Source organism: uncultured Sphingomonas sp. (genome assembly GCF_936927845.1).
Lineage (GTDB): Bacteria > Pseudomonadota > Alphaproteobacteria > Sphingomonadales > Sphingomonadaceae > Sphingomonas.
In genome coordinates this window covers 55134-111097 of record NZ_CAKZHV010000066.1, presented here as the reverse complement: position 1 = coordinate 111097, position 55964 = coordinate 55134, and the positions used below count along the sequence as shown (strand labels likewise).

General features: G+C 67.4%; 58 protein-coding genes, 1 tRNA gene and 1 other RNA gene (2 of these 60 cut by a window edge). 27 read left to right on the top strand and 33 right to left on the bottom strand.

Translation table 11 applies throughout. The features are described from left to right. On the top strand, window positions 1-952 hold the final stretch of the coding sequence (mfd, locus tag Q0579_RS14420) for a transcription-repair coupling factor (protein WP_298813570.1). 2501 nt of this gene lie to the left of the window's left edge; 952 of the gene's 3453 nt are visible here — the last part of the coding sequence; its start codon lies beyond the left edge, outside the window; the stop codon is at window positions 950-952. Window positions 953-1000: 48 nt separating this feature from the next. Here the strand turns inward: mfd and Q0579_RS14415 are convergent, their stop codons facing one another. Further along, the gene (locus Q0579_RS14415) at window positions 1001-2248 is read right to left on the bottom strand and encodes a GGDEF domain-containing phosphodiesterase (protein ID WP_298813568.1); all 1248 of its coding nucleotides are present in this window, start codon (window positions 2246-2248) and stop codon (window positions 1001-1003) included. Window positions 2249-2355: 107 nt separating this feature from the next. Here Q0579_RS14415 and moaA point away from each other — a divergent pair, with 107 nt between their 5' ends. The 3 genes from moaA (at window position 2356) to Q0579_RS14400 (ending at window position 4295) form a co-directional block, all read left to right on the top strand. After that, on the top strand, window positions 2356-3369 hold the full coding sequence (gene moaA / locus Q0579_RS14410) for a GTP 3',8-cyclase MoaA (protein ID WP_298813566.1): 1014 nt from the start codon (window positions 2356-2358) through the stop codon (window positions 3367-3369). Next, window positions 3366-4145 carry an NAD kinase gene (locus tag Q0579_RS14405; protein WP_298813564.1) on the top strand — a complete coding sequence of 260 codons (780 nt, stop codon included), beginning with the start codon at window positions 3366-3368 and terminating at the stop codon, window positions 4143-4145. The genes moaA and Q0579_RS14405 overlap by 4 nt, the downstream gene beginning before the upstream one ends. 75 nt (window positions 4146-4220) lie before the next feature. Next, a tRNA-Asn gene (locus Q0579_RS14400) sits at window positions 4221-4295 on the top strand. A gap of 205 nt (window positions 4296-4500) precedes the next feature. Here Q0579_RS14400 and Q0579_RS14395 read toward each other — a convergent pair. Beyond that, entirely contained in the window at window positions 4501-4743 is a 243-nt protein-coding gene (locus tag Q0579_RS14395; protein WP_298813562.1) for a hypothetical protein, read from the bottom strand. 447 nt (window positions 4744-5190) lie between these two features. Between Q0579_RS14395 and Q0579_RS14390 the strand changes: the two genes are divergently transcribed. Beyond that, on the top strand, window positions 5191-5781 hold the full coding sequence (locus Q0579_RS14390; RefSeq protein WP_298813560.1) for a hypothetical protein: 591 nt from the start codon (window positions 5191-5193) through the stop codon (window positions 5779-5781). Between the two features lie 218 nt (window positions 5782-5999). Here the strand turns inward: Q0579_RS14390 and secA are convergent, their stop codons facing one another. From secA to Q0579_RS14375, 3 genes are all read right to left on the bottom strand, one after another. Next, entirely contained in the window at window positions 6000-8735 is a 2736-nt protein-coding gene (gene secA / locus Q0579_RS14385; protein ID WP_298813558.1) for a preprotein translocase subunit SecA, read from the bottom strand. A 102-nt stretch (window positions 8736-8837) separates the two neighbouring features. Further along, window positions 8838-9092 carry a hypothetical protein gene (locus Q0579_RS14380; protein ID WP_298813556.1) on the bottom strand — a complete coding sequence of 85 codons (255 nt, stop codon included), beginning with the start codon at window positions 9090-9092 and terminating at the stop codon, window positions 8838-8840. A gap of 59 nt (window positions 9093-9151) precedes the next feature. Further along, complete coding sequence (locus tag Q0579_RS14375) at window positions 9152-9739, bottom strand: energy transducer TonB (protein WP_298813554.1); 588 nt, start codon at window positions 9737-9739, stop codon at window positions 9152-9154. 44 nt (window positions 9740-9783) lie between these two features. Between Q0579_RS14375 and argJ the strand changes: the two genes are divergently transcribed. Next, complete coding sequence (gene argJ, locus Q0579_RS14370; protein WP_298813552.1) at window positions 9784-11016, top strand: bifunctional glutamate N-acetyltransferase/amino-acid acetyltransferase ArgJ; 1233 nt, start codon at window positions 9784-9786, stop codon at window positions 11014-11016. A 7-nt stretch (window positions 11017-11023) separates the two neighbouring features. Beyond that, window positions 11024-11827, top strand: coding sequence for an inositol monophosphatase family protein (locus Q0579_RS14365; RefSeq protein WP_298813550.1), 804 nt, complete (start codon window positions 11024-11026; stop codon window positions 11825-11827). A gap of 22 nt (window positions 11828-11849) precedes the next feature. On the opposite strand, the gene Q0579_RS14360 is transcribed toward Q0579_RS14365, so the two are convergent. From Q0579_RS14360 to Q0579_RS14325, 8 genes are read right to left on the bottom strand one after another with little or no spacing between them, the layout of a single operon-like run. Further along, on the bottom strand, window positions 11850-12254 hold the full coding sequence (locus tag Q0579_RS14360) for a hypothetical protein (protein WP_298813549.1): 405 nt from the start codon (window positions 12252-12254) through the stop codon (window positions 11850-11852). Next, the gene (trxA, locus tag Q0579_RS14355) at window positions 12251-12574 is read right to left on the bottom strand and encodes a thioredoxin (protein WP_019517237.1); all 324 of its coding nucleotides are present in this window, start codon (window positions 12572-12574) and stop codon (window positions 12251-12253) included. The genes Q0579_RS14360 and trxA overlap by 4 nt, the downstream gene beginning before the upstream one ends. Before the next feature lie 48 nt (window positions 12575-12622). Continuing rightward, a complete protein-coding gene (gene addA, locus Q0579_RS14350) occupies window positions 12623-16072 on the bottom strand; it encodes a double-strand break repair helicase AddA (RefSeq protein WP_298813547.1) in 3450 nt (1149 codons plus the stop codon). Then, entirely contained in the window at window positions 16056-19034 is a 2979-nt protein-coding gene (gene addB / locus Q0579_RS14345) for a double-strand break repair protein AddB (protein ID WP_298813545.1), read from the bottom strand. The genes addA and addB overlap by 17 nt, the downstream gene beginning before the upstream one ends. A gap of 6 nt (window positions 19035-19040) precedes the next feature. After that, window positions 19041-19796, bottom strand: a complete 756-nt coding sequence (locus Q0579_RS14340) for a nucleotidyltransferase family protein (RefSeq protein ID WP_298813543.1) — start codon at window positions 19794-19796, stop codon at window positions 19041-19043. Continuing rightward, entirely contained in the window at window positions 19793-20770 is a 978-nt protein-coding gene (locus Q0579_RS14335; RefSeq protein ID WP_298813750.1) for a phosphotransferase, read from the bottom strand. The genes Q0579_RS14340 and Q0579_RS14335 overlap by 4 nt, the downstream gene beginning before the upstream one ends. Before the next feature lie 11 nt (window positions 20771-20781). Further along, a complete protein-coding gene (gene tsaE / locus Q0579_RS14330) occupies window positions 20782-21237 on the bottom strand; it encodes a tRNA (adenosine(37)-N6)-threonylcarbamoyltransferase complex ATPase subunit type 1 TsaE (protein ID WP_298813541.1) in 456 nt (151 codons plus the stop codon). Continuing rightward, window positions 21234-23564 carry a PAS domain-containing sensor histidine kinase gene (locus tag Q0579_RS14325; protein WP_298813539.1) on the bottom strand — a complete coding sequence of 777 codons (2331 nt, stop codon included), beginning with the start codon at window positions 23562-23564 and terminating at the stop codon, window positions 21234-21236. Before Q0579_RS14325 ends, tsaE begins: the two co-directional genes overlap by 4 nt. 226 nt (window positions 23565-23790) lie before the next feature. Here Q0579_RS14325 and Q0579_RS14320 point away from each other — a divergent pair, with 226 nt between their 5' ends. Continuing rightward, entirely contained in the window at window positions 23791-26850 is a 3060-nt protein-coding gene (locus Q0579_RS14320) for a TonB-dependent receptor (RefSeq protein WP_298813537.1), read from the top strand. Window positions 26851-26996: 146 nt separating this feature from the next. Here Q0579_RS14320 and ahcY read toward each other — a convergent pair whose 3' ends face one another. Next, complete coding sequence (gene ahcY, locus Q0579_RS14315; RefSeq protein ID WP_298813748.1) at window positions 26997-28397, bottom strand: adenosylhomocysteinase; 1401 nt, start codon at window positions 28395-28397, stop codon at window positions 26997-26999. 251 nt (window positions 28398-28648) lie between these two features. Continuing rightward, window positions 28649-29209, bottom strand: a complete 561-nt coding sequence (locus Q0579_RS14310; RefSeq protein ID WP_298813535.1) for a YqgE/AlgH family protein — start codon at window positions 29207-29209, stop codon at window positions 28649-28651. 100 nt (window positions 29210-29309) lie between these two features. On the opposite strand from Q0579_RS14310, the gene Q0579_RS14305 reads away from it, so the two are divergent. The 3 genes from Q0579_RS14305 to Q0579_RS14295 all read left to right on the top strand — a co-directional run bounded on the left by Q0579_RS14305 (window position 29310) and on the right by Q0579_RS14295 (window position 32061). After that, a complete protein-coding gene (locus Q0579_RS14305; RefSeq protein WP_298813533.1) occupies window positions 29310-29789 on the top strand; it encodes a peroxiredoxin in 480 nt (159 codons plus the stop codon). Window positions 29790-29885: 96 nt separating this feature from the next. Then, window positions 29886-31316: an AMP nucleosidase gene (locus Q0579_RS14300; RefSeq protein WP_298813531.1), complete on the top strand. Its 1431-nt coding sequence runs from the start codon at window positions 29886-29888 to the stop codon at window positions 31314-31316. Between the two features lie 94 nt (window positions 31317-31410). Continuing rightward, on the top strand, window positions 31411-32061 hold the full coding sequence (locus tag Q0579_RS14295) for a hypothetical protein (protein ID WP_298813529.1): 651 nt from the start codon (window positions 31411-31413) through the stop codon (window positions 32059-32061). A 93-nt stretch (window positions 32062-32154) separates the two neighbouring features. Here Q0579_RS14295 and Q0579_RS14290 read toward each other — a convergent pair whose 3' ends face one another. From Q0579_RS14290 to Q0579_RS14270, 5 genes are all read right to left on the bottom strand, one after another. After that, on the bottom strand, window positions 32155-32922 hold the full coding sequence (locus Q0579_RS14290; RefSeq protein ID WP_298813526.1) for an alpha/beta hydrolase: 768 nt from the start codon (window positions 32920-32922) through the stop codon (window positions 32155-32157). Beyond that, complete coding sequence (locus Q0579_RS14285; RefSeq protein WP_298813524.1) at window positions 32906-33358, bottom strand: GFA family protein; 453 nt, start codon at window positions 33356-33358, stop codon at window positions 32906-32908. The genes Q0579_RS14290 and Q0579_RS14285 overlap by 17 nt, the downstream gene beginning before the upstream one ends. A gap of 45 nt (window positions 33359-33403) precedes the next feature. Continuing rightward, entirely contained in the window at window positions 33404-33853 is a 450-nt protein-coding gene (locus Q0579_RS14280; protein ID WP_298813523.1) for a hypothetical protein, read from the bottom strand. Between the two features lie 5 nt (window positions 33854-33858). Beyond that, on the bottom strand, window positions 33859-34887 hold the full coding sequence (locus tag Q0579_RS14275) for an aspartate-semialdehyde dehydrogenase (RefSeq protein WP_298813521.1): 1029 nt from the start codon (window positions 34885-34887) through the stop codon (window positions 33859-33861). A gap of 64 nt (window positions 34888-34951) precedes the next feature. Continuing rightward, entirely contained in the window at window positions 34952-37237 is a 2286-nt protein-coding gene (locus Q0579_RS14270) for a DPP IV N-terminal domain-containing protein (RefSeq protein WP_298813519.1), read from the bottom strand. A 127-nt stretch (window positions 37238-37364) separates the two neighbouring features. Between Q0579_RS14270 and Q0579_RS14265 the strand changes: the two genes are divergently transcribed. Next, entirely contained in the window at window positions 37365-38279 is a 915-nt protein-coding gene (locus Q0579_RS14265; protein ID WP_298813517.1) for an NAD(P)/FAD-dependent oxidoreductase, read from the top strand. Window positions 38280-38419: 140 nt separating this feature from the next. Here Q0579_RS14265 and rimM read toward each other — a convergent pair whose 3' ends face one another. From rimM to ffh, 4 genes are all read right to left on the bottom strand, one after another. Continuing rightward, window positions 38420-38875 carry a ribosome maturation factor RimM gene (gene rimM, locus Q0579_RS14260; protein ID WP_298813515.1) on the bottom strand — a complete coding sequence of 152 codons (456 nt, stop codon included), beginning with the start codon at window positions 38873-38875 and terminating at the stop codon, window positions 38420-38422. Between the two features lie 49 nt (window positions 38876-38924). After that, complete coding sequence (locus Q0579_RS14255) at window positions 38925-39059, bottom strand: hypothetical protein (RefSeq protein WP_298813513.1); 135 nt, start codon at window positions 39057-39059, stop codon at window positions 38925-38927. A 96-nt stretch (window positions 39060-39155) separates the two neighbouring features. Then, window positions 39156-39545: a 30S ribosomal protein S16 gene (gene rpsP, locus Q0579_RS14250; RefSeq protein ID WP_298813511.1), complete on the bottom strand. Its 390-nt coding sequence runs from the start codon at window positions 39543-39545 to the stop codon at window positions 39156-39158. A gap of 55 nt (window positions 39546-39600) precedes the next feature. After that, complete coding sequence (ffh, locus tag Q0579_RS14245; RefSeq protein WP_298813509.1) at window positions 39601-41142, bottom strand: signal recognition particle protein; 1542 nt, start codon at window positions 41140-41142, stop codon at window positions 39601-39603. Window positions 41143-41441: 299 nt separating this feature from the next. On the opposite strand from ffh, the gene Q0579_RS14240 reads away from it, so the two are divergent. From Q0579_RS14240 to Q0579_RS14215, 6 genes are all read left to right on the top strand, one after another. After that, window positions 41442-41747, top strand: coding sequence for a hypothetical protein (locus tag Q0579_RS14240; RefSeq protein ID WP_298813507.1), 306 nt, complete (start codon window positions 41442-41444; stop codon window positions 41745-41747). Window positions 41748-41847: 100 nt separating this feature from the next. Continuing rightward, the gene (gene trmD, locus Q0579_RS14235; protein ID WP_298813505.1) at window positions 41848-42576 is read left to right on the top strand and encodes a tRNA (guanosine(37)-N1)-methyltransferase TrmD; all 729 of its coding nucleotides are present in this window, start codon (window positions 41848-41850) and stop codon (window positions 42574-42576) included. Window positions 42577-42582: 6 nt separating this feature from the next. Then, entirely contained in the window at window positions 42583-42969 is a 387-nt protein-coding gene (gene rplS / locus Q0579_RS14230) for a 50S ribosomal protein L19 (RefSeq protein WP_298813503.1), read from the top strand. A gap of 120 nt (window positions 42970-43089) precedes the next feature. Next, entirely contained in the window at window positions 43090-44283 is a 1194-nt protein-coding gene (locus Q0579_RS14225; RefSeq protein WP_298813501.1) for a MiaB/RimO family radical SAM methylthiotransferase, read from the top strand. Further along, window positions 44280-45212: a signal recognition particle-docking protein FtsY gene (gene ftsY / locus Q0579_RS14220; RefSeq protein ID WP_298813499.1), complete on the top strand. Its 933-nt coding sequence runs from the start codon at window positions 44280-44282 to the stop codon at window positions 45210-45212. The genes Q0579_RS14225 and ftsY overlap by 4 nt, the downstream gene beginning before the upstream one ends. Further along, entirely contained in the window at window positions 45209-45931 is a 723-nt protein-coding gene (locus Q0579_RS14215) for a septation protein IspZ (RefSeq protein WP_298813497.1), read from the top strand. The genes ftsY and Q0579_RS14215 overlap by 4 nt, the downstream gene beginning before the upstream one ends. 58 nt (window positions 45932-45989) lie before the next feature. Here the strand turns inward: Q0579_RS14215 and Q0579_RS14210 are convergent, their stop codons facing one another. Both Q0579_RS14210 and pspF read right to left on the bottom strand, forming a co-directional pair. Continuing rightward, a complete protein-coding gene (locus Q0579_RS14210) occupies window positions 45990-46601 on the bottom strand; it encodes a superoxide dismutase (RefSeq protein WP_298813495.1) in 612 nt (203 codons plus the stop codon). Between the two features lie 67 nt (window positions 46602-46668). Further along, window positions 46669-47709 (bottom strand): phage shock protein operon transcriptional activator, encoded by a 1041-nt coding sequence (gene pspF, locus Q0579_RS14205; protein WP_298813493.1) that lies wholly within the window; start codon window positions 47707-47709, stop codon window positions 46669-46671. Window positions 47710-47863: 154 nt separating this feature from the next. Here pspF and Q0579_RS14200 point away from each other — a divergent pair, with 154 nt between their 5' ends. From Q0579_RS14200 to Q0579_RS14160, 9 genes are all read left to right on the top strand, one after another. Further along, a complete protein-coding gene (locus Q0579_RS14200; protein ID WP_298813490.1) occupies window positions 47864-47992 on the top strand; it encodes a hypothetical protein in 129 nt (42 codons plus the stop codon). 80 nt (window positions 47993-48072) lie between these two features. Continuing rightward, the gene (pspA, locus tag Q0579_RS14195) at window positions 48073-48735 is read left to right on the top strand and encodes a phage shock protein PspA (protein WP_298813488.1); all 663 of its coding nucleotides are present in this window, start codon (window positions 48073-48075) and stop codon (window positions 48733-48735) included. 1 nt (window position 48736) lies between these two features. After that, complete coding sequence (gene pspB / locus Q0579_RS14190; RefSeq protein WP_298813486.1) at window positions 48737-49060, top strand: envelope stress response membrane protein PspB; 324 nt, start codon at window positions 48737-48739, stop codon at window positions 49058-49060. Further along, entirely contained in the window at window positions 49060-49440 is a 381-nt protein-coding gene (gene pspC, locus Q0579_RS14185; protein WP_298813485.1) for an envelope stress response membrane protein PspC, read from the top strand. The genes pspB and pspC overlap by 1 nt, the downstream gene beginning before the upstream one ends. Window positions 49441-49466: 26 nt before the next feature. Beyond that, on the top strand, window positions 49467-49757 hold the full coding sequence (locus Q0579_RS14180; protein ID WP_298813484.1) for a hypothetical protein: 291 nt from the start codon (window positions 49467-49469) through the stop codon (window positions 49755-49757). Window positions 49758-49850: 93 nt separating this feature from the next. Further along, on the top strand, window positions 49851-50069 hold the full coding sequence (locus Q0579_RS14175) for a hypothetical protein (protein ID WP_298813746.1): 219 nt from the start codon (window positions 49851-49853) through the stop codon (window positions 50067-50069). 28 nt (window positions 50070-50097) lie between these two features. Beyond that, the gene (locus Q0579_RS14170; protein ID WP_298813483.1) at window positions 50098-50340 is read left to right on the top strand and encodes a hypothetical protein; all 243 of its coding nucleotides are present in this window, start codon (window positions 50098-50100) and stop codon (window positions 50338-50340) included. Between the two features lie 31 nt (window positions 50341-50371). Next, on the top strand, window positions 50372-50611 hold the full coding sequence (locus Q0579_RS14165) for a hypothetical protein (protein ID WP_298813482.1): 240 nt from the start codon (window positions 50372-50374) through the stop codon (window positions 50609-50611). Window positions 50612-50693: 82 nt separating this feature from the next. Next, entirely contained in the window at window positions 50694-51113 is a 420-nt protein-coding gene (locus tag Q0579_RS14160) for a SufE family protein (protein ID WP_298813480.1), read from the top strand. Window positions 51114-51318: 205 nt separating this feature from the next. Here Q0579_RS14160 and Q0579_RS14155 read toward each other — a convergent pair whose 3' ends face one another. The 7 genes from Q0579_RS14155 to Q0579_RS14125 form a co-directional block, all read right to left on the bottom strand. After that, window positions 51319-52737: a S41 family peptidase gene (locus Q0579_RS14155; RefSeq protein WP_298813478.1), complete on the bottom strand. Its 1419-nt coding sequence runs from the start codon at window positions 52735-52737 to the stop codon at window positions 51319-51321. 107 nt (window positions 52738-52844) lie between these two features. Beyond that, window positions 52845-53150 (bottom strand): (2Fe-2S) ferredoxin domain-containing protein, encoded by a 306-nt coding sequence (locus tag Q0579_RS14150; protein WP_298813476.1) that lies wholly within the window; start codon window positions 53148-53150, stop codon window positions 52845-52847. Between the two features lie 7 nt (window positions 53151-53157). Next, entirely contained in the window at window positions 53158-53703 is a 546-nt protein-coding gene (locus tag Q0579_RS14145; protein WP_298813474.1) for a J domain-containing protein, read from the bottom strand. A gap of 48 nt (window positions 53704-53751) precedes the next feature. Next, an RNA gene (gene rnpB / locus Q0579_RS14140) (RNase P RNA component class A) lies at window positions 53752-54135 on the bottom strand. A 12-nt stretch (window positions 54136-54147) separates the two neighbouring features. After that, the gene (locus tag Q0579_RS14135) at window positions 54148-54837 is read right to left on the bottom strand and encodes an N-acetylmuramoyl-L-alanine amidase (RefSeq protein WP_298813472.1); all 690 of its coding nucleotides are present in this window, start codon (window positions 54835-54837) and stop codon (window positions 54148-54150) included. Between the two features lie 92 nt (window positions 54838-54929). Continuing rightward, the gene (locus Q0579_RS14130; RefSeq protein ID WP_298813470.1) at window positions 54930-55778 is read right to left on the bottom strand and encodes a CheR family methyltransferase; all 849 of its coding nucleotides are present in this window, start codon (window positions 55776-55778) and stop codon (window positions 54930-54932) included. Continuing rightward, a protein-coding gene (locus Q0579_RS14125) for a chemotaxis protein CheB (protein WP_298813468.1) crosses the window boundary here: on the bottom strand, window positions 55775-55964 show its end. 824 nt of this gene lie beyond the right edge of the window; 190 of the gene's 1014 nt are visible here — the last part of the coding sequence; its start codon lies off the right edge, out of view; its stop codon occupies window positions 55775-55777. Before Q0579_RS14125 ends, Q0579_RS14130 begins: the two co-directional genes overlap by 4 nt.

Genomic DNA, 55964 nt, shown 5'->3' with positions numbered 1-55964 from the left:
GCGCCGCGAGGTGCCCGAGATCCGCTACGTAGTCGCGCACGGGCAGATGAGCCCGACCGAGGTCGAGGAGCGGATGGGCGCCTTCTACGACAAGAAGTTCGAGGTGCTCGTCTCCACCACCATCATCGAGAGCGGGATCGACATCCCGTCTGCCAACACGATGATCGTCAACCGCGCCGACCGCTTCGGTCTCGCGCAGCTCTACCAGCTTCGCGGTCGCGTTGGGCGATCGAAGACGCGCGCTTACGCCTATATGGTCAGCCCGCCCGAGCGGCAGATGACCGAGGCGGCGGACAAGCGTTTGAAGGTGCTGTCCGACCTCGACACGCTCGGCGCCGGGTTCCAGCTTGCCAGCCACGACCTCGACATCCGCGGAGCGGGCAATCTGCTGGGCGACGAACAGTCGGGGCATATCAAGGAGGTCGGCTACGAACTCTACCAGTCGATGCTGGAAGAGGCGATCATGGACGCAAAGGCTGGCGGCCTGCGTGACGCGCCGCGCGACTTCTCGCCCCAGATCACCGTCGACGCGCCAATCCTGATCCCGGAGGAATATGTCCCCGACCTCGACCTGCGCATGGGCCTGTATCGCCGCTTGAACGAAGTGGACGAACGCGCCGGGCTCGACGCCTTCGCCGCCGAGATGATCGACCGCTTCGGCCCGCTGCCCGAGGCGACCGACAACCTTGTCAAGATCATGGAGATCAAGCTCAACGCGAAGAAGGCGTGTATCGCCAAGCTCGACGTGGGGCCGAAGGGCGCGCTGGTCGCGTTCCACGACGACACGCCGCCCAACGTCACCGGCCTGCTCGCCTATGTCGACAAGCTGGGGCCCATTGCCAAGCTGCGACCCGACAGCAAGCTCGCGGTCAGCCGCGCCTGGGGTGATCCGAAGGCACGATTGAACGGCGCGCTGCAATTGTCGAAGGGGCTGGCCAAAGCCGCCGGATAAACCGAACCTCGCGCTCCTCTTCCGGACCGAGAAGAGGAGCACGCCCGTTCACCGTTCGACCAACCGGACCAGTTCGGCACTTTCCACTGCGCCCGAACACAGGAACCCTTGGAAATAGGTGCAACCGCGCGCCTCCAGCAGTTCGCGCTGTTCGTCGGTTTCCACGCCCTCCGCGATCGTCTCCAAGCCCAGCGCGCGCGCGATCGCGATGACACCCTCGACGACCACGCGGTGGCGACGATCACCGACGATGCTCTGCGTGAGCCTGAGGTCGATCTTGAGGTAATCGACCGGCAGCGCGGTCAGATAGGCGAGACTCGAGTAACCGGTGCCGAAATCGTCGATCGCGACGCGGCAGCCGCCGTCGCGCAGCGCCTCCAGCAGCTCGGTCGCGCTATCCAGATCGTCGATCAACCCGCCTTCGGTGATCTCAGCGGTGACGCGCGCGCGCGCCACCCCGCTCGCATCCACGCGCGCCAGGAACCGCGCCGCGAAATCGGGCCGCGCGAGGTCGGCCGCGGTGACGTTGACCGCGACGCGCAGCCGCGCCAGCGCCTCGGGCCAGCCGGCGACGCTTGCCAGCGCGCGCGAGAGAATGTGGTCGGACAAGGCGATGCCCAGATCGGCGCGATCCGATGCCGCCAGCAGCGTCTCCGCGCCGAGCACGCCCAGCTCGGGATGGTTCCAGCGCGCAAGCGCCTCCACCCCCACGATCGCGCCGCCGGCGAACGCCACCTGCGGCTGGAACAGGACCGCGATCTCACCGCGTTCGATCGCGCGGTGGAGGTCGGCGGCAAGCTGCGCAATCGGGCGATGCGGCGCGGGCGGCGCGATCCGCGTGGTCGCGCCTTCGGCCACGCGTGCGTCGGCGAGCGCGGCGCGCGCGCGCGACACCAGCGCCTCCGCCTCCTCGCCCTGCCCGCTCGCCACCCCGATCCGCGTGCCGACGTGCACCGTCGTCGCGCCGACCGCGAACGGCTGCGCGAGCGCGAACTCGATCGCGGTGATCAGGGGATATGCAGCGTCGAGCCCGGCCGGCAGCGCCAGCGTGAACACCGCCCCTTCGCGTACGAGGTCCGCGTCGTCATCACAACCGAGCGCGTGCGCCATGCGCTCGCTCGCGGCGCTGACCAGCGCGTCCCCCGTGTCGCGACCGTAAGCGGCGTTGATGATCTCGAAACTGGCGAGTGCGACGATCGCGACCGTTACCGCACGGCCTTGCGCCAGCCATGCAGCGACGACCGGGTTGGCGCCGTCGCCCCCGACGCCGCGTCGCTCTCGACTTCCATCCCCCAACAACATGTTCCTCAACCGCCCAAACCGTATGTAGCGCGACGCAACCAAGCCGCCAATCGTTCGTCATGCTCTTGTGACACGCCGTGACCCCGCTTAGCTCTTCGTCCATGACCACGACATCGAACAGGACGGAGTCGTCGCTGGTCGACGGCTTCGGCCGCACGATCCGGTATCTGCGCGTGTCGGTGACCGACCGCTGCGACCTGCGCTGCCGCTATTGCATGGCGGAGCACATGACCTTTTTGCCGCGCGCCAAGATCGCGACGCTCGACGAGCTGGCGATCATCACCGAACGGTTCATCGCGCGCGGTGTCAACAAGGTACGCCTGTCGGGCGGCGAGCCGCTGGTGCGGCGCGACGTGATCGATCTCGTGCAGCGGCTGGGCCGGCACGTCGGCCAAGGCCTCGACGAGCTGACGATGACGACCAACGGCACGCGGCTGGCGCAATATGCTGACCTGTTGGCGGGTGCGGGCATGCGGCGGATCAACGTCAGCATGGACACGCGCGACCCGGACAAGTTCCGTTTTATCACCCGGCACGGCGATGTCGCCGAAGTGCTGGGCGGCATCGCCGCCGCCAAGGCCGCGGGTCTGCGCGTCAAGATCAACATGGTGGCGCTCAAGGATTTCAACGAGCATGAGATCGGCGACATGCTCGCCTGGTGTATCGACCAAGGTCATGATCTGACGCTGATCGAGACGATGCCGCTCGGCGAGGTCGAGGAGGATCGCACCGATCGCTTCATGCCGCTGACCGCGGTCAAGGAGATGATCGAGGCGCGCTTCACGCTCGAACGCGATCTGAACGGCACCGGCGGCCCGGCGCGTTACTGGCGCGTCGACGGATCGGCGACGCGGCTGGGGCTGATCTCCCCGCTGACCGCCAATTTCTGCGACGGCTGCAACCGCGTGCGGCTGACAACCGAGGGCAAGCTTTACACCTGTCTGGGCCACGACGATCAGCGCGACCTGCGCCAGGCACTTCGCCAGGGTGGCACGCCTGCGCTCGACGCCGCGATCGAAAGCGCGCTGATGACCAAGCCGCGCCGCCACGATTTCCGTATCGAGCGCGACCGCGCGCCCGCGGTCGCGCGCCACATGAGCGTCACCGGCGGATGAACGATTATCCGCGGCGGGCGCTGGTCGCCTCGCCGACGCCGCCGGCGCAGGCGGCGCGGGCCGAACTCGCCGACGCGTGGGATTGGGTGCCGCTCGAGGAAGCCGATCTGGTCGTCGCGCTCGGCGGCGACGGCTTCATGCTCCAGACGCTCCACACGCTGCTGGAACGCCGCAAGCCGATTGTGCCGGTCTTCGGGATGAATCTCGGCACCGTCGGGTTCCTGATGAACGAATGGCGCCATCATGGGCTCGAGGAGCGTATCCGCCGCGCCAAGGCGTTCAAGGTCACGCCGCTCGCGATGACCGCGACCGGCATCGACGGCCGCGTCCACTCGCTTCCTGCGATCAACGAAGTGTCGCTGCTGCGCGAAACGCGACAGACCGCTAAGCTGGAGGTCACCGTCAACGACCGTGTCGTGCTGGAGGAATTATCATGCGACGGCATCCTGGTCGCCACACCGGCAGGATCGACCGCGTACAATCTTTCGGCGCATGGTCCGATCCTGCCGCTCGGTTCGGCGATGATCGCCCTCACCCCCATCAGCGCCTTTCGGCCGAGGCGCTGGCGCGGCGCGATCCTGCCCGATCGGGCGCGGGTGACGCTGCGCATCCTCGATGCCGCCAAGCGTCCGGTGTCCGCGGTCGCCGATCAGCGCGAGATACGGGATGTCGCCTGTGTCGAAGTGTGCATGGACCGTGCGCGTGAACTGACCCTGCTGTTCGATCCCGAGCACGCGCTCGACGACCGCATCTCGATGGAGCAATTTGTCGTCTGACGCTCATGCTGCAGAACGGCAAAAAGAGGTTGCGCGTCGAAAATCAGCGTTTATAGACGCGGCTCCGCGCAGCGTTCCCTGATAGCTCAGCGGTAGAGCTCTCGACTGTTAATCGAGCGGCCGTAGGTTCGAATCCTACTCAGGGAGCCATTTTCCGCTGCTTAGAAGCGACGGTGCTGCTGCAAATCCGATATTCCTGGAAAACCGTCGCGCCGGCGCCAGTTCGCTGATCATCCGAGCACGTAGGCGGACGCAATGACGCGTTCCGCTCGCGTCGTCGCGACGGTATTCCATGACAGATGGCGCGTTTCCGCGCCCGAAGACGCCCGGTGCACGAGGCACCGGGCGCAACAGCTCAGTTGCTGTCCGAGTTGTCGTCGTTCACGATCGCGATAACGCCGATCGCGACGATGCCTGCGAGGATCGCGAGGCCGACGAAGCCGAAACCACCGCCCAGCTCGTTCTGCTTCGCCGACGGCGTGCTCGCACGGACGTTCTTGGCGACCGACAGGCTGGCGGCGGGGTTCGCCGTCGCGGCCAGCGCCGGCGAGACGGACAGCGATGCCACGGCGGCGGCGGCAAGGAACTTCTTCAGCATGGTCAATTCTCCTTCGATGATCGGCCCGGCTGCGTGGTTACACTACTGACGGTCCCGACGACACGTACGTGTCGCCCAGTCGATAACCGCGCAAGTCGCAATCAGTGCCCGAGAAGCGGGTTGATTTGTCGCTATGCAGCTTTTTCTTGCCAGCTTGTTGTGTTCGCGCCACACTCACGTCCGACACATAAAAATACAATTTGGGTGAGGATGACGGATGCTGATGATCGAAGTCGCGATGGGCCTGGTTGCCGCATCCTTCATTGCGGTGCCGGTTGCACTGGCCATGTTCGCCAAACCGGCGGCGAACACGAAAGTTGAGCAAAATCAAGTCTGATAGCTGCTCCGCGTCGCGCGGAGCCAATCCGTTCATCGCACGTTCCACTCGGGTCGGCTAAACGGCGCTTATCGCGCCCTGGCCGGGCGTGAGCGGAGATGTGTGAGATGATGAGGAGATTGAGCCGCACGGCGCTGGTGGTTGCGCTGGCTGCGAGCACGACCGTTGTCGCGGGTTGCGCGACCGAAACCGCCTATCGTCCCGCGACCGGATCGGGCTTCTATCGCACCGGATATAGCGACACGCGGATCACCCCGAACCGTTACCGGGTGACGTTTGCCGGCAATTCGATCACCGACCGCGACGTGGTCGAGCGATACCTGCTGTTCCGTGCCGCCGAGCTGACGACGCAGAATGGTTATGATTATTTCGTGATGGCGGACCGGGACACCGATCGCCAGGGACGTACCTATTCGACGCCGGGGGCCTGGGGTCCGGGCTTTGGCCCGTACAGCGGGCTTTGGGGTCCGCGCTGGGGCTTCTACGGCAGCTTCGGCTATCGCTCTTGGGATCCGTTCTGGGGCAATGGCTGGGGCGGCTGGGGCGGCGGCGCGGATATCCGCACCGTCGACCGCTACGAGGCGAGTGCCGAAATCGTGATGTTCCGCGGCCGGCCGGAGCCCGGCAACGTCCGCGCGTTTGATGCGCGCCAGGTCATCCAGACGCTTGGGCCCACGATCAAGCTGCCCGAGGCGCGCTGATCGCACGCCACCCGAATGAACAAAGGCTCCCTGCCACGCGGCAGGGAGCCTTTTTCTTTGATCGCTCGCGGGATTTCACCAGCAATCCCGACAGCCGCTAAGCGTCAGCGTAGCGCAGCTCTGAGCGGCAGCGCGGCGCTGACCGCCGGGTGAACCTCCACTCAGCGAAACGACCCGCGGAATAACTCCACGGGCAGCCCGCACCTACGAACGACGCGTCATACCGCGCCGTGGCAATGCTTGTACTTGCGGCCTGACCCGCACGGGCACGGCGCGTTGCGGCTGACCTGCCCTTCCCATTGCGCGGGATCGTCGCCGACATCGATCGGACCCGGTTGCACCATCTGCATCGGCGGCAACTGCGTCTGGATCAGCCCCAGCGTGCCCGCATCCACGTCGGCCGAGTTATCCTCGCCGGTGAACGGGTCGAAGTGCGTGGTGATGAAGTCGGGCAGTTCGGGCAATTCGGGCAGCGGTTCCATGCGGAACTGCGCCTGCGCGATCGTCTTTGTCACGTCGACGCGAATGCTGTCGAGCATGCGCTGGAACAGCGAAAAGGCTTCCTGCTTATACTCGTTGATCGGCGTCTTCTGCGCATAGGCGCGCAGGTGAACGACCTGACGCAGCGCGTCGAGCGTCGCCAGATGCTCCTTCCAGTGATGGTCGAGGTTCTGGAGCAGGATCGACTTCTCGACCTGCGTCCACGTTTCGGGCTCCAGATCAGCCGCCTTCGCCGCGACCATTGCATCGGCTTCGGCCTGGACGCGCTCGGTGACGATCTCGGGATCGATCGCCTCCTCCTTCAGCCACTCGTCGACCGGCGGCTGAATGTTCAGCACCTCGGCGAGCTGCGTCTTCATCCCCTCGATATCCCATTGCTCGGGATAGGAGTTGGGCGGGCACGCATCGCCGACGATCGCGTTGACCGTTTCCGCGCGCATGTCCTCGACCACGTCGCCGACCGTGTCGGCGTCCATGATGTCGGCGCGCTGCTCGTAGATGACCTTGCGCTGGTCGTTCATGACGTCGTCATACTCGACGACCTGCTTGCGCACGTCGTAGTTGCGCGCCTCGACCTTCTTTTGCGCGGTCTCGATCGCCTTGGTCAGCCACTTCGACCCAATCGCCTCGCCGTCCTCCAGGTTCGAGCGCATCATGCGCGCGAAGAGCGTGTCCGGCCCGAAGATGCGCAGCAGATCGTCCTCAAGGCTCAAGTAGAAACGGCTGAGCCCAGGGTCACCCTGACGCCCCGAACGGCCGCGCAGCTGATTGTCGATCCGCCGGCTCTCGTGCCGCTCGGTGCCGAGCACGAACAATCCGCCCGCCTCCAGCACCCGTGCCTTCTCCGCCGCGATCTCCTGCCGGATCTGCTCGATCGCCGCCTCGCGCTCGGGCCCTTCGGCCATGCCGGCGAGCTCGTCCTCGACGCGAAACTCCAGGTTACCGCCCAACTGAATGTCGGTACCGCGGCCCGCCATGTTGGTCGCGATCGTCACCGCACTCAGGCGGCCCGCCTGCGCGACGATGTGCGCTTCGGATTCGTGATAGCGCGCGTTCAGGACCGAGTGATCGACGCCTTCCTGCGTCAGGAATTCGCTGAGCAACTCCGACTTCTCGATCGACACGGTGCCGACCAGCACCGGCTGGCCCTTGCTGGCATGCTCGCGGATCTTCTTCGCGATCGCGCGGAATTTGTCGTGCGTGTCCTTGTAGAACTCGTCCTCCTCGTCGACGCGGTTGATCGGCCGGTTGGTCGGGATGGTGACGACGTTCATCTTGTAGATGTCGAAGAACTCGGCCGCCTCGGTCGAGGCGGTGCCGGTCATGCCCGACAGCTTGGGATACATGCGGAAGTAATTCTGGAAGGTGATCGAGGCCATGGTCTGGTTCTCGGGCTCGATCTGCACGCCCTCCTTCGCCTCGACCGCCTGGTGCAAACCGTCCGACCAGCGGCGACCGTCCATCATGCGCCCGGTGAACTCGTCGATGATGATGACCTTGCCGTCCTTGACGAGGTAATCGACGTCACGTTTGAACATGACGTTCGCACGCAGCGCCTGGTTCAGGTGGTGGACAACCTGCGTGTTCTCGAAATCGTAGAGGTTGGCGCCTTCCAGCAGCCCGGCGCTCTCCAGGATGCGCTCGACCTTCTCGGTGCCGTCCTCGGTCAGGACGATGGTCTTCTGCTTCTCGTCCTTCTCATAATCGCCCTCGTCGAGCTGCTTCACCACCGCGTCGACGCTGATGTAGAGCTCGCTCTTGTCGTCGGTCGGGCCGGAGATGATCAGCGGGGTGCGCGCCTCGTCGATCAGGACCGAATCGACCTCGTCGACGATCGCCATCGCGAACGGGCGCTGCACCATGCTGCTGCGCTCATATTTCATGTTGTCGCGCAGATAGTCGAAGCCGAACTCGTTGTTGGTGCCGTAGGTGATGTCGGCGGCATAGGCCTGCCGCCGCTCCTCGTCTGACAGGTTCGGCACGATCACGCCGGTGGTTAGCCCCAGGAAGCCGTACACCCGGCTCATCCAGTCCGCGTCGCGCGCGGCGAGGTAATCGTTGACGGTGATGACGTGGACGCCCTCGCCCGGCAACGCGTTCAGGTAGGTCGCGAGCGTCGCCACCAGCGTCTTGCCCTCGCCCGTGCGCATTTCCGCGATTTCGCCGCGGTGGAGCACGATGCCGCCGACCATCTGGACGTCATAGTGGCGCTGGCCGAGCACGCGGCGCGCCGCCTCGCGCACCGTCGCGAACGCTTCGGGCAGGAGTTGATCGAGCGTCTCGCCGTTCGCCAGCCGCTCGCGGAACAGCACCGTCTGGTTGGCGAGCGTCGGGTCATCCATCGCCTGCAATGCGGGCTCGAACGAGGCAATCTTGGCGAGGATGGGGTTGAGCGACTTGACATAACGGTCGTTGGACGAGCCGAAGAGCGATTTGGCGATGCCACCGAACATGGTGCGGATCCTGTAGCTGGAAGCGGCGCAGGCACCGCTTCCCGGCTGCCCACGCTTGAACAAAAACGGCAGAAGGGCGGCAGTTGTCGCCGCGCGGGCGCTTTACTCGCGCCGACGCCCGGCAAACGCGGGCTCGGCGGGAATCAGCGACCAGACGCGTGCGATCGGCGCGCGCGCGAGCATGACCAGACCTGCCGGTATCTGCATCGGCCGTGCGAGCAGCACCGCGCGCACCGCGGCGGCGGGCCGCGCAACCTTCTCCTGCGCCACCGCCTGCGCGAGCTGCGGCTGGCGCGCGCTCGCGCCGATGCCGGTCAGCGCCGACAGCAGGGCAGACAAGAGAAGAAGCAGGTTCACGCGTGCGGACATAAGGCGGGCGGGCGCACCCGTCCACCGGTGGCGTGCGCGTGACGCAATCAGTCGCGCGGCAACACCCAGCGGACCGGCAAATTCCAAGTGGAACGGATCGCCACGCCGGAAGCATCGCGCGCGGGCTCGAATGACCCGCGACGGATGAGAATGCTGCACGTCGCAGCGTCCAGCGAGGCGCTGCCACTCGACGTGACGATGCCGCACGATTGTACGCGGCCATCGGTGCCGATCAGCACCCGCGCGACAGTGCGGCCTTCTTCCTCGGCCCTGATCGCTGCGGGTGGATAAGAGTCGGCGTCGAACCACGCGGCCGGATTGCCCTTCGGCTTGCTCGCCCCTGGCGGCAACACAATAGTTGGCGGCGCCGGGCCGACACGCGCAGGCGAAGCGATAACTGGCGGCGAACCCGCGACGCGCGCCGGCGGGCGATGCGTCCACCACTCCCACGCGTCCTGCGCCAGCCACACGGTCGTAATGCCGCGAAGTGCGATCAGCACCGCAACCAGCGTGACGACCAGCAGCATCAGACCCCTGCCCGATCCGACGAACCACGGCTGCGGCCGCGCGTGGCTGGGATCGAGCCCGTTCTGCGCGCGCGCCTGCCGCCGTGCCAGATCCTCCAGGTCGTCCATCAATCGCCCTACCCACCGCTTCCGCCGCAGCCTATGGCGCGTGCATGTCACAGTCCACCGCCGCCTCGCCGCTCGCGCTGCCCTTTCCCGAGATGCCCCCGATCAACGGCGTCGCGATCCGCACCGCGCGCGCGCGCTACAAGGCGTGGGACCGCGCCGACCTGACCTTCGTCGAGCTCGCACCTGGCACCGCGGTCGCGGGCGTCTTGACGCAGTCGAAATGCCCCTCGCCGGAAGTCGAATGGTGCCGCCGCGCGCTGGTGATGGGCGAGGCGCGCGCGCTGGTCGTGAATGCCGGCAATTCCAACGCCTTCACCGGCAATCGCGGCCGCGCCGCGGTCGAGGCGATCGCCGCGCGCACCGCCGCGCAGCTCGGATGCAAGCCGTCCGACGTGTTCGTCGCATCGACGGGCGTGATCGGCGTGCCGCTGCCGATCGACAAGGCCGAGGAAGGGCTCGACGCGGCGTTCACCGCGCCGCCGACCGGATGGCGCGACGCCGCCGACGCGATCGCCACCACCGACACCTACGCCAAGGGCGCGAGCGCGACCGCAGTGGTCGATGGCCGCACGATCACGATCGCCGCGATCATCAAGGGATCGGGCATGATTGCGCCCGACATGGCGACGATGCTCGGCTTTATCTTCACCGACGCGGCGGTCACGCCGGGCTATCTCCAGGCCGCGTTGTCGGCCGCGAACGAGCGCAGCTTCTCGTGCATCACGGTCGACGGAGACACCTCGACCAGCGATACCGTGCTCGCCTTCGCGACCGGCCAGGCGGGTAACGCCCCGCTCGCCAGTGACGACGATGCGGGCGCCGACGCGTTCCGCGCTGCGCTCGCCGACGTGTGCCGCCAACTCGCCTTGCTCGTCGTGCGCGACGGCGAGGGCGCGTCGAAGCTGATCGAGATCACCGTCGAGGGTGCGGAGAGCGACCGCTCCGCGCATCGGATCGCGATGAGCATCGCCAACTCGCCGCTGGTCAAGACCGCGATCGCGGGCGAGGACGCGAACTGGGGCCGCGTCGTCATGGCCGTCGGCAAGGCCGGCGAGCCCGCCGAGCGTGACCGGCTGTCGATCCGCTTCGGCGTGACCCAGGTGGCGCGTGACGGCTTGGCGGTCGAGGGTTACGACGAAGCGCCAGTGACGGAGCACCTGAAGGGTCGGGAGATCGAGATCGGTGTCGACCTCGGGCTTGGTGACGGCAGCGCGCGCGTGTGGACCTGCGACCTGACGCACGGTTACATCAGCATCAACGCCGATTATCGTAGCTGAGCCGTTTGTGGACGCACTCGACCAAGCCATCCCCGCGCTGCTCGAGCGCGTTGCCGGCGAAGTAATCCTGCCGCGCTTCGGTCGCCTGAGCGTCGCCGACACCGCGGAGAAGACGCCGGGCGACTGGGTGACGATCGCCGACCGCGAGAGCGAGGCGATCATCACCGACGAACTGCAGAGCCTCGACCCTGATGCGCGCGTCGTCGGCGAGGAAGCCGCATCGGCCGATCCGTCGCTGATCGACACGGTCGCGCACGGCCGCGTGTGGCTGGTCGACCCGCTCGACGGCACGAACAACTTCGCCGCGGCACGCGAGCCGTTCGGCATGATGATCGCGCTGGTCGAAGACGGCGTGACGCAAGCGGGCTGGATCTACGCGCCCGTCACGAAACGGCTGTGTTTCGCGCGACGTGGTGGCGGCGCGTTCATCGACAGCGTGCGGGTCACGGCGGCGCCCCTAATCGACCGAGTGCCGGTCGCCACCTATTCCAATTACTGGTTCTCACCCGAGGAAGCCGCCGCGATCGAGACCGCGGCCACCGGCGTGCTCGACCTGCGTCACGGCCTGCGCTGCGCGGCGGCGCAATATGCCGCGCTGGTCGACGGCACGCACGACATTGCGCGGTTCGAGCGCATCTATCCATGGGATCATGCTGCGGGGGCGCTGTTCCTGACCGAAGCCGGCGGCCACGTCGCGCGCCCGGACGGTAAGCCTTATCGCCTGACCGACACCGGAAAGGGATTGCTCGCGGCTGCATCCGTCGAATTGTGGGAACGTGGCGCGCGCGTCTTAGGACAACGCCCAGCCTGACCGCACGGCGGCTGCGTGCCGGTCAGCGTCGTCGCCTCGACAGGACCTCGGACGCAGGTCCCAGGTCTTCCTGCGCAACGATCTCGGTAACGTCGGCCTTGCTCATTTCGCCCGAGCTAGGTGGACAAGGACCGTGGCGGTTGACCGACCCCGTCGGGGCCGCGCGCTCGACACCGATGAACTCGATGCGAAATACATGTCCGAGCAACCACGGTCCGACCGACGCATGCTGTCGTGCCTTGTCGCGATCGATCAGTGCGAACGACGAGTCTCGCGCGATCGCGGCGACGTCGCCGTCTTCATAAAAACGTTGTGCTTCAAACTCGTTGACGAACACACCCGTCATGCGGCGTGAGGCAGACGGTGCTCCCCACGCGCATCGATCAACCGGCGCTGCCGCCTGGAGCAGCAGCGCCGCGAGGATCACGCCAGCTCACCCTCGAGCCATGCCTTGATCCGGCCCTTGGGCTCCGCACCCACCTTGGTCGCGGCCGGCACACCGCCCTTGAACAGAATCATCGTCGGGATACCGCGCACGCCGTACTGGCCGGGCGCATCGGGGTTCTCGTCGATGTTGATCTTGGCGATCGTCACCTGCTCGCCCAACTCGTCGGACAATTCCTCCAGGCTCGGCCCGATCATCTTGCACGGCCCGCACCACTCGGCCCAGAAATCGACCAGCACGGGCTTGTCGGCCGACAGCACGTCGTTCTGGAAGCTGGCGTCGGTGATCTTCTTGGTAGCCATGTCAAACTCCTTGTTCGCTGCGTCATCTAGGATGCCGTTGCCGGACCCTCAACCATCCGCGACCAAGCTTTGCTCCGCCGCCGCCAAGCCGCGCTTGCCGCGCGCGAGCGCCGCATCGTCGAGCGCGATCAGCACCGGCCCACCGCTGTAGAGCAAGGCCACCTCGATCGCGTGATCGGGAAAGATCACTGCGAGCGCCGCCTGGTACGCCGCCATCTGTTTGATGTGATAGTCGGGCACCGCCGACGCGTCGCGCGGCACCTGCCGACCGGTCTTGTAGTCGATCACGCGGACGCGGGTGTCGCCGATCAGCAGCCGGTCGACCGTGCCCGAGACGACGCGCCCGTTCGGCAAGACCGCGCTGATCGGCGCCTCGACCAGAGCCTCCGGCCCGAACAGATCGGCGAAGGCGGGATCATCCAGCACGCGCAACACCGGCGCGACGATCGCCGGCCGGTCCGCCACCGGCACCTCGCGCGAGGCGAGCCACGCATCCGCCGCCCCCTCGCGCGCCGGCGGCGCGACCGCCGGCAGCCGCTCGAACAGCGCGTGCATCAGCGTGCCGCGCTCAGCTGCGGCCTGCATCTCGGGCGTCGGCGGTGCGTCGCCCGCGTCGTCCTCGCCCAGCGACGAGGGCGCGAGCGGGCGCGGCGGGCGCTGTTCCTCGGGTGCCGGCGTACGCGCCCAGGCAGGCAGCGGCAGTTCGTCGCGCGCTTCCGCCGCTCTCGCACGGCGCACCGGCACCGGCGCGCGTGGCTTGGTGCCGTGAAACACGCGCGGCTCACCGTCCGCCTTCGCCACACCCAATTCATCGAGCGTCCGCTCGGTCACCGCGTACCAGCTCGCGGGCGGCGCCTCGCCCTTCCATTTGGCGCTGAGCGAGCCGGTCACCACCAGCCGCTCCTCCGCGCGGGTCGCCGCGACGTAGAACAGCCGCCAATGCTCCTCGCGCTCGCGCCGTTCGGTCTCAGCCAGCGCCGCGTCGACCTCGCCCGCGCGCTCGGCCTTGCGAGGACGGAACACCGGTATCGGCTCGTCGAGCCCACCCGGCTGCCACATCACGGTCGAGCGCGGCGCCGAGTCGGGGTCCGCGGTCGCGTCCGCCAGGATGACGAGCGGTGCCTGCAACCCCTTCGCCCCGTGCGCGGTCATCACGCGCACCGCGTCGAGCGGCGCGGCGGCGTCGCGCACGATCTCCACCTCGTCGCGCTCGAACCAGTCGAGGAAGCGTTGCAGCGACGGCGTCGTCGTGGTCTCGAAATCGAGCGCGGCGTTGAGCAATTCCTCGATCGGATCGCGCGCTTCCTCGCCCAGCCGCGACAGCAATTTGCGCCGTCCCTCCAGCGGCCCCGACAGGATCATCTCCAGGAACTGGTACGGCGTGCGGAAGTCAGCGCGCGCCAGCATCAGCTCCAGGTCGCCGAGCAGCGACGGCGCCGTCTCAGTTAGGTGTCGCCACAACGTTCCCTTGCGCGGCACCGCGCGCGCCAGCAACTCGTCCTGCGTCCAGCCGATCAGCGGCGAGACGAGCAGGCTGGCGAGGCTCAAATCGTCGTCGGGTTGCAGCACGAAGCGGATCGCGGCGAGCAGATCCTGCACCGCGAGCGGCGCGCTCAACCGCAACCGGTCGACGCCCGCGACCGGCACACCCTCGGCATAGAGCCGCGCGACCAGCAGTTGCGCCAGCTCGCCGCGCCGCTTGACCAGGATCATCACGTCCTCGGGCCTGAGCGCACGCCCCTTGCTCTCCAGCATCAGACCGCCATCAAGCCAGCCGCGCACCAGCTTCGCGATCCGCGTCGCGTTGGCGCGCACCGCGTCATCGATCCAGCCCTCTTCGCCGCCTTCCTCCGCCTCACTCGCGCCGGCGGCGATGGCGGGGATCAGTATCACCTGCCCCGGCCCGGCGATGCGGCTGCCGTGCGGCGGGATCATGTCCTCACCCGCGAACTGCGCCGGCCCGACATGCTCGATCGCCGCGTCGACGAACTCGAGCACCGGCGCGGTCGAGCGGAACGAGTCGACCAGCGACAGGCGGTCGAATGGAAGCCCGCGCTCATCGGCCGGCATGTCGTTGTCGCCCGCGACCATCGCCGCACGTGCCTCAAAATAGCGCTCCGCCGCCATGAAGTTGACCGGATCGGTCCCCTGGAAGCCGAAGATCGCCTGCTTGGTGTCGCCGACCGTGAACAGCGTCCGGACCGATGGCGCATAGACGCCGCGCCCGACGAAATACTCGTCCACCAGCGCGCGGATGATCGTCCACTGCGCAACGTTTGTGTCCTGCGCCTCGTCGACCAGCACGTGCTCGGTGATCTGGTCGAGCTTGTAGCGGATCCACTCGCCGATCCCCTCCTGCCTGAGCAGGTTGACCGTCGCGCGGATCAGGTCGTCGAAATCGACCGCCCCTGCGCGCCGCTTCGCCGCCGCATAGCCGCGCGCATACTCGCGCCCGACCTCCAGCGCCGAGCCGAGCAGGTCGGCGTAGGCGGCACGCACCTGCAAACCCAGCAGGTCGGCGCACGCGTTGCCGAGCTCCTCCGCGAGCGCGACGTAATCGGCTTCCGCCGCGATCAGCTTCGCCGACGCCTTGCGCGGCTCGCCCGTGCCGGTACGCACCACCGCCATCAACGCGCCCAGCCGCTCGACCCGTCCCGCCGCGTCCGCCGCGAGCCAGGCGGCGACCGCGTCGGCATGCTTCAACCCGGTCGCCGTACCCCAGGCTGCGTTGGCCGCGGCGATGCGCCGGATCGCACGCTCGTCCAGCCCCGCGCACCGCTCGCGCACGTGCGCCGCGATGTCGCCCAGCGGCACACCCAGCGCGCCGCGGATGAACGCGGCGATCCCGCTCGGCAGCGCCTCCAGCGCGCTGCCGGCGCGCGCGCACTCGTGCAGGAACTGCTCCGCGCCCTGCTCACCCAGCCGGACGCTCAGCGCGCCGATCGTCGCGACCGGCGCGTCGCGTCCTTCACGCTCGGCCGCGACCAGCATGTCGGACAATGCCTGCCGCCTGAGCAGCGCTTCCTCGCGCGGCTCGATCGGGCGGAAGCCGGGGACGAACCCCGCCTCGACCGGAAATGACGCGAGCAGGCTCTGGCAGAAACCATGGATCGTCAGGATGCGCAGGCCGCCGCCGGGCGCATCGAGCACCTTGGCGAACAAGGTGCGCGCGCGCGCGATCTGCCGCGGATCGCCCGGCTCGCCCAAGGCCCGCAGGTCCGAGAACAGCGCGGTGTCGTCCATTCGCACCCAGGCGGCGAGCCGCCGGCTGATCCGCGCGGTCATCTCCGCCGCGCCCGCCTTGGTGAAGGTCAGGCACAGGATCGCCGACGGATCGGTCCCGCCCAGCAGCAGGCGGAACACGCGTGCCGCCAGCACCTGCGTCTTGCCCGTCCCGGCCGAGGCGGACAGCCAGACATGCGCGTCGGGGTTGCTCGCGCGCTGCTGGTCACCCTGCAGCGCCGGCAATGGTGCGAGCGCGTCAGCGTTCACGGCCATACCATTCGTCGCGGCGCATCAGCTGGTCGTATTCCGCGAACGGCGCGAACTCGGGATGGAGCTTGGCGACGAACGCTTCCTCGCCGGTCAGCCAGCGCGCCGCCGCTTCCGCGAAGCTGTCGCGCGCGGCACGGGTGAAATCGTCGGTCATGATGCGCCCGTTCTTGCCCGCCGGATCGGCCGGGCTGGTCACCGCGCCGAACCCGTCGCGTCCTTTCGCGAGCGACCAATATTCGAACCCGCCCGCGCGGCCCTCAACGCCCTCGAACGCGCCTTCCTCCGCCATCGCGCCGAGCAGCCCCAGTTGCAGGTTGAACCCGCCGCGCACCGCCGCGACCGACGGCGCCTTGCCGGTCTTATAGTCGACGACGACGATCGATCCGTCCGCGGCGCGGTCGACACGGTCGAACCGGCCGGTCAGCTTGATCCCCGACAGCATCGTGTACCCCTGCCCCTCCGCCGCCAGAATATCGCGCCCCTCGGCACGGTTCGCCTGCATCGTCGCCGCGATCCACTCGATCCCCGCGATCAGCCGCGGTTGCCACAGCGCACGCAGCAGCGGGTGCGCCGCGGGGTCGTCGAGCATCGCCAGCGCGCGCGGCACCAGCCGGTCGGGCGCGCAGGCATCGTGCTTGGCCCATTCCTCCAGCACGCCGTGAACCGCCGTGCCGCGCCACGCCGCACTCGGATCGGCATCAACCGCGTCGAGCGGCATCAGCTTAAGAATACGTCGCGCGTAAAAGGCGAACGGATCGGCCTTCAGCCGGTCGACCTCGGTGACCGAGATGCTGGTCGGCCTGAGCTCGGCGCCTGGGCTCGGCGCGGGCCGCTCGGCGGGCATGGGCGTCGCGCCGTCGTCGAGCAGCCGCGTCCAGCGTTCCAGCCGGTGCGCGCGCACGAACCGCTCGCCCGCCATCGCCTCCAGCCGCAACCAGAAGCGCGACGCGAGCGCGGGGCTGCGCGCATCGCGCCGGCTACGCGTGATCAGCACGCGCGGCGCACCCAGTCCCTGTCCGAAATCGTGCGCCGCGGTGCCGATCGCGCGCTGCAAGCCCGACAGGCCCAGCTCGGCGCGGATGCGCGGCGCGAGCCACGGATCGGGCGGCGGGTTGCCCGGCCACACGCCCTCATTCAACCCGCCCAGGATCATCAGGTCGGCGGTCTGCAACCGCGCCTCTATCAAGCCGTAGATCGCGAGCCGGGGATGCTCGCCCTGGATCTGCCTGACCGCGACCTCGTCCATCAGCAATCGCAGCAGCGGCGCGAACCCCGCCGCCGACGCGTTCGCGGGCCCGAGCGGCGCCTGCCGCTCCAGGTTGGTCAGCAACTCGGCCGCGCATCGCCCGGCGGGACCGCGCCATACCTCGTCGCCCGCGAGCGCCTGCGCCGACTCGCGCAGGCCCGCGACCAGCTCGGGCAGGCTCGCCGTTTCGCGTCCGAACACCGCGGCGACCGGCTCGAGCAGCGCGCGCGCTTCTTCCCACCACGGCAGCGCGGCGCGGCGCAACTCGCGCTCGCGCTCGCGCTCCGGCCCGTCGTTCAGATGCGCGGTGATCCCCGCGAGCCCCGGCGCCGGGCGCGGTCCGCGGAGCGCACGGTCGAGCCGGCGCACCCCCTCCAGCCAACGCCCGCGCGCCTCGCCACTCCTGACCAACGGATGCTTGAGCAGCGTCAACAGCGCCATCGGCGCGAAATCCTGCGCCGCCGCCTCGACGATCGCGGTCAACAGCGTGCCCGGCGGCAGGATTGACAGCGCGCGCCCGGCGCTGTCGTCGATTGGAATGTTCCACCGTTCGCAATGCGCCGCCACCCGCCGCGCCAGCGCGCGATCGGGGGTGACGAGCGCCGCGGTCCGCCCAGGCTGCTCGATCCATTCGCGCATCGCCAGCGCGATCGCCTGTGCTTCCTCGGCCGGGGTCGCGAGTTCGGCCGCCTCGACCCCGGTGAGCCGCCGCTCGGATGCGTCGAGGTGGGTCCACTTGCCGGTAAAATCGGCCGGGGCCAGCGCGTTGGCGATCGCGCGGCCACGCACTGCGCTCGCGTCATGGTCGCTGCCGCCGAGCCAGGTGCGCACCTCACCGCGCCCCACGCCCATGCGATCGAGGATCAGCTTCAAATGAAATTGCGGATGCACCTCGATCGCGCGCCGCCGCATACCCGTTACCGGGTCGGGCAGGTGCGGGCCCAGCACCTCCCATTCCTCCTCGGGCATGCGCGTGTCGAGGTTGGCGAATGCGACCATCCCCTGCGGCAATCCCGCCACCACGCGCAGCAGCCGCGCGATCGCAGGCGCAGGGTCGGTGATGCCGACCGCGCAGACGAAGCCGCCCGGCGGCGTCTCACGCCAGCGCGCCGCCTGCGCGTCGAGCAGCTTGATGCGCCGCACCCCCGCTTCGATCCGCCCCAGCCGCTCGCGTGTCGTGGGCCAGCGATCGAGCACGATGCGGAACAGCTCCAGCGCGCGCTGCCAATGCTCGGTCAGCCCCTCGCCCGGGTCGATCTCGGCCAGCCGCGCCGGGTCCACCTCCTCGACGATCAACTGGTCGAGCGTCCGCGCCAGATCGCCCGCCAGCCGCACCGCTTCCGCCGCATCGACCGGGTGTCCGACGCGCGCGCGCTCCTCCTCGACCATGCGCGCGAGCACCATGCGGCGCTGGAGCGGGTCGATCGCGGGCGGCAGCAGCGGCGTGACGCCCGCGGGGTCGAGTGCGGCACCCAGCGCCTCACCCAAATCATCGCCCGCCAGACTGACGATCCGCGGCAGCAGCAGCGCACCGCCGCTCGCGCGCACGAACGCGCGCGTCATCGCGATCCCGGCGCGCTTGTTGGGCACCAGCACGAGGCCCCGCGCGAGCGTCAGCCGATCACCGCCGAACCGTCGCAGCAATCCCGCCACCGCCGCATCGGCGATCGCCCGGTGCGCCGGAATGGTAAAAAGGTGGAGCCCGCGCGCCTCGTTCACCGGCGCTCAGCCATCCGCCAGGATCGCCTCGGTCCGCGCAATCGCGCCCGGCGTGCCGACGTCGAACCACAATCCCTGATGCACCACCCCGAACGCGCGCCCCGCCGCGATCGCGCGGTCCCAGAACAGGTTGGTCGAGAACGGACCCTCTGGCCAGTCGGCGATCACGCGCGGCGACAGGATCTGCACGCCGGTATAAACAAACGGCGCGACACGGCCCGGCCGGCGCCGCCCGGTGATCCTGCCGGCTGCATCGATGTGGAAATCTCCCTGGCCGCGGTGGTTGTGCGCGCGGGCATACGGCACCAGCAGCAACAGCGCGTCCATCGCGTCGTCGTCCCAACGCGACGCCAGCAGCCGGATCGCGTCGGTCGGCCCGTCGAGCCACAGATTGTCGCTATTGACGACCAGGAACGGCGCGTCGCCCAGCATCTCGCGTGCCTTGACCAGCCCGCCGCCGGTTTCGAGCAACTGCGCGCGCTCGTCGGACACGATGATGTCGAGGCCCGAGACACGGTGCGTGACATGCGCCTCCAGCGCGTCGGCGAGATAATGGACGTTGACCACCGTGCGCTCGACGCCGGCATCGCGCAGCCGGTCAAACACGTGGTCGATCAACGGCTTGCCCGCGACCGGGATCAGCGGCTTGGGACGCAGCGCGGTCAGCGGGCGCATCCGCTTGCCCAGCCCCGCCGCCATCACCATCGCGGTCTTCGGCACGCCCGCATCGGGCACCGGGCGGATGTAGCGTGGGCGTGTCACGCCGCGCTTCCGCGCACGAGCATCGGGTCGCCGCGCAGCTCGGGCGGAATGTTCGCGTCGAACCAGCGCGCGACAGGGGCGAGCACCGGGTGGCTCAGGTCGCGCTCCAGATACGCCCAGACGCGCGGGCACAATGCCGGGTAGCGCGGCTTGCCGTCGCGCTGCCACAATCTCGTGAAGATGCCGACGATCTTCGCGTTCCGCTGCGCGCCGAGCACGTGATAGGCATCAAGGAACGCCGAACCCGCGTCCGTTGCCGCGGTGTAGCGCGCGAGCATTGCCTCCTCGATCGAGGGCTCCACGTCGCGCCGCGCGTCCTGCAGCAGCGACACGAGATCATAGGCCGGGTGCCCGGCCAGCGCGTCCTGAAAATCGAGCAACCCCAGCGACCGCTCCGGCCCGACCAGCATCAGATTCTCGGCATGATAGTCGCGCAGCACCGTCACCGGCTGCGCGGTCAGCGCGTGGTGCAGCACCTCGTCCCACGCCGCGCGGTAGCCGTCTCCGTCGACGGCCAACCCGATCGCGGGGCAGTACCATTCCACCAGCAACCCCGCCTCACGCTGCAACTCGGCGAGATCGTAGGCGCGCCAGTCACCCGCGGGATGGCGGTGCAACGCGACCAGCACGTCGACCGCCGCCGAGTAGAGCGGCATTAGTGCGTCGGCATTGGCGTCGACCGTTTCGCGCATGCGCACCTCGCCGAAATCCTCCAGCAACACCAGCCCGCGCTCGAGATCGATCGCGTGGATCGCAGGGGCAGCGAACCCGCGCTCGTTCAGCCACTGCGCCACGCCGATGAACGGGCGCGGGTCCTCGTGCGGCGGCGGCGCATCCATCAGTACCGCACGACGCCCCCCCGCCTCGACGCGAAAGTAACGCCGGAACGAGGCGTCACCCGCCAACGGCTCGATCGTGGCGCCGTGCCAGCCAGCGCTGTCGAGAAACGCGGCGGCGTGCGGCGGCGGCATCATGTCGCCGGAAATCATCTCGGTGCCCATCGCCGCTCCCATGCCGCCGACGCGTGCCAAGTCAAGCTGCGCCCGCCGGCTGGTGCGCGCGCGAAGGTCAGGTGCAGCGGATCGCGCCAGATGCTCGCCGGCACGCGCTCGGGCCACTCGACCAGTAGCGCCGAATCGTACAGCGCGTCGTCGAGCCCCAGCTCCTCCAGTTCCCCCGCGTCCTCGATCCGGTACAAATCGGCGTGCACCACCGGCAGGCGCACCTCGGGCAGTGCATAAGGCTGCAGAATCGCGAACGTCGGGCTCGGTGCCTCGCCCGCCAGCCCCAGGCCTGCCAACACGCCGCGCGCGAAGCTCGTCTTGCCCATCCCGAGTCGGCCCGACAGCAGCACGACGTCGCCCGCGCGCAGCACCGGCGCCAAGCTACGCCCCAGCGCCTCCGTCGCCGCCGCGTCCGCCAGGAACAATTCACCGCTCATCGCCGCGGCAACTCGACCGTGACGAGCGAGCCCTGCCCCGGCTCGCTCACCAGCGACACCGTGCCGCCGTGCGCCTCGACGAACTGTTTCGCGAGCGGCAGGCCGAGCCCCAGCGCGCGCTCCTGCCCCGGGGTGATGCCGGGCTGCGCGAAACGGTCGAACGCGCGCGCCGCCTCCTCCGCGGTCATCCCCGCTCCGTCGTCGGAGACGACGATCCGCGCGCGCTTGGAATCGCCATCGACGTGGAGCAGCACGCGCCCGCCGGCGCGCGTCGCGCCGACCGCGTGGCGCAGCAGATGCTCGACCGCCTCGCGGATGCGGCGACGATCGGCGTGGACGCGCCCGGCGGTACGCTGCACCTCGACCACGAACTCGATCCGGTGCCGCCTGGCCGATGCGGTCAGCGCGTCCGCCGCCGCGCGCACCACCGCGCCGAGCTCGAGATCCTCGCGCTCCAGCGTCGCGCTGTCCGCCTGCGTGAGATCGAGCACGTCGTCGATCAGCACGCCCAATCGCTCGACCGAGTCGAGGATCGCGTCGACATAGGCGATCGCCTCACCCGACAGCGTTCCCGCATAACCACCGTGCAGCATCTCGGCGAACCCGCTGATCGAGGTCAGCGGCGTACGCAATTCGTAGCTCATGTTGGCGACGAACGCAGTCTTGACCCGGTCCGCTGCCTCCAACGCCTCGTTGCGGTCGCGCAGCGCCTGCTCGATCCGGCGGCTGTCGGAGATGTCGAGCATCGTCACCAACGCGTTGCCGTCGGGCAGCGGCACCGCCGCGAACTCGAAGTGGCGCCCATCAGCCAGTGCGACCCGGCCGCCGCGCTGCTTGCGCTCGACCGTCGCGTAGCGGACCAGCTCGGAGACGAGCGCGGCGCGCGCCTGGTTGGCGAGCTGCGGCGCGAGCCGCTCGGCGATCGCGTCGACGCGCGGGTGCCCGGCGAGGAACTCCTCCTCGAAATTCCACAGCGCGCGAAAACGGTTGTTCCACAATTGCAGCCGGCCATCGGCGGCGAACACGCCCAGCGCCTCGAACAGATTGTCGAACGTCGCGGTGCGCACCCGCAGCAACGTGTCGCGCGCGCTGGCGAGTTGCACCTGCTCGGTCCGGTCCTCGAAGATCAGCAGCAGCCCGCCGTCGGGCAGCGGTTGCGCCACGACGCGCAAGTGCGTGCCGCCGGGCAGATGCCAATTCTCCTCCGCCGCGCCATCCGCGTTCAGGAACCAGCCGCGCCGCTCCGCCTTCCACCCCGGAAAGTCGCGCACCTCGGGCACGCGCCCGGCCTCGCGCATGCGTTCCAGCACGCGGTCGAACTCGGGCCGGTCCGACAACCACTCACGCCGCATCGCGAACATGCGCCGGAACGGCTGGTTGCAGAAGATCAGACTCCGGTCGCGCCCGAACTGTACCACGCCCGCGGACAATCGGTCGAGCATCGCGCGTTGCGCCTCGGCGAAGCGCTTCTCGCGCGCATTTGCCTGTTCCAGCTCCTCGATATCGATCGCAAAACCGGCGACCCCGCCGACCGGCAGCGGCACGTCGAAGAGCTTGAGCGCGCGTCGCGCCCCACCGATCGTCGCCGGCAGCACGCGCTCCTGCGGTCGCCCGCTGTCGCGCGCCGCGATCGCACCCGCGCGCGGTCCGCCCTGCCCCGACCCTTCGGTCAGCTCCAGCCCGCGCGCGATCACGCTCGCCGCATCGCGCGCCTCGACCGCGGTGACGTAGGCGGAGTTGACCATGGCGAGCTGCAGGTCGGCGTCGCGGTACCACATCGGCAGTGGTGCCGCCTCGATCAGGCCGCTCAGCGCCGCGAATGCCTCGTTCAGTTCGGCCGTTTCCTCGCGCAGCCGCGCGACCTGTTCCTCGCTCGCGGTCACGTCGCTGAACCACAGCACCAGCTCGTCACTGCGCCGCTCGCCGGTGACGCGCAACGCACGCGCATTATCACGCGTGCGAACGACGCGTGCGAACGGACGCGCGGCGCGACGCAGCGCGTCCACGTCGCGGGTCAGCCCCGCCACCTCGTCCGCCGCGAGCCCCCAGTCTGCCGCACGAAGCTCCGACACGCTGCGTGGCGCGCTCGACCAGCCGAGCCACTCGGCCACGCGCGGGGCAACCTCGATCCCCCCGTCCGACCGGATCAGCAGCGACTGCGCTGGAGCAGAGGCGAGCAACGCCGTCAGCCGCACATGTGCATGAACCAACCCGGCAGCGGCCGCACGCGCTCGCAGACCTGCGGCGAGCATATAGGCTGCCAGCGCTACGAAGATCGCGAGCACCGCACCCGCGGCGACGAAGGTCCATCCTCCGCTCACGATCATGCTGGTGTCGATCTCGGCATCATGACAGCCCTATCCCGCTTGCCTCACCCCAGCAAGAATGCGGCGTGCTGTTGGCAGGTGTTGCACGATCGTCACATTTGTAAGTTATTACGGGCAGTGATGTTGCCGTACCTATCCTCTTCTGACCGGCGCGCATAAACGCGGGGCGAACCCATCGGTCAGCGATGCTGCCCGACTGCCGTTCAAGGTATTCGAGAGGATTTCGATGATATCGTCTTCACGCCAGCGTCTGCTGGCCACCACTCTTCTGGCTGGCGCTACGCTGGTTGCCACGCCGAGCTTCGCGCAGGACGCAGCAAACCCGGCACGCGCCGCGCAGACTGGCGCGGCGAGCGAAGCAGAGGCGTCGGCACCCGATGCGACGCAGGGGCAAGGCGGTGTTAACGCTCAAGATGCCACGACCACAAGCACGACGGACCCCGCCGCGGAGGCAAACGGAGCCGCTGGTCAGGGCGACGAGCCCGCAGGCGATATCGTCGTCACCGGGTCGCGTATCGCGTCACCGTCGGCGACGGCTGCGTCACCGCTGCAGGTAATCGGTGCGGCACAGATCCAACAGTCCGGCGTCATCAACGTTCAGGACGTGCTGCTGCAGAATCCGACCTTTGGCGTTCCGAGCGTCAGCCGCACCAATTCGAGCTTTTCGACCCAGGGCGCTGGCATCGCAACGGTCAACCTGCGTAACCTTGGCGAGGACCGCACGTTGGTCCTGGTCAACGGTCGACGCTTCGTCTCGGGGCTGCCGGGCAGCCAGGCGGTCGACCTGAACGTCATTCCGACGCAGTTCATCGAACGTATCGATACCCTGACCGGTGGCGCTTCGGCGGTGTACGGATCGGACGCGGTCGCAGGCGTCGTTAACTTTGTCTACAAGACCAAGTTCGACGGCCTGCAGCTCGACGCGCAGACCGGGATTTCGCAGTACGGCGATGGTTTCGATCGTCAGGTCAACCTGCTGGCGGGCAAGAACTTCGCCGACGGTCGCGGTAACATCATGGTGTTCGGCGGCTATTCGAAGCAGGGCACCGTGTTGAAACGCGATCGCTCCACCGAGGCAGGCTCGAGCGCCGTTGATCGCACCAGCCTTGCCAATCTGACCGGCCTCGACGCCGACCTTTTCACGCCGGTCGAGCTGCTGTCGGGCTTCACACCGGGTGGCCGCTTCTACGCGGGCGATCGCACCTTCAGCTACGGCAACGACAACGTGTTGCGCGACTGCACCGACGTTAGCTGCGGCGGCTTCAATCGTTCCGACTTCCGGTACCTGGCGGTTCCGGTCGAGCGGTACACGGCCGCCATGCGCGGTAACTTCGAAGTGTCGTCAGCGCTGAACCTTTTCGTCGAGGGCAATTACGCGAAGACGAAGGCGAATACGGAAATCGAGCCGTTCCCGTTGTCTTCCGATCTCGTGAACCTGTCGAACGGCGGCAACATCAACGTCGAGAATCAGTTCGGTCGCAATCCGTTCGTCCCCGATGCGATCTATAATGCGGCGACCGACACGGACGGCGACGGTTACCGCGACATCTATTTTGATCGACGCTTGGCTGATTTCGGGCCACGGACCAGCCGCTCAAACCGCGACTTGTTCCGCATCGCGGGCGGTGCGAACGGCAAATTCGGCGCGACCGAACAGTTCAGCTACGAAGTGTACGGCATCTACGGCCAGACCAAGGACAGTCAGGTCGGCAGCGGACAGTACGACAGCCGCCGTTTCCTGCAGGCGCTGAATTCCTATCGTAACCCGGTAACGGGCGCGATCGAATGCGTGGATGCGGCTGCGCGTGCCGATGGCTGCGTGCCGGCCAACCTGTTCGGCATCAACAGCCTCGCACCCGCTGCGGCATATATCGAGGCGCCAACGACGCTTGACTCCAAGGTGACGCAGACGGTCGCTGGCGGCAACGTTTCGGGCAAGCTGTTCTCGCTCTTCGGCGCCGACCCGATCGGGTTCAGCGTTGGTGGGGAATATCGCCGCGAGACGAGCTCAAACGCGTTCGATCTGCTGACGCAACAAGGCCTGAACGGCAACAACGCGCTTCCGTCGACGCGGGGCAGCTTTCACCTGTTCGAAGGGTTCGGCGAGACGATCGTTCCGCTGCTGCAGGATCGGCCTTTCTTTCATTCGCTGTCGATCCGGGGCGCGGTGCGCGTATCGGACTATTCGACGATCGGCACGACGGTCAGCTACAATTACGGCGGTGAATGGGCACCGATCCAGGATGTTCGCTTCCGCGTGATGCAGGCGCGTTCGGTGCGGGCGCCGAACATCAATGAGCTGTTCCAACCGGCGCAGCAGGATTTCCCATCGGGTCTGCAGGATCCGTGTCTGGGCGTTACCGCCAACACGGCGGGCACGCTGGGCACGCAGTGCCGCGCGGCCGCGGGCGTTGCCGCCAACATCGCGGCGAACGGCGCGTTCACGGGCAATCAGGCCGATCTGCAGGGGATCACCAGCTTTGGCGGCGGCAACCCGGCTCTTCAGGAAGAAAAGGGCGACTCCTTTACCGCCGGTGTCGTAATCAACCCGCGCTCGATTGCGGGACTGCGCAACCTCGTAGTCACGGTTGATTATTATAACATCCGCATCAAGGACGCGATCGTCAGCACGCCGCTGCAGTTCATCCTGAACCAGTGCTACAATGGAGGCCTGCAGCAATTCTGCGATCTGATCGTCCGTCGTGCTGCTCCGGTTGGGCCCAACAGCGCTGGATCATTGGACGAGGTCAACACCTCGCCGGTGAACAGCGGCGGCGTGAAGACGTCGGGCCTCGACGTGGTCGTGGACTGGCGCACCAACCTCGCTAATCTCGGGCTGGCAGGTAATCTGAACCTGAAGGGCTCGTACACGCACCTGATCAGCGGCTATACTATCCCGGCTCCGGGTGCCGAGCGTGACTATTTCGCGGGTGAGCTCGGCGCATCGCGCGACCGCTTCACGGTCGTGTCCGGTTACGACCTCGACGGCGTTGGCCTGACGGTTACGGGCACGTGGCTGGGCCAGGCTAGCCTGGACGATCAGTTCACCGGTGCACGGCCGGGCAGCAACATCGCGTACCGCGTCCGTCCGCAATTCTACCTCGACTCGCAGCTGCGTTTCCGGACGGCCGACAATTTCGAGTTCTACGTCGGCGGGTTCAACCTCCTGAACAACAAGCCTCCGTTCGTCGCGGACATCGGCTCGGATGCGGGTCAGGATACCTATACCAGCGCGTACGATCCGCTTGGCCGCCGCTACTATGCTGGGTTCCGCCTCAGCTTCTGAGCCGCACCCGATCGGGTATTTGAAAAGGCGCCGCGGATCGAACCGCGGCGCCTTTTTTTTGCTCGCGACCGAAACAAATAAGCGGGAACGAAAAAGGGCGGAGCCGAAGCCCCGCCCTTCCTAAGCGCCAGCGTGTATGCTGGTGATCAGTAACGGTAATGATCCGGCTTGAACGGGCCTTCCACCGGCACGCCGATGTAGCCCGCCTGCTTCGGGGTCAGTTGCGACAGCTTCACGCCCAGCTTCTCCAGGTGCAGCGCCGCGACCTTTTCGTCGAGGTGCTTGGGCAGGACGTAGACCTGGTTCTGATAGTTCTCACCCTTGGTCCACAGCTCGATCTGCGCGAGCGTCTGGTTGGTGAAGCTCGCCGACATGACGAACGACGGGTGGCCGGTCGCACAACCCAGGTTCACCAACCGGCCCTTCGCCAGGATGATGATCTGCTTGCCATCGGGGAACTTAACCAAGTCAGTGCCCGGCTTGACCTCGGTCCACTCGTAATTGTCGAGCGCCGCAATCTGGATCTCGCTGTCGAAGTGGCCGATGTTGCACACGATCGACATCGGCTTCATCGCCTTCATGTGATCGGCGGTGATGACGTCGGCGTTGCCGGTTGCGGTGCAGAAGATATCGGCGCGCTTGACCGCCTCATCCATCGTCACGACCTCGAAGCCTTCCATCGCGGCCTGAAGCGCGCAGATCGGGTCGATCTCGGTCACCATCACGCGCGCGCCGCCGTTGCGCAAGCTCTGCGCCGAACCCTTGCCGACGTCACCGAAGCCCGCAACGCACGCGACCTTGCCCGCCAGCATCACGTCAGTCGCCCGACGGATCGCGTCGACCAGCGATTCCTTGCAGCCGTACAGATTGTCGAACTTCGACTTGGTCACCGAGTCGTTGACGTTGATCGCGGGGAACGGCAGCTCGCCCTTCTTCGCGATCTCGTACAAACGGTGGACGCCGGTCGTCGTCTCTTCCGACACGCCCTTGAGGTTCTTGACCGTCTCGGTAAGGTAACCCGGCTTCTTGGCGATAAATGCCTTGAGCGCGCGCTGGAACTCGACCTCTTCGGCGTTCTCGGGCTCGCCCAAGCTCTCACCGCGCTCGAGCTTCGCACCCCAGAGCGCGAACATCGTGGCGTCGCCGCCGTCGTCGAGGATGATGTTGGCGGTCTGGCCGTTGCCGTCATCCCAGTCGAAGATGTTACCGACATAATCCCAGTAATCGGCCAGGCTCTCGCCCTTGACCGCGAACACCGGAATGCCTGCCGCCGCGATCGCGGCCGCCGCATGATCCTGGGTCGAGAAGATGTTGCACGTCGCCCAGCGCACGTCGGCACCGAGCGCGGTCAGCGTCTCGATCAACACCGCGGTCTGGATCGTCATGTGGAGCGAGCCGGTGATCCGCGCGCCCTTGAGCGGCTGCGACGCGCCGAACTCCTCGCGCAGTGCCATCAGACCCGGCATCTCGGTTTCGGCAATCTCGATCTCCTTGCGACCGAAATCGGCGAGGCCGATGTCTGCGATGACGTAATCGTTGTTGTCCAAAACGGGGGCGGTCGCCACGGCGTTTCTCCAATCGTGTGAGGCCGCCCAAGGTGAACACACGCACCGGACGACATGCCGGGCGCTTTAGCGACGCCAGCGCGACCGGGCAAATATAAAGATATCTTTATATGTCGAGTGAGGTCAGCCAGCCCAAGGGCTAGGCCGACCGCACTCGACCGGCCGGCGGCGCCCAAGCGCCGACCGACGACGCGGGATTAACTCCCGCGTCGCGAGCCTCTACAGAGCAGCACCTAAGCCCGCCCTCCTTCAAACCCCAGCAAGCGCGGATCGACGCCCGCCACCCGGAAGCCACGTCGCCAGCGCTCCTCCGCCGGCGTCTCGAACAGCATCGCGTCGTCGTCGGCAACGTTGAGCCAGCCGTGTCGCGTCAATTCCTCATCGAGCTGCCCCGCGCCCCAGCCCGCGTAACCGAGTGCGACGATCCAGCGCGACGGCCCCGTCCCGCCGGCGATCGCGCGCAGCACGTCGAGCGTGCTCGACAACGACCAGCGCCCCGCGACCGACAGGGTGTCCTGCCCGCCCCAGTCGGTCGAGTGGAGCACGAACCCGCGCCGCGCCTCTACCGGGCCACCGAAATGCACCGGCGCGTTAGGTGCAGCGCCCGGCGCGATCTCGAGCTGTTCCAGCACGTCGTGGAGGCCCAGGCCGTTGATCGTCACGCCAACACCGATCCCCAGCGCGCCGTCCTCGTCGTGGCTGCACATCGCGATCACCGAATGTTCAAAGCGCGGATCGCCGATCCCCGGCATGGCGAGCAGGAACTGTCCGGTCAGATAGCGCGTCTCTTCCATCCACATAGTCTAGGCACGTGCACGCGCGTGCGCCAAGACTTGTGTTAGCTGATCCCCCGCGCGACAGCGTGGTCACCGATCTCACAGGAGTAACACGAACATGACGATCAGCGTCGGCGAGCGACTGCCGCAGGTAAAGCTCACCAAGATGACCGCCGAAGGCCCCGAGCCGGTCGACACGGGCGATTACTTCAAGGGCAAGCGCGTCGCGCTGTTCGCGGTCCCCGGTGCATTCACCCCCACGTGCTCGGCCAAGCACCTGCCCGGCTTCGTCGACAAGGATGCCGACCTGAAGGCCAAAGGCATCGACGAAATCGTGTGCACCTCGGTCAATGATCCATTCGTGCTGGGCGCGTGGTCGAAATCGTCGAACGCTGACGGTGTGACGATGCTGGCGGACGGCAACGGCGACTTCGCGGAAGCGCTGGGCCTCACGATGGACGGCAGCAAGTTCGGCATGGGCAAGCGCAGCCAGCGTTATTCGATGGTCGTCAACGACGGCACGGTCGAGCAATTGAACGTCGAGGGTCCGGGCGAGTTCAGCGTCAGTTCCGCCGATCACATGCTCGGCCAGCTCTGATCAACGGCGGCGAGGCAGCGGGCGGCGTCAACGCGCCGCCCGCTTTGTTCGGCTAGCGGACTTGAAAGCGCAACACACCGGGCATAATCGCTGGTGATGACTGCTGCCGACATCGTCCGCGAACTGGACCGCCTCTACACCGCCTCGGTCGAACGGCTGAAAACCGCCGTTGCTGCCTATATCGCCGATCGCACCGAGCCCGACCCGGCGTGGCGCAAGGACGGCTCGTTCGCTTATCCCGAAATCCGTATCCGCTTCTCGGGCGCGCCGTCGCGCACCGCGCCGCCGCGCTCGTTCGGCCGCCTCGTCACACCAGGCGAGTACCGGATCAGCGTGACCAAGCCCGATCTGTTCCGCGATTACCTCGTAGAGCAATTGACCTTCCTGATCGAGGATTACGAGGTCCAGGTCGACGCGGTGCCGGGACGGCAGGAGATCCCCTTCCCCTACGTGCTCGACGCCGGCAGCGCCTTGAGCCTCGACCAAGTGTCCGCCGCCGAGCTCGCGCGCTGGTTCCCGACCACCGAGCTCGCGTACATCGGCGACGAGATCGCCGACGGCCTGTGGGCATCGTTCGACGGCACGCGCCCGCTCGCGCTATTCGACGGGCTGCGCACCGATTTCAGCCTCGCGCGACTGCGCCATTATACCGGCACTCCGCCCGAGCACGTCCAGCGCTACGTGCTGTTCACCAATTACCACCGATACGTCGACGAGTTCGTCCGTTGGGCCGCGGCACAGGTCGGCGGCAACTCGCGCTTCACCGCGCTCTCGGGCCCGGGCGGCGTCATGTTCCGCGCCGGCGACGATCCCGCCATGCTCGACGACAGCGCGTGGCGGCGGTTGCAGATGCCGGCCTATCATCTGATGGCCGACGATCGCACCGGCATCACGCTCGTCAACATCGGCGTCGGCCCTTCAAATGCCAAGACGATCTGCGACCATCTCGCGGTCATGCGACCGGAGGCATGGCTGATGATCGGCCACTGCGGCGGGCTGCGCCCCAGCCAGCGGATCGGCGACTATGTCCTGGCGCACGCCTATCTGCGCGACGACCATGTGCTCGACGACATGCTGCCGCCCGAGATCCCGGTCCCCGCCATCGCCGAGGTTCAGCAGGCGCTCGCCCGCGCCGCTGAGACGATCTCGGGCCAGTCGGGCGAGGAATTGAAGCGGCGTCTGCGCACCGGCACCATCGTCACCACCGACGACCGCAACTGGGAGCTGCGCTACGCCCGCTCGGCGCTGCGCTTCTCGCTCAGCCGCGCGGTCGCGATCGACATGGAGTCGGCGACGATCGCCGCTCAAGGATACCGCTTCCGCGTTCCCTACGGCACGCTCCTGTGCGTCTCCGACAAGCCCCTGCACGGCGAGTTGAAATTGCCGGGTCAGGCCAACCGCTTCTACGAACGCGCGATCAGCGAACACATGCGGATCGGCATCGAAACGTGCGAGGAACTGCGCCGCGAGGGAGACCGGCTTCACAGCCGCAAGCTGCGCGCATTCAACGAGCCGCCGTTCCGCTGAGGACCAGCGCTTGATCTTGGTTGGCACGCGGCAGCGGAAACCCACGTCCGGCCATGCGTTACGCAGGCGGAATCATTTCTGCTGGGAGCTGACCATGGCCGACGAGAGCGACACCCCGACCCCGCCGCCGAGCAACCCGGCTCCTGCGACGCCGCGCCGTCGCGCACCGCGCAAGACGACGGCGGCGAAGCCTGCCGGAAAGCCCAAGGCGCCGGCCAGGACCGACGCTGAGACGCAAACTCCCACCAAGCCGGCGAAGGCGCCGCCGAAACCGCGCTCAACCAAGCGAAGCACGCCCAAGCCCGCGGCGAAACCCGCCGCCAAGACCCGCGTGGCTGAAACTGCGCATGAGGTCAGCGAGGCCGTCGCCGAGGCCGAAGAACGCGCGGCCAAGGTGGCAAAGACCGCCGCACGCCGTACCCGCTCGAACGCGAAGAAAGCGACGACCACCGCCGCCAAAATGACCGACAAGGTCGGCGGCAAATGGGGTGCTGCTGCGATCGCGGGTGGAGTGGCCGCGATCGGTGCGGCGGCAACCGCCGCCTTGCTGTCGCTGCGTAGCTCATCCGCCAAATCGAAGGGCTATCAGCCAGCACTCCTGCCGGGTGCGGCGAAGCAGCCTGGCGCGGCAACGCCCAGCGTCAGCGCGCACCAGCCCGATGGTACCGACGCGTCGCAATCGTTCGAAGCCGGGATCGCGGATGAGAATACGATCCCCGACGCGGGCGTGCCTAAAACGTCCTGAGCCGGAGCGAGCGCCGCGCCGTCACTCGTCACTCATCACCAGCTCGGCATTCGTCACGCGTAACGGCGGCCGGCTCCCGCCGCGGTCGTGCGGCTAACGCCGCAGGAACGCCGCGATCACCTGACCCAGCTCGGCTTTGGTCACCGCGCTCATGTGGTTGCCGGGCACCTCGGCGTAACGGCCGTTGGGCAGTGCGTCAGCAAGCTCCTGCGCCGATCCGTTGTCGTCGTCATCCGCGCCGGCCGCGACCAGGACCGGTTGCGTGATCGCCCTGAGCGCGGCGCGCGGTGTGTCGACAAAGGTGTCGAGCACGCGCAGGAGCGCTTCCGGGTCGCCCTTGGTGGTCTTGAGGAACGCCTCGGTCAGCCACTCGCGGCTGCCGCGCTCGAAGCTGCCGAGATTGGTCAGCACGTTGCGGAAATAGCCGCCCCGCCCTGCCGTCGAGGTGATCCCCGCCAGCCCCATCCCAGACAGCACGACGCGCGCGGGCGTCGCCCCGTTCGCCAGCATCCTGACGGTCGTGCGCGCGCCGAGCGAATAGCCGCCCAGGTCGTAGTCGGTGAGCCCCAGATGCGCGACCAGCGCCAGTCCGTCACGCATCAGCGCGTCCGCCGGATAGCGCGCCGCATCGTGTGGCTTGGCGCTGTGGCCGTGACCGCGCAGGTCGGGCATGATGACGCGGAAACCTTCCGCCGCGATCGCCGCGGCGTGGCCGTAGCGCAGCCAGTTGGTTTTCGCGTCGGAGAAATAGCCGTGGATCAGCACCACCGGCCGCCCCTCGCCCAGTTCTCGCCACGCGACACGCGTGCCGTCGAAGCTATCGAAGAACTGCGGCTCGATCTCGTTACCCGTCACGCGCATTCTCCCATTTGGCGACGAGCGGCTGATATTCGTCGCTGCGCAGCCGTGGCAAGTCCGCGGTGTCGAGCCACGCCGCGTGATGGCTTTCCCAGCCGAAATGCGACGTCGGGCGAAAACGCGACGGATCGTCGAAGCTGCCCAGCGTCAGATCGATCTTCGCCGGCCGTCCGTCCGCTGGGCCATCGACATATTCGAACGTCAGCGGCGTGCCGCATGCCGAGCAGAACCCACGCCGCGCGATCGGTGAGGAGGCGAACCGGTCGGGCTCGCGCGTCCATGTGACCGCGTCGCGCATCACCTGCTTGTATGCGGCCGCCACACCGCCGGTCGCGCGCTGGCACATCCGGCAGTGGCACAGGTACGCGTCGTCACCCTCCACCTGCGCGGTGTAGCGAACCCGCCCGCACTGGCACCCGCCCGCCATCTGCTCACCCATCAGCATATCCTCCGCGAAGCGCCCCCGGCCAAGCGCCCATGCCGGTCAGCCGGGATAGATGCTCGTCGTCGTCGTTACCACGCGCCAGACGCCATCGGTGCGCCGTTCCCAGACGTTGAGCCCCGTGCCCGGCAGATGCACCTCGATCATCGCGCGGTCCCCGCTGACGAGCGGGCCGCGCAGGTCGAAGCAAGCGGCCGCGGTGCTGATGGGAACGCCGCCGATCGTCGCGTCTTTGATGCCGCCTCCGCCGCGGAAGGTGCCTTGTGCGTAGAGGTCAGTGTATCCGGGCGGCGCAGGTGGGTCGACGCGCCGCATTTCATCAGCCGGCTGCCACGGCGCGATGACACGGTTGACGCAGAGCTTCTGCCCCGGCGCGGTCCGCGCGACCTCCTCCATCGCAGCGTCGGCGATCGCTGCGATCTCGTTGCGCGGATTGGGCTGGCACGCGGACGCGGCGAGGAGCACGATCAACCCCGCCGCTGCGCGCCGCATGGGGATCAGTCCGCCTTCTTCAGGTGCCGCCGTCCGAGCAGCTCGGCGATCTGCACCGCGTTCAGGGCGGCGCCTTTGCGCAGATTGTCGCTGACGCACCACAAGGACAGGCCATTGTCGACCGTCGGGTCCTCACGCACGCGGCTGACGTAGGTCGCATCGTCGCCCGCTGCCTCGACCGGCGTGATGTATCCCTCGTCCTCGCGCTTGTCGACGAGCAGCACGCCCGGTGCCTCGCGCAGGATACGCTGCGCTTCCTCGGCGGAGATCTCGTTCTCGAACTCGACGTTCAGCGCCTCGGAATGGCCGACGAAGACGGGCACGCGCACGCAGGTCGCGGTTACCTTGATCTTGGCACCCAGGATCTTCTTGGTCTCGACCACCATCTTCCATTCTTCCTTCGTCGACCCGTCGTCGAGGAAGCTGTCGATGTGCGGAATGACGTTGAACGCGATCTGCTTGGTGAACTTCTTCGCTTCGGCCGGATCACCGACGAAGATGTTGCGGCTCTGCTCGAACAGCTCGTCCATGCCGACCTTGCCCGCGCCCGAGACGGACTGATAGGTTGCGACCACGACGCGCTTGATCGTCGCGGCATCGTGCAGTGGCTTCAGCGCCACCACCATCTGCGCGGTCGAGCAGTTCGGGTTGGCGATGATGTTCTTGGCGCGATACCCGTCGATTGCGTCGGCGTTCACCTCCGGCACGATCAATGGCACGTCCGGGTCCATGCGGTACAGCGACGAATTGTCGATCACGGTGCATCCCGCCGCCGCGAACTTGGGCGCGTAGACCTGCGTCGCCTCGCTTCCGATCGCGAACAGCGCCATGTCCCACCCAGCGGGATCGAAATGCTCGATGTTCTGCACCTTGAGCATGCGCCCGGTGTCGCCATACTCGATCTGGTCGCCCTGGCTGCGCGACGATGCCAGCACCGCGATCTCGTCGGCGGGAAACTGCCGCTCGGCCAGGATGTTGACCATCTCGCGCCCGACATTCCCGGTCGCACCCGCAACCACCACCCGGTAACCCATCAACCGCACCCCTCAATAACTCGCCGCGGCTCTAGCCGCCCGACTTGGCGTCGCCAACCAAGCTTTACTTGGCCGCATCCTTCGCGGCCGCCCGCTTGTTCTTCACCGTGCGGTCGAGGAAGTTCAGGATCGTCGTCCACAGATGCTCGCTGATGCCTGGACCGCCGACGCGGTGCGTCTGGCCCGGGTACATCATCATCTCGAACGGTGTCGCGGTCTTCTGCAACTCGGCCGCCAGCTTGGTCGAGTTGTCGAGAAACACGTTGTCGTCCGCCATGCCATGGATCAGCAGCAGCGGGTCGCGGATCTTGGCCGCGTCCGCAATCGCGCCCGACGCAGAATAAGCCTCGGGCACCTGCCGCGGATCGCCCATGTAGCGTTCGGTGTAATGCGTGTCGTACAATCGCCAGTCGGTCACCGGCGCGCCGGCCACCGCGGCGGCGTACACGCCCGGCGTCTTTTCCAGCATCTTGACCGACATATATCCCCCGTACGACCAGCCGTAGGTCGCGATCTTGTCGGGCGCGACGAACGGCAGCGTTTTCAGATAATCCGCCCCGGCCTTCTGATCCTCGACCTCGACCGTACCCATCGCGTGATAGATCGTGTCCTCGAACGCCTTGCCGCGATTGATCGAGCCGCGATTGTCGAGCTGGAAGAAAATCCAGCCCTGGCTCACCAGATATTGCGCCAACGCGCCGTTCCAATTGCGCATCACTTGCTGGCTGTGCGGCCCACCGTAATGCTGGAAGAACACCGGGTAGCGGCGCCCTTTCTCCAGCTTGGGCGTGATCATCTGCCAGTAGAGCGGCGTCCCGTCCGCGGCCTTCAACGTGCCGAACTCGGTCGGGCGGTGCGCCGCCACGAACGGCGCGTATGGGTGATCGCCCGCGACACGGTTCTCGTTGATCCACGCGACGCGCTTGCCGCTCGCGTCCGCGAGGTAGGTCTGCGCCGGTTGCTGCGGGTTCGACCGGGTCACGATGAACCGCGTCCCCGATCCGTCCGCGGTCGCCGCATTCCACCAGCCGCGCTCGGTCAGCCGTGTGATCGCGCGGGACTTCATGTCCAGCGCGTAGAGCTGCTGCTCCAGCACATCGTCCTTGTTGGCGAGGAAGTAGACACGCCCCGCCGCCTCGTCGACCGCGACCAACCCGGTCACGACCCACGGCCCGCTCGTCAACTGCTGCCACGCGCCGGCGCGCCACAGGCACAGATGCCCGAACCCGTCGCGTTCGGAGCGCCACAGCACGCTGCCGTCGCCCAGCACGCGGTATGCGTCGGTCAGGTTGATCCAGCTCTTGGCACCCGCCTGTTCGGTGAACATGACGCTCGACTTGCCCGTCGCCGGGTCGACGCGCAGCATGTCGAGCCGCGTCTGAGCGCGGTTCTCGCGCTGGACGAGCAGCGCCGAGCCATCGGGCGTCCAGTCGACCCGCGCCAGATAGATGTCGGGATCGGTGCCGAGGTCGACCTTCACCTGCCCCGATCCGTCGGGCTTCATCATATAGAGATCGACGATCGCGTTGGGCGTCCCTGCCGCGGGATAGCGCTGCTGGTAGATGCTCGTCCCCGACGCGCCGATCGAGGCGCGCGTCGCGACATGGACCGGCGCCTCGTCAAAGCGCTCGACCGCGATGTAGCGCTCGTCGGGCGACCACCAGTACCCTGTCCGGCGGTCCATTTCCTCCTGCGCGACGAACTCGGCCTCGCCCCAGTGGACGGTGCCCGCGCCGCCCTTCGTCACCGTCTTCGCGGCACCGCCGGCGAGCGGCGCGACTTGCAAATTCTGGTCGCGCACGAACGCGATGTAGCGCCCGCGCGGGCTGATCGTCGGGTTGAGCGCGCCCTGCGTTCCCTCCAGCTTGCGCGCGTTGCCGTCGCGCCCGGCCAAGAACAATTCGCCGTCGATCGGCACCAGCAGGCTCTGCCCGTCGGGTGACCAGTCATATTGCAGCACGCCGGTCTTGCCAGTGAGCGAGCGATCGCGCTCGCGCTGCATCTTGGCGGCTTCGGACAATTCGGCACCGCTGCCCAGCTTCTTGCTGTCGACCAGCATCCGCTCCGCACCCGTCCTGGTGTCGAGCGCCCACAGATCATAGCGCTGCCGCTCGTCGGCGCGGTTGCGCACCGAGGTCAGCAGCGTGCCGTCGGGCGACAGCCGCAGCGACTGCGGTTGCGGTCCGGCGAGATCGGGGCTGCCGAACACCCGCGCCAGCGTCAGCGTCGATGCGCTCGCTTCGGCCTTGTGGCCTCGCGTCACGCCCGCACGATCAGCGGCCACCGCGCTGCCTCCGCTCGCGCACGCGATCGCCGCTGCCGCCACACTCACGCTCCACCATGACCGCATCTCATCCTCCGCGCCGCGCTGCTGCGGCTTGTCTCCTGCCCGATTAGCGACCGCGTCGGCGATAGACCACCCGGCGCTATCCGATGCGCAGACGGAACCGTAATCGTTACGCCGTGTTGCCCGCGCGATGACCGAGGACGATTGCATCATCATCGGCGGTGGCCCCGCGGGGCTGACCGCCGCAATCTATCTCGCGCGCTATCACCTGCGCGTGCGGCTGTTCGACAGCGGATCGAGCCGCGCGGCGATGATCCCGTGTACGCGCAATCACGCCGGCTACCCGGACGGTATCGCGGGCAAGGAACTGCTCGCGCTGATGCTCGAACAGGCCGAGAAGTACGGCGTCCATCGCCAGGGCGTTCGCGTCGAGCAGCTCCGTCGTGACAACGACGGCTTCGCTTTGGAGACCGAGGACGGCAGCTACCGTGCCCGCGCCGTCCTGCTGGCGACGGGCGTCGTCAACCATCGCCCGCGCCACCTGCTGCCCGACGTCCACGACCTGGCGCTCGAACGTGGCCTGCTGCGCTATTGCCCGGTCTGCGACGGCTACGAGGTAACCGACAAGAAGGTCGGCGTGATCGGCACGGGCGACCACGGCTCACGCGAGGCTTTGTTCCTGCGCAGCTATACGCGCGACGTGACGCTGATCGCGCCCGAGGCCGAGCACGCGCTCGACCCCGCGTGCGCCGCCAAGCTCGACGAGGCCGGCATCGCGCGCGTCAACGGTCCGTGCGGCAATTACGCGATCGAGGGGGAACAACTCGCCTTCGATACCGCGCGCGGACGTATGGCGTTCGACAGCGTCTACCCCGCGCTTGGTTCACGCATCCGCTCGCGCCTCGCGGTCAAAGCGGGCGCGGCGGCGACCGACACCGGCTGTCTGGAGGTCGACGACCACCAGCGTACCAGCATCCCCGGCCTGTTCGCCGCCGGTGATGTCGTGAAGGGGCTGGACCAGATCAGCCACGCAATGGGCGAGGCCGGTGTCGCAGCAACAACGATCCGCAACATGCTGAGCGAACAGAAGCCGCTCTGGCGGTGACCCAGGCTAGGTGGTGATCGCCCCGACGTAGTTGATCCGAGGCGACCTACGCTGTCGTACTGAACCAAAAAAGGTGTTCCCGCGTCATGTCCGGAGACGACGGGTGCGCAGCGCTTCGCCCGATCGAGCGCGATTTGCGCTCACTCCACAAACGCCGCCTCGATCACCAACCGCGTGTCATCCCACTCCGGCACCGCGCTCATCGGCACCATGAAGCGCTTGCCCGGTCGTCCATCAACGGGTGGACGCTCGATCTCGATCACGTCGCCCGCACCGAAATTCTCCACGGCGACGACGTGGCCTAGCGGTTCGCCCTCAGTCGAGGCAGCCGCGAGTCCGATCAGATCGGCATGATAATATTCGCCCTCTGCGAGCGGCGGCAGCGCATCGCGCGGCACACTCAACACGGTACCGCGCATCGCCTCGGCAGCATTGCGATCGGCGACTTCCTTGAAGCGCGCGATCGTCCCGTTGCGCAACGACACGAGGTTAAGCGCACCGTCGTTGAACGACCGGTGCGCCTCCAACTGCTCGGCAAAGACCTTCAGTTTCACCTCGCCGCCGACGCCGTGTGCACCGATGATCGCGGCAAGCACAACCTGCCCCGGCGGTACCGCTCGCGCAGGTGCCGCCGAGGAACTCGGTTCACGCGGCGGCTGGGGAGCCGTCGTCGCCGCCGGGGGCATCGTCGGCGCCTTCTGCTGGCTCGGTGGACGATGCCCCCTGGTTCGTGGCGTCTTCATGGTCGTCTGACTGCGTGCGCTGGTCGGGATCGGTCAAGGCATGCTCCTCTCGTGATAACAAGGGAACGCACGATGTCCGATCCGGTGCCGGCCGGTGCGAACACCGACCGGTCGACACAGCGCCAATCTGGGCTCAGGCTTCCGCTGCCTCGGTTTCGGCCGGAGCGTTGGCGGCTTCCTGCGCTGCCTTCAGCTTCTCCGTACGCTCCTCGGCGCGCTCGGTCGCCTTCTCGCCGGGCTTGCCCTTGGTCGGATTGTTGCGCGCGGCGCGCTCCTTCACCCCGGCCTTGTCGAGGAAGCGGGCGACACGATCGGTCGGCTGCGCGCCGACGCCGATCCAGTGCTTCGCGCGCTCGGCATCGAGCACCACGCGCTTCTCGTCGTCCTTGCCGAGCAGCGGGTTGTAGTTGCCGATCTTCTCGATGAACTTGCCGTCACGCGGGGACCGCGCGTCGGCGACGACGATGCGGTAGTAAGGACGCTTCTTGGAACCACCACGCGACAAACGAATGCTCAGTGCCATGTTAGTCTTCTTCCTTCTTCGACTTTGAACGCCCGCCGCAGCGGGCACGTGAAACTTACTTCTTGAACTTGAACCCGCCGGGCAGCCCCGGCAGCCCGCCCGGACCGGCGCCCGGCAGCCCCTTGGCCCCCGGCAGCCCCGGCATGCCCGCCAGGCTGCCGCCCGGTCCGCCCGCCTTGGACATCATGTCGCCGAGTTCCGCACCGCCCAGCGCGTTGCCGAGCCCGCCGAGGCCGCCCTTGCCGAGCATCCCCAGCAAACCCTTCATCCCGCCCATCTTCTTGATCTTCTTCATGGCGGTCTGCATTTCCAGGTGCATCTTCAACAGTTTGTTGACTTCCTGCACGTTGGTGCCGGAACCCTTGGCAATGCGGATCTTGCGCTTGGCATTGATCAGCTCGGGCTTGGCGCGCTCCTTGGCGGTCATCGAGGTGATCATCGCGTCCATGCGCAGCAGGATCTTCTCGTCCACCGCGCCCGACTGCATCGCCTTTTGCGCGCCTTTCATGCCCGGCAGCATGCCGGCCAGCGCGCCGAGACCGCCCATCCGCTGCATCTGGCTGAGCTGCGCGCGCAGGTCGTTCATGTCGAACTGACCCTTGGCGAGCCGCGCGGTCATCCGCTCGGCATCTTCCTGCTGGATCGCCTCCGCAGCGCGCTCCACCAGGCTGACGACGTCGCCCATGCCCAGAATGCGGCCAGCGACGCGGCTCGGCTGGAACGCTTCCAGCGCGTCCATCTTTTCGCCCACGCCCGCGAACTTGATCGGCTTGCCGGTGACCGCGCGCATCGACAGCGCGGCACCACCGCGCGCGTCGCCGTCCATGCGCGTCAGCACCACGCCCGTCAGCGGCACCTGTTCGGAGAAGTTCTGCGCGACGTTGACCGCGTCCTGGCCGGTCAGCGAGTCAACGACGAGCAGGATCTCGTTCGGCGTCGTGACCTCGGCCACCGCCTTCATCTCGTCCATTAGCGCCTGATCGACATGCAGGCGACCCGCGGTGTCGAGCATCAGCACGTCGAAGCCCTGCAGCTTCGCCGCCTGTAGCGCGCGCCGGGCGATGTCGACCGGCTGCTGCCCCGGCACGATCGGCAGCGTCGCCACCTCGACCTGGGTGCCCAGTGTCGCCAGCTGCTCCTGCGCATTCGGGCGATTGACGTCCAACGACGCCATCAGCACCTTCTTGGTTGCACGCCCGGTGATCGAACCCTTGGACAGCCGCCGCGCGATCTTGGCGGTGGTGGTCGTTTTGCCCGATCCTTGCAGGCCAACCATCATCACGACCGCGGGCGGCGCGACGTCGAGCTTGAGTTCGGCCGCTTCCGCGTCGTCGCCGCCCAGCATCTCGACCAGTGCGTCGTTGACGATCTTGACGACCTGCTGGCCCGGCGTGACCGAGCGGAGCACGTTCTGCCCGATCGCCGCCTCGGTCGCCTTGTCGACGAACTGACGCGCGACGGGCAGCGCCACGTCGGCTTCGAGCAGCGCGATGCGGACCTCGCGCATCGCCTGACGCACGTCGGCCTCGGTCAGCGCGCCACGGCCGCGCAGCCGGTCGAACACTCCACCAAGACGATCGCTGAGGCTCTCGAACATCCCAATTCCTTCCGCCGGCACCATCGCTGATCGACCCGGCCAAACCCGCCTACCGCCAAACGCAAAAGCGCCGGCGGGCGAAACCTCGCCGGCCAGCGTGCGCCGCAGCGGGCGCGTTGCTCAAGCGTTCACCAATGGAACGTGGATGCGCCCTAGCCGATCGGCGACGCGCAGGCAACCTCGTCGAGGCGCGCGTCCCTCACAGTCCACCGGCGCGCGCATTGAACACCGCCCGCGTTTCATGCTTTACTTTCGCCAAGCCGCCGCACGAGCGCGCCACAGACCGAAGGAGACGATGCGTGGGCCACCCATCCGACAAGCAGAAACAGCTTCATCACGACGTGACCAACGTCGGTCTGCGCGCGCAGGCGACTGCGGTCGGCCTGATCCAATTGTGCATCGAGCTGCGCAAAACGAATGCGCTGAGCGAAGAAGGCCTGCGCAACGTCAAACGGGCAATCGCGGACGAACTGCTGATCGGTCCATCGCGCCGTTACTGCTCGCGCGATCCGCGGCGAGAGATCGAGGAACGGATCGACCGCATCTTCGCAGGCGAACAGAAGGTCGGACCAGCGGAAGAACTGTCCTTCGTCACCGAGCAATAATCGCTATTTTACGCAGGCGGCGCGTCGCACCGATCGGGCGGTTGACCACGCGCGCGCCATCCTTGAGGGGCTGACCGATCTTTCATCGAAAAGCCAGCCCGTGCCCTTTCACGCCACCGTCCTGACGCTCTACCCCGACATGTTTCCCGGCCCGCTCGGCCACGCGCTCGCCGGGCGCGCGCTTGCCAACGGTTTGTGGTCGCTCGACGCGGTCAACATCCGCGACTCCGCCACCGATCGCCACCGCACCGTCGACGATACGCCCGCAGGCGGCGGCGCGGGCATGGTGCTGCGTGCCGACGTGGTCGCACGCGCGCTGGACGCGGTGAGCGACGGCCGCCCAATCCTGGCGATGACGCCCAGGGGTATTCCACTATCCCAGGCACGCGTCCGCTCGCTCGCCACTGGTCCCGGGGCGGTCATCCTGTGCGGGCGATTCGAAGGGTTTGACGAGCGATTGTTCCACGCACGCGAGATCGAGCAAGTGTCGATCGGCGACTACGTCCTGTCGGGCGGCGAGATGGGGGCGCTGGTGCTGCTCGACGCTTGCGTCCGGCTCGTTCCGGGCGTAATGGGCGCGGCTTCCAGCGGGGACGAGGAAAGCTTCGAAAGCGGCCTCCTCGAATATCCGCATTATACTCGACCATTCGAATGGGAAGGGCGCACGATCCCCGAAGTGCTGCGATCGGGGGATCATGCGAGGATCGCTGCCTGGCGCAAGCTGAAGGCGGAGACCGATACACGGCTACGGCGGCCGGACCTGTGGGAGCGTCACTCCGGCGCTCGGGTCCAGTCGCCCTCTGGCGCGCGGCACGATGACGAAGGTTGAATATACATGAACCTGATTCAGCAGCTCGAAGCCGAGCAGATCGCCAAGCTGACCGCCGCCCGCGAGATTCCCGAATTCCGCGCCGGCGACTCGCTGCGCGTCGGCGTTCGCGTGGTCGAGGGCGAGCGTACCCGCGTCCAGAACTACGAGGGCGTGTGTATCGCGCGTTCGAACAAGGCGATGGGCTCCAGCTTCACCGTTCGCAAGATCTCGTTCGGTGAGGGTGTGGAGCGCGTGTTCCCGCTCTACTCGCCGAACATCGAATCGATCACGGTCGTCCGCCGCGGCGCGGTGCGTCGTGCGAAGCTCTACTACCTGCGCGGTCGCACGGGTAAGTCGGCGCGTATCGCCGAGCGTCGCGACAACCGCGCCAACGCGGTCGCTGCCGAGTAATCGCACGCTGCCTTCCTGACGGCAGTGTGAGGGCGCGGGTGGCATGCCATTCGCGCCCTTTTCACGTCCGGCACGCGCCCGGCGTGGACTTGCCCGCTTCCCGACCCTAGATCGCGCACCATGTCCGCTTCCCCCCAGCCCATCGTCACGCTGGGCTGCCGCCTCAACATCGCCGAGAGCGAGGCGATCCGCCAACTCGTTCACGCCACCCGCGACGGCCGCGACGTGGCGGTGGTCAACAGTTGCGGGGTCACCAATCAGGCGGTGAAGGATACCCGCGCCGCGATCCGCCGCCTGCGCCGAGAACGTCCGACTGCCGAGCTGGTCGTGACCGGCTGCGCCTCCGACATGGATCGTGCCGCGTTCGAGGCGATGCCCGAGGTCGACCGCGTCGTCGCCAATTCCGCCAAGCTGCTGCCCAGCACCTGGGGCCCGCGCGCCAACACGGCCCCGCCGCGGCGCCATACGCGCGGCTTCGTCGGTGTGCAGAACGGTTGCGACCACGCGTGCACCTTTTGCGCGATCCCACAGGGACGCGGCAGCAGTCGGTCGGACCCGATCGGCGAGGTCGTCCACCACGTCGTGATACTGGTCGAGGGCGGGCAGCGCGAGGTCGTGCTGAGCGGTGTCGACCTGACGAGCTACGATGATCGGGGGGCGCGCCTGCCCGTGCTGGTCGAGCGACTGCTCGCGCAGGTGCCCGGGCTCCAGCGCCTTCGCCTCTCCTCGCTCGACCCCGCCGAGGTCGACGATCACCTCTTCGCGCTGCTGACACAGGAACCGCGGGTCATGCCGCACGTCCATCTCTCGCTCCAGGCGGGCGATGACCTGATCCTCAAGCGGATGCGTCGTCGCCACAGCCGGGCGCAGGCGATCGCGCTCGCGCAGTCGCTCAAGGCCGCGCGGCCTGAGATCACGATCGGCGCCGATCTGATCGCGGGATTTCCAACCGAGAGCGAGCCTGCGCACGCCAACACGCTGGCGATGGTGAATGAAGCGGACATCACTCACGCGCACGTCTTTCCCTACTCCCCGCGGGACCGCACGCCCGCCGCGCGGATGCCGCAGGTCGCGCCCGACCTCGCCCGCACCCGCGCCGCGGCCCTGCGCACGGCAAGTACGCGGCGCCGCGCCGTTATGCTCGCCACGCAGGTCGGCACCGTTCAACCCGTCCTTATCGAGCGTCCGGGCGACCGCGGCCACACCCCCGCTTTTGCGGAACTGCGGCTCGGCACCGCCGTACCGGTCGGCTCCATCGTCAACGCCCGCGTCACCGCGGCTACCCCCACCCACCTGATCGGGACTCCTGAATGAGCACCAGCTGGCACGACAAGCTGCTCGGCGGTTTTCGCCGCACCTCCGACCGCCTCGTCGGCAACCTCGCGGGTCTGGGCGGCGCGCGGCTCGACGACGACACGCTCGACGAGATCGAGGAAGCGCTGATCGCCTCCGACCTCGGGCCCGAGACCGCTACGCGCGTCCGCACGCGCCTTTCCGAGGGTACGTTCGAGCGCAACATGGAGGAGCTCGGCATCCGGGTCGTTGTGGCGGAAGAAGTTGAAAAGGTGCTGGCGCAGGTCGCCAAACCGATCGAGATTGAGGCGTTCCCCCGTCCGCAGGTGATCCTCGTCATCGGCGTCAACGGATCTGGCAAGACGACGACGATCGCCAAACTCGCACACCTGTTCATGGAGCAGGATTATGCCGTCATGCTGGCGGCGGGCGACACCTTCCGTGCCGCCGCGATCGGCCAGCTTCGCACCTGGGCCGAGCGGATCGGCGTGCCGATCGTCACCGGGCCCGAGGGTGGCGACGCTGCCGGCATCGTGTGGGACGCGGTCAAGAAAGCGACCGAGATCGGCACCGACGTGCTGATCGTCGACACCGCCGGGCGGCTGCAGAACAAGCGCGAGCTGATGGACGAACTCGCCAAGATCCGCCGGGTCCTCGGCCGCCTCAATCCGGCCGCGCCGCACGACGTGCTGCTCGTTCTCGACGCGACGACCGGCCAGAACGCGCTCAACCAGATCGAGGTGTTCAAGGAGGTGGCGGGCGTCACCGGCCTCGTCATGACCAAGCTCGACGGCACCGCGCGCGGCGGCGTGCTGGTCGCGGCGGCGGAGCGATACGGCCTCCCCATCCACGCGATCGGCGTCGGCGAACAGATGGACGATCTGCGCCCGTTCAACGCCAACGAGGTCAGCCGCATCATCGCGGGCGTCGACACGGGCCCGCGCAAGTGAGCACGGCTCCGACGCAGACACCAGGCCCCACCACCGAGCCAGGTGGCGGCATTAAGCATCTCGTCGACTACGGCCCGCTGGTCGTCTTCTTCCTGGTGAATTTCCTCGTGCCGGCCACTGCCGCCCGCGGAATCGTGTCGCACTTCACCCGCGCGCTCGACGGCATGGCGCAGGTCGAGATGCTGCTGATGGCGCGCGTGATCCTCGCCACAGCCGCCTTCGTGATCGCGAGCGCGGCGGCGCTGGTGCTCGCCAAGGTCAAGCTCGGCCGCGTGCCGCCCTTGTTGCTGATCTCGGCCGGTCTGGTGCTCGTGTTCGGCGGACTGACGATGTACTTCCGCGACGCGCGCTTCATCCAGATGAAGCCGACGATCGTCTACGCCCTGCTCTCGGGCGTGCTGCTGGGCGGCCTCGTCACGCACAAGCCGCTGCTGCGCGACCTGCTCGGCAGCACCTATCCGGGCTTGAGCGAAGCCGGGTGGCGGCGCCTCACGATCAACTGGATCCTGTTCTTTGCCGCAATGGCGATCGCCAATGAGGCCGTGTGGCGCGGTGCCTACGCGCTGTACGGCAAGTCGCGCGGGTGGGATTTGTGGGCGATCTACAAATTGTGGGTGGTGATCCCGCTCACGCTCGTCTTCGCGGTCGCCAACGTGCCGATGCTGCTGCGCCACGGTGCGCAACTGGGTCAGGAGCCGCCGCTGCCGCCCGAAGGCTGAGCGACACGAAAAAGGACGCGCCACCCGGCGCGCCCTTCTTGTTACTTCGTCAGGATCTTCAGCCCGCCGCCTGCTCGTAGCGGCGCCCGGCCTCGTCCCAGTTCACCACGTCCCACCACGCCTTCAGATAACCCGGACGGTCGTTCATGTAGGTCAGGTAATAAGCGTGCTCCCACACGTCGTTGCCCAGGATCGGCGTGCCCGGTTCCTTGGCGTCGTCCATCAGCGGATTGTCCTGGTTCGGCGTCGACGTGACCTTGAGCGCGCCGTCCTTGTCCGCGATCACCCACGCCCAGCCCGAGCCGAACTGGCCTGCACCCTTGGTGTTGAAGTCTTCCTTGAGCTTGTCGAGCCCGCCATAGGCGTCGATCGCTTCCTTGAGCTTGCCCGACGGCTGCGTTGAACCCTTGGGCGCCATGATCTTCCATAAGAAGTCGTGGTTCCAGTAACCACCGCCATTGTTGCGGATGAGCGGCGGCTGCTGCGAGATCGAGCCCAGGATTTCCTCGATCGACTTGCCTTCCAGCTTTGGGTCGGCCGCGACGCCTTCGTTCAGCTTGTTGGTATAGGCCGCGTGATGCTTGTCGTGGTGGAACGTCATCGTCTCCTTGGAGATGACCGGCTCCAGCGCGTCATAATCGTATGGCAGCGGGGGCAGTTCGAAAGCCATGGAAATCCTCCTTGATGGGGCTCGCGACGGTGAACGCGACCGCTCCCAAATGGCTCCGGTGCGATCGTTACGCAACCGCTCCGATCAGGTCGTGGCGTCGCAGCGCGTGGCGTAGTTGATCGTAGCTCAGCCCCAGTGCCTCGGCGGTCGCGCGCTGGTTGAAACGATGCTCGGCGAGCGTTCGCGCGAGCAGTTCGCGCTCGAACCGCGCGACGCGCGACTTGAAGTCGGACGGCCCCTCCTCGCACGCCACAACCGGGGTATCCTCCTCCGGCAGGTCACGTGGTTTCGCACCCGGCGTCTCGCTCCTCGTCGCCGGCTTGGCAGTCCCGGGTCGGTAGGGCGAATGGAAGGGATCGATCTCGATCGCGTTGATCGGCCCCGCCTCTTCCCAGCGGTACACCGCGCGCTCGACCACGTTGCGCAGCTCACGTACGTTGCCCGGCCAGCGATAATCCATCAGCGCCTCGGTCGCCTTGGGTCCGAAGCCGACGAATTCGTCATGCCCCAGCTCCGAGGCCATTCGCCGTCCGAAATGCTCGGCGAGCACCGGAATATCGCTGCGCCGCGCGCGCAGCGGGGGCAGCGTCACCACCTCGAATGACAGCCGATCGAGCAGATCGGCGCGAAACGTGCCGGCGTCGACGCGGTCGGGCAGATGTTCGTTGGTGGCGGCAACGATCCTGACATCGACCGTCATCGCGCGCGACGACCCGATCCGCGTCACCTCGCCATATTCGACCGCGCGCAGCAGCCGCTCCTGCGCACCCATCGACAGCGTGCCGAGTTCGTCGAGAAACAACGTCCCCGCGTCCGCTTCCTCGAACCGCCCGGCGCGCGCCTTGGTCGCGCCGGTGAACGCACCCGCTTCGTGCCCGAACAACTCGGCCTCGATCAGCGTTTCGGGGAGGGCCGCGCAGTTCATCGTGACCAGCGACTGGCTCCAGCGCGGAGACAGGTGGTGCAACCGCTCCGCCACCAGTTCCTTGCCCGTGCCACGCTCGCCGATCACCAGCACGGGACGGTCGAGCGCGGCGGCGCGGCTCGCGCGTTCCAGCGCGTCGAGAAAGGCACCCGATTGCCCGATGACCTGCGTGGTTCGCCGCATGAACCAAAGCTTGGCAAAGTTCGCCAAGTCTTGGCAAGCCACAAACATTCACAATTCGTCTCCGGCGAGACAAGTCGTTGTAATCGCAGTCTTTTGCGAATTGGCACGCTCCCTGCAGAGCATGGGACAACAACGCACACAGGGAGTGACACTAATGACCAACATCACCAGCAAGCTCGCCGCGATCGCCTGCACCATCGTCGTCAGCGCCACCATGCTCTTCGGCGCGGTCGGGCCCGCCACCGCGATCGGGCACGATACCCACCTCTCACGCCTAGCTTGACGCGACACCGACGCCGGGCGCCCGTTTTCGCCCCCGTCGGAAACGAGTAAGAAGCGCGTATCACCAGGAGTCCAAACTACATGGGCATTTTCTCCCGAACCCGCGACATCGTCGCCGCCAACATGGCCGAGCTGCTCGAAAAGGCAGACGACCCGGCGAAGATGATCCGGATGATCATTTCGGAGATGGAGGACACGTTGGTCGAGGTTCGCGCCTCCGCCGCGCGCACCATCGCCGACAGCAAGGAAATGCGCCGCCACATCGAACGCTTGTCCGAACTGGAGCATAGCTGGACCGAGAAGGCCGAGCTGGCGCTGAGCAAGGACCGCGAGGATCTGGCCAAGGCCGCGCTGGTCGAACGCCGCAAGGCGGGCGACATGGCGCAGCAGCTGCGCGACGAGGTCAAGCTCCTCGACGACAGCCTGCGCGCCAGCGAGGACGACATCGCCAAGCTCCAATCGAAGCTGCGCGAGGCGCGAACCAAGCAGAACGCGATCGCCACGCGGCTGGAAAGCGCCAATACCAAGGCGCGCCTGCGTGAACTCTGGAACGGCCCGAAGACGCACGAAGCGTTCAGCCGCTTCGAGCTGCTGGAGCGCCGCGCCGACGAGGCGGAGGGCCGCGCCGAGGCGATGGGGCTCACCCCCAAGACGCTGGAAGACGAATTCAACGAACTGCGCTCGAGCGACAAGATCGACGCCGAGCTCGCTGCGCTGAAAGCGCGCATGAACAAGGACCGCTGATATGGAAGACATCCTGACACCCGTCTTCGTCTGCGCGATCCTCTTCATCGGGTTGCCGTGGCTGATCTTTCACTACGTGACCAAGTGGAAGACCGCGCCGCGTATCACCGACGAGGACGAGCGCTTGCTCGACGAGATGTACAATCTCGCGCGCCGGCTCGAGGAGCGCGTCAACACGGTCGAGCGGATCGTTGCCGCCGACAATCCCGATTTCCGCCCCGGTCTGGCCGATTACCGCGGTCAGCCCGACTACCGGCTCGAAAGCGGCGACGCCCGCTTCGAGGCGCACCGCCAACAGCGTCCCTCGTATGAGCGGAGGAACTGATGTCCGACAGCCGCACCAAATTCTACCTCGATAAGCAGGACGCGAAGTGGAAGGGCGTCTGCGCCGGGGTCGCCGACTATACCGGGATCGAGGTCATCTGGGTCCGTATCGCGATGATCCTGCTGACGCTCGCCGGCGGATTTCCCTGGACGCTGATCGCCTATGCGCTGGTCGCCTGGATGGCCGAGGCCAAGCCGATCAACCTTTATCAGGACCGCGACGACCAGAAATTCTGGCAGGGTGTGCGCTCCAATCCGACGCGCTCGACCGCCGAAGTCCGCTCGAAGTTCCGCGAACTCGACCGGCGCCTGGCCGATATCGAGCTGCACTACACCAGCCGCAACAGCGCGCTCGCCAACGAGATCGACAGCCTGCGCTGAGCGACTGCGAGAAGGGGAGAAGAACAATGCACGGTCCCTGGTTCGTCCTCTCGATCATCGCGATGTCGATGGCCGCCTGGATCATCAACAACTGGATACGCGCCAAGCACGGCTACTCGATCAGCGACGATTGGGGCCGCAACATTGACAAGGGCGACGCGAACGCCAGCCGGCACATCGCGCTCCTTTCAAGCGAGAACGAGCAGCTGACCGGCAAGGTCAGCCGCCTTGAGGAGCGGATCACGGTGCTCGAACGCATCGCCACTGATCCCGCCACCCGCACCGCGCGCGAGATCGACGCGCTGCGTGATCGCTGAGGAGACGACGCGATGGATCACGACATGATCGCACCCCTGTTTTTGCTAGGCCTCGCCGTCTTCGCGGTGGTGGTACTCGGTATCGGCAGCGAGATGTTCAAACGCTGGTTGCAGCACAAGGAAGTGATGGGCGCCGCGCTGAACGCCCAGACCGCGGAGAAGGCGGCGCAATATGCCGCCCAAACCGAGCGGCTGGAGGCGCGGGTCCGCGTGCTCGAACGGATCGCGACCGACAGCGGCAGCGATCTTTCCCGCGAGATCGAACAACTGCGCACCCCGCCGGCGCCGTCTGCGCCGTCCGCGCTCAACTGACATCCACTCTTTTTCGGAAAGAACAACGATGCCCTGGTCCGTAGCTTTCATGGTGGTGATGATCGTGATGATCACGGCCATCGCGAAGACCGCCCGTCACCGTAACCATCACATGCTCGGCAGTCAGCAGCCTGCCCCGCACGAGGTCACCCACGCGCAGGAAGAGATCCGCGCGCTCAAGGAACGTGTCCAGGTGCTCGAGCGCGTGATCACCGAGAACCACAACAGCCTCGATCTCGACCGCGAGATCGCGCGGTTGCGCGACCGCTGAACCGACCGCGACACGAGAGGAGATGACCGTCATGTCCGATCCCAACTTCTACCTGACGATGGCCGCCGCCGCGCTCGCCGGCCTCGCCATGCTCACCTATGCCGCACTGAACGGCTGGCGCGGGTGGCTTCAGCTCAAGCATCAGCAGATGGCGCAGGACCACCTCACCGCCGCCCCCAGCGGCTCTACCGCCGGCGCACGGATCGAGATCGCCGACCTGAAGGAGCGCATCCGCAAGCTCGAGGCGATCGCGGCGGGCGTCGATCTGTGACGACGGCGGCGGGCGCCCTCCCCGCCACCGGCGCGCAGCCGCACGGTTGCGGGGCGCGCGGCCAAACGATAGCGACGCTGCCATGACCGACGCCGCCCCCGCCACGCTCACCGACATTCGCGACGAATATGAGTTCCTCGAAGGCGACGACCGTTACCGCCTGCTGGTCGATCTGGGCCGCGAGTTGGAAGACATGCCCGCGGCGTTGAAGACGGAGGCGACCCTGGTACGCGGATGCTCCGCCTCGGTCTGGGTTTATCCGACCGTCAAGGACGATGGCACGCTCCACTTCCTCGCCGACAGCAATGCCGCGATTACCAAGGGGATCATCGCGCTGGTCCTCCTGACCGTTCAGGACCGCGCACCCGCCGATATCCTCGCAACCGACATCGACGCCGAACTCGCACCCTTCAACCTGAAGGCGCAGCTCAGCTCCAACCGGACGCAGGGCATCCCCAACATGATCGCGCTGATCCGCGAGACGGCCGCCCGCTACGCGTAACGATCACGCGGAGTATTCGAACCCGCGGCAATGACGCGTCGAACTGACTCGATCCTGCCCCCGTTTCGTCATCCCGGACTTGATCCGGGATCCCGCTGCCTTCTCTCGTGAAGCCCGAAAAGCAGGACCCCGGATAAAGTCCGGGGTGACGAGCCAATTAGCGCAGGCTGGTGCTAAACCGACCCGTTACCGCAAGCCCTTCACGTCACAACGCCCCCACCCACCGCGCCAGCGCGGCGTCATCGCGCATGTCGCCAGTGTACCGAAAGCGCGGAACGACAGGCTCGTTCGATCCGCGCTTTCGCCCACGATAGACCTTCATCGGAATCACCGCCTGCGCGACGCCGCTCGGCAGCATCTTCTCGCGCACGTCCATGTAGAGCGTGTCGGCCGACGTATCCTGCCCGACTTGCGTCGCCCCCAGCGCCGTCCACAGGTCGACCGCGTCGAGGCACGCCGATCCGCAGCCCCAATCGGTCAGCACGAACACGCGCGCGGCCGGCGGCGTCACCGGCGGCTCGTTCACCTTTGCAGGCTCAGTCGCGTCGGTCGCATCGCGCCACAAGGGCTCGCCGCGCTCGCGAGCGGCGGCGATTCCGTCCGCTATCTTCCCGGCCCAGGCGATCGCCTCCGGCGAACCGTCGGGCGACGCCTGCCACGCCGTCTTGTAGCCCCGCAGTGTCGCGAGGTTCCCCGCCGACGCGCGCCAGTCGACCGCTTCCGAGCTGACCTCCACCTTGTCGACGGCGGCGCGGCCCCAGATCACGCGCGCGATCTGCTGCGACCATTCCGACGACCCACCGCCATTACCACGCAGGTCGAGCACGATACGCGGCGCCGCCACGACCGCGGCACGATCGCGTGTCATGTCGGCGATCATCGGGCGCAGCGCCTTGGCAGTCGCACCCTCTGGATCGCCGTCGAAGCTGCTGATGGAATACCAGCGCGTCCCATCCGCCAGCGCGCGCGCGCCGATCGCGGGCCGCGCGCGTGGCGCAGTCGCGGCGAAGCGCGTGTCCAACTCGGCATCGGACATCGGGCGCCACGCGAGCGCCACCTCTTGGCGCTTGCCCGCGACCCGGAAAGTGCAGTGCGATGGCCGCGTGATGAACGGATTGCGCGCGTCGACGAACAATCGTCCGCCCTGCGTCGCACGCTGGCTGGCAAGCTGCCACCGGCCACGGAACGCACCGACGTTGCGCGCCGCCAGCCGCTCTGCGTCGACACCATCGCATTCCTCCAGCACCGCACCGATCGGCAGCGCGATGCCATCGGCGACGGTGCGCACTACCTGTCGCCCCGCGCCATCATAGCCGGTCAGAAATCCCGGCCATTGAAGCGCCACCGGCTCGGGCTTCTGTACGTCGAGCGCGACATGGCCGTCATCGAAGCCGGCGACATAGCCGCGCATCGCCCAGAGGTACCCCGGATAGTCGCGAACCTGAGCCGCGCGTCGCAGCGCCAGCGCCAATCCGGCGTCGTTGCGTTGCGCGAACTGCGGATCGTGCCGGTTATAGGGTCCGGGATGATCCTCCGCGATCTGATCGTGGAACGCCTGCGCGTCGCTGCGCAGCGTCGCCTGCCAGTCACGCGGCGGATCGGCCGCCGCCGTTGCCGCCATCATCGCCGCTATCGTCAGCCATCGTGCTCGCATATCGCTCCCCCACTCGCCAAGCGATCATTTCGCGGCCGCGCGACTGCGGCAACAGCCGCTCGCGCAAGGCGTGAGAGTCAGTCGGTGTCGGTGCGTAATTCGTCACCCAGCAGCGCCACCTCGGCGCCCGCCGGCACGATCCGCCAGCGGTTCGGCACGCGCATGTCGACCACGACGACCGCGCGTTTGGGGCAGATGCCGAGGCACTTGGTCTCGACCACGCCGACGCTCGCCTTGCGCCCCTTGCCGAAGCCCGGCTCGGCGCGCAGCGCCTTGGCGAGCGGCGTGCGACCCTTGTCGCCGAAACCGCCACCGAGCTTCTTCGAGCATTTGCCGCATACCAGCACCGCGCCCGACCAGCGTGCCCGCACGTGATCCTTCATGCGCGAGTCACGCCCCGGCCGGCTTCCACGTCCGCGCCTCCTCGGCGCTGCGCAGCACCTCGTACGCCGCCTGGATCGCCTGGAACCGCTTCGCGGCCTCAGGATCGTTCGGCCGCACGTCGGGGTGGTTCGACTTGGCGAGGCGCCGCCACGCGAGTTTCACCTCGTCAAACGAGGCGTCGACCTCGAGTTCGAGCACGTCGAGCGCGCGCATCTCGTCGCGTGAGCGGGTGCCGTCGCCCGGTCCTGCCCATGCCTGATGCTTCGACTGCGCAAAGCCGCCGGCGTCGCGCCGCTCGTCCGCCTCGCGCGCTGCGGCTTCCTCCGCCGACAAGCCTTCGAAGTAATTCCAGCCCCGGTTGTATTCGCCCGCGTGGACCTGACAGAAATACCAGCGCTCCGGACTGTTCGGGCTCTTGGGCGCGGGGCAATTGCCCGGCTCCTCGCAGCCATGGCGGTCGCACAGCCTGACCGTCTGCGCCTCCCGCCCGCTGCCGTAGCCACGCCAGCGTGGAAAGCCCCAGTCGTTCGATCGTGTGGTGTGACGCGCCATGAAGGGTCCGAGATAGGCTGCGCGCGGCAGAGGGCAACCGCGAAGGTGAATGTCAGAGGGTCTGTAAGCCGGGTTCTGTCCACCCCACCTTGGCGGCAGGGATAGGCGACCATTCCTCTCGGCCCGCGCTCGAACGCGGGCTCCAGCAATCAACCCGGACAGCGGGTGGGAACACACCCTGGAAACGCGAAGGTCCCCGCGCCGCCCCTATTCGATCTTGCTCCCGGTGGGGTTTGCCGTGCCGCCCCTGTTACCAGGCGCGCGGTGCGCTCTTGCCGCACCCTTTCACCGTGACCGCACCGAAGCGCGGCCGTCTGCTCTCTGTGGCACTTTCCCTGGGGTCGCCCCCGGCGGGCGTTACCCGCCACCGTCGTTCCGCGGAGCCCGGACTTTCCTCGACGCATGATGCGACGCGGCCGCCCGACCCTCTGACGAAACGAGCCTCTAATCGTCGCCCTGAGGTTTGGGAAGCAGCAACGCGAGCAGGATCATGCGGCACTCGGCATCGATCTCGCCGTCGATCAGTTCGGGCCGGAAGCGCCGCTGGAACGCCATGATCGCCGCCATCCGGTCCGACACGTCATAGCCGAAGCGTTCGAGCGCGAGGCAGAACCCCGCCTCGCTCCAGAACGGATCGGCGAGGTTCCGGGTCGGCCGCGGCAGCGCCAACCGCAGTCGCGCCAGCCGATTCCACGGGAACAGCTCGCCCGGATCGCGCTTGCGCGCCGGCGCGACGTCGGAATGACCGACGACGTTGCCGCGCGTGATCTCGTACTTGTCCTTCAGATGCGCGACCAGCCGCACCACCGCGTCGATCTGCGCTTCCGGAAAGGCGCGATAACCCCATTCATGCCCCGGATTGACGATCTCGATCCCGATCGAGGCGGAGTTCACGTCCTCCACGTCGCGCCAGTGCGACTTGCCCGCGTGCCAGGCGCGATGTTCGTCGGCGACCAGCCGCAGCACGGTGCCGTCCTCGTGCACCAGATAATGGCACGAAACCTCGGCCGCCGGATCGCGCAGCCGCGCGACCGCGGCTTCGGCACTCTCCATGCCGGTGTAATGGAGCACCAGCATCGTGATCGGCAGTGCGCGCTCGTTGAAATTGGGCGATGGCGCCTCGACCACCCTCACCCGCACACCTCCGTCATCGCGCCTGTCCCCCGCCGCCGTCACCGTCGCGACGCGGGGCTATAGTGGGCGGGCGTAGCCGTGGGAAGCGCGGCTCATCCGCGTTGCGCGTGCGCTGCTGCGTCCACGTCGGCGCGCTCGTAGAAGCCGCGGTGTGCGGCACTCGGGCGCAGCAGCTCGCTTTGTCCGATCACCGTCTCCCCCGCGCCCAGCAGCAGCAGCCCGCCCGGCTTCAACGCCTGCGCCAATCGTTCCAGCACCGCCTGGCGTACCGGCGGGGTCAGGTAGAACAGCACATTGCGGCACAGGATCAGGTCGAAACGACCCGGCACCAGATCGGTCGCGAGATTGTGGCGGCGGTAGTTGATGCTCGACAGCAGCGCCTTGTTGGCGGTCCAATTGGCGCCATCGCCTTCGAACCAGCGCATCATGCGCCGGATCGGAAGACCGCGCTGGATCTCGAATTGCGAGTAGCTGCCGGTGCGCGCTCGTGCCACCGCGCTCGTCGATACGTCGGTCGCGAGGATGTCGGGCGCGGGCCCGCCGTCCTCGGCGAAAAGCATCGCGAGCGACAACGGCTCCTGCCCGGTTGCGCACGCCGCACACCATATGCGCGCGCGCGTGCCCGCCGTTGCGGATGTCATCGCGCGCACAGCTTCGACCGCGCTCTCGATCACGCCCGCGTCGCGAAAGAAGGAGGTTTCGTGATTGAGCAGCGCGTCGACGATGCGGTCGCCGATGCGGTGGTCGTGGCCGTCGAGCAATCGCGCCACAAGCGCATCGGCATGCGGCAGGTCGAGTTCGGCGAGAAGCGGCGCGATCGCGGTTTCCAGCCGCCAACTGCGGTTGGCCGCGAGCTGTTGCCCGGTGCGCGCTTCCAGCAGCGCGGACAAGACCATCGTCGCGCCTGCGCTGGGCGGTTGCGTGCGTGTCGCCGCCGTCATGCGCGTCCGTTCGCGGCGATAAAGCCTGCGATCTGGCCGGGTGTGAGCACCGCATGCGCCAGTCCCGCGCCCGCGACCGCACCCGGCATGCCCCAGACGACCGAGGAGTCACGATCCTGTACCACCATCGTGCCACCCGCGGCGCGTACCAGCCGCGCGCCCTCCAGCCCGTCGCGCCCCATCCCG

Coding starts and splice junctions, on each gene's coding strand:
- moaA (WP_298813566.1), top strand. CDS start 2,356: ATGACCACGACATCGAACAGGACGGAGTCGTCGCTGGTCGACGGCTTC.
- Q0579_RS14405 (WP_298813564.1), top strand. CDS start 3,366: ATGAACGATTATCCGCGGCGGGCGCTGGTCGCCTCGCCGACGCCGCCG.
- Q0579_RS14395 (WP_298813562.1), bottom strand. CDS start 4,743: ATGCTGAAGAAGTTCCTTGCCGCCGCCGCCGTGGCATCGCTGTCCGTC.
- Q0579_RS14390 (WP_298813560.1), top strand. CDS start 5,191: ATGAGGAGATTGAGCCGCACGGCGCTGGTGGTTGCGCTGGCTGCGAGC.
- secA (WP_298813558.1), bottom strand. CDS start 8,735: ATGTTCGGTGGCATCGCCAAATCGCTCTTCGGCTCGTCCAACGACCGT.
- Q0579_RS14375 (WP_298813554.1), bottom strand. CDS start 9,739: ATGGACGACCTGGAGGATCTGGCACGGCGGCAGGCGCGCGCGCAGAAC.
- argJ (WP_298813552.1), top strand. CDS start 9,784: ATGTCACAGTCCACCGCCGCCTCGCCGCTCGCGCTGCCCTTTCCCGAG.
- trxA (WP_019517237.1), bottom strand. CDS start 12,574: ATGGCTACCAAGAAGATCACCGACGCCAGCTTCCAGAACGACGTGCTG.
- addA (WP_298813547.1), bottom strand. CDS start 16,072: ATGGCCGTGAACGCTGACGCGCTCGCACCATTGCCGGCGCTGCAGGGT.
- Q0579_RS14335 (WP_298813750.1), bottom strand. CDS start 20,770: ATGATGCCGCCGCCGCACGCCGCCGCGTTTCTCGACAGCGCTGGCTGG.
- tsaE (WP_298813541.1), bottom strand. CDS start 21,237: ATGAGCGGTGAATTGTTCCTGGCGGACGCGGCGGCGACGGAGGCGCTG.
- Q0579_RS14325 (WP_298813539.1), bottom strand. CDS start 23,564: ATGATCGTGAGCGGAGGATGGACCTTCGTCGCCGCGGGTGCGGTGCTC.
- Q0579_RS14320 (WP_298813537.1), top strand. CDS start 23,791: ATGATATCGTCTTCACGCCAGCGTCTGCTGGCCACCACTCTTCTGGCT.
- Q0579_RS14310 (WP_298813535.1), bottom strand. CDS start 29,209: ATGGAAGAGACGCGCTATCTGACCGGACAGTTCCTGCTCGCCATGCCG.
- Q0579_RS14305 (WP_298813533.1), top strand. CDS start 29,310: ATGACGATCAGCGTCGGCGAGCGACTGCCGCAGGTAAAGCTCACCAAG.
- Q0579_RS14300 (WP_298813531.1), top strand. CDS start 29,886: ATGACTGCTGCCGACATCGTCCGCGAACTGGACCGCCTCTACACCGCC.
- Q0579_RS14295 (WP_298813529.1), top strand. CDS start 31,411: ATGGCCGACGAGAGCGACACCCCGACCCCGCCGCCGAGCAACCCGGCT.
- Q0579_RS14290 (WP_298813526.1), bottom strand. CDS start 32,922: ATGCGCGTGACGGGTAACGAGATCGAGCCGCAGTTCTTCGATAGCTTC.
- Q0579_RS14285 (WP_298813524.1), bottom strand. CDS start 33,358: ATGGGTGAGCAGATGGCGGGCGGGTGCCAGTGCGGGCGGGTTCGCTAC.
- Q0579_RS14280 (WP_298813523.1), bottom strand. CDS start 33,853: ATGCGGCGCGCAGCGGCGGGGTTGATCGTGCTCCTCGCCGCGTCCGCG.
- Q0579_RS14275 (WP_298813521.1), bottom strand. CDS start 34,887: ATGGGTTACCGGGTGGTGGTTGCGGGTGCGACCGGGAATGTCGGGCGC.
- Q0579_RS14270 (WP_298813519.1), bottom strand. CDS start 37,237: ATGCGGTCATGGTGGAGCGTGAGTGTGGCGGCAGCGGCGATCGCGTGC.
- Q0579_RS14265 (WP_298813517.1), top strand. CDS start 37,365: ATGACCGAGGACGATTGCATCATCATCGGCGGTGGCCCCGCGGGGCTG.
- rpsP (WP_298813511.1), bottom strand. CDS start 39,545: ATGGCACTGAGCATTCGTTTGTCGCGTGGTGGTTCCAAGAAGCGTCCT.
- ffh (WP_298813509.1), bottom strand. CDS start 41,142: ATGTTCGAGAGCCTCAGCGATCGTCTTGGTGGAGTGTTCGACCGGCTG.
- rplS (WP_298813503.1), top strand. CDS start 42,583: ATGAACCTGATTCAGCAGCTCGAAGCCGAGCAGATCGCCAAGCTGACC.
- Q0579_RS14225 (WP_298813501.1), top strand. CDS start 43,090: ATGTCCGCTTCCCCCCAGCCCATCGTCACGCTGGGCTGCCGCCTCAAC.
- ftsY (WP_298813499.1), top strand. CDS start 44,280: ATGAGCACCAGCTGGCACGACAAGCTGCTCGGCGGTTTTCGCCGCACC.
- Q0579_RS14210 (WP_298813495.1), bottom strand. CDS start 46,601: ATGGCTTTCGAACTGCCCCCGCTGCCATACGATTATGACGCGCTGGAG.
- pspF (WP_298813493.1), bottom strand. CDS start 47,709: ATGCGGCGAACCACGCAGGTCATCGGGCAATCGGGTGCCTTTCTCGAC.
- Q0579_RS14200 (WP_298813490.1), top strand. CDS start 47,864: ATGACCAACATCACCAGCAAGCTCGCCGCGATCGCCTGCACCATCGTC.
- pspA (WP_298813488.1), top strand. CDS start 48,073: ATGGGCATTTTCTCCCGAACCCGCGACATCGTCGCCGCCAACATGGCC.
- pspB (WP_298813486.1), top strand. CDS start 48,737: ATGGAAGACATCCTGACACCCGTCTTCGTCTGCGCGATCCTCTTCATC.
- pspC (WP_298813485.1), top strand. CDS start 49,060: ATGTCCGACAGCCGCACCAAATTCTACCTCGATAAGCAGGACGCGAAG.
- Q0579_RS14180 (WP_298813484.1), top strand. CDS start 49,467: ATGCACGGTCCCTGGTTCGTCCTCTCGATCATCGCGATGTCGATGGCC.
- Q0579_RS14175 (WP_298813746.1), top strand. CDS start 49,851: ATGTTCAAACGCTGGTTGCAGCACAAGGAAGTGATGGGCGCCGCGCTG.
- Q0579_RS14170 (WP_298813483.1), top strand. CDS start 50,098: ATGCCCTGGTCCGTAGCTTTCATGGTGGTGATGATCGTGATGATCACG.
- Q0579_RS14165 (WP_298813482.1), top strand. CDS start 50,372: ATGTCCGATCCCAACTTCTACCTGACGATGGCCGCCGCCGCGCTCGCC.
- Q0579_RS14160 (WP_298813480.1), top strand. CDS start 50,694: ATGACCGACGCCGCCCCCGCCACGCTCACCGACATTCGCGACGAATAT.
- Q0579_RS14155 (WP_298813478.1), bottom strand. CDS start 52,737: ATGATGGCGGCAACGGCGGCGGCCGATCCGCCGCGTGACTGGCAGGCG.
- Q0579_RS14150 (WP_298813476.1), bottom strand. CDS start 53,150: ATGAAGGATCACGTGCGGGCACGCTGGTCGGGCGCGGTGCTGGTATGC.
- Q0579_RS14145 (WP_298813474.1), bottom strand. CDS start 53,703: ATGGCGCGTCACACCACACGATCGAACGACTGGGGCTTTCCACGCTGG.
- Q0579_RS14130 (WP_298813470.1), bottom strand. CDS start 55,778: ATGACGGCGGCGACACGCACGCAACCGCCCAGCGCAGGCGCGACGATG.